This window comes from Bacteroides sp. HMSC067B03, from assembly GCF_001811315.1.
Taxonomy (GTDB): domain Bacteria; phylum Bacteroidota; class Bacteroidia; order Bacteroidales; family Bacteroidaceae; genus Bacteroides; species Bacteroides faecis.
Map to the genome: position 1 here is coordinate 62,796 of NZ_KV804335.1, position 57,671 is coordinate 120,466.

39 protein-coding genes and 1 tRNA gene (2 of these 40 cut by a window edge) are annotated in these 57,671 nt (G+C 42.7%); 18 read left to right on the plus strand and 22 right to left on the minus strand.

Features of this window, described 5'->3' with window-relative positions; all coding sequences use genetic code 11:
* The 5 genes from HMPREF2794_RS08590 to HMPREF2794_RS08610 all read left to right on the plus strand — a co-directional run.
* On the plus strand, positions 1 to 1,501 hold the 3' portion of the coding sequence (locus tag HMPREF2794_RS08590) for an O-antigen ligase family protein (protein ID WP_010536251.1). Its footprint begins 89 nt before the window's first position; the window shows 1,501 of its 1,590 coding nt (coding positions 90-1,590); the start codon falls outside the window, past its left edge; the stop codon is at positions 1,499 to 1,501.
* Positions 1,498 to 4,395: a glutaminase family protein gene (locus HMPREF2794_RS08595; RefSeq protein ID WP_010536252.1), complete on the plus strand. Its 2,898-nt coding sequence runs from the start codon at positions 1,498 to 1,500 to the stop codon at positions 4,393 to 4,395. Before HMPREF2794_RS08590 ends, HMPREF2794_RS08595 begins: the two co-directional genes overlap by 4 nt.
* An 84-nt stretch (positions 4,396 to 4,479) precedes the next feature.
* Positions 4,480 to 5,121 (plus strand): hypothetical protein, encoded by a 642-nt coding sequence (locus HMPREF2794_RS08600; RefSeq protein ID WP_022301384.1) that lies wholly within the window; start codon positions 4,480 to 4,482, stop codon positions 5,119 to 5,121.
* 36 nt (positions 5,122 to 5,157) lie between these two features.
* Positions 5,158 to 5,358 (plus strand): PLDc N-terminal domain-containing protein, encoded by a 201-nt coding sequence (locus tag HMPREF2794_RS29905; RefSeq protein WP_371490213.1) that lies wholly within the window; start codon positions 5,158 to 5,160, stop codon positions 5,356 to 5,358.
* 300 nt (positions 5,359 to 5,658) lie between these two features.
* A complete protein-coding gene (locus HMPREF2794_RS08610; protein WP_070751331.1) occupies positions 5,659 to 6,873 on the plus strand; it encodes an ATP-binding protein in 1,215 nt (404 codons plus the stop codon).
* A 12-nt stretch (positions 6,874 to 6,885) separates the two neighbouring features.
* Here the strand turns inward: HMPREF2794_RS08610 and HMPREF2794_RS08615 are convergent, their stop codons facing one another.
* A complete protein-coding gene (locus HMPREF2794_RS08615) occupies positions 6,886 to 7,953 on the minus strand; it encodes a M20 family metallo-hydrolase (protein ID WP_070751332.1) in 1,068 nt (355 codons plus the stop codon).
* 109 nt (positions 7,954 to 8,062) lie between these two features.
* On the opposite strand from HMPREF2794_RS08615, the gene HMPREF2794_RS08620 reads away from it, so the two are divergent.
* Positions 8,063 to 9,868 (plus strand): AMP-dependent synthetase/ligase, encoded by a 1,806-nt coding sequence (locus HMPREF2794_RS08620; RefSeq protein WP_010536257.1) that lies wholly within the window; start codon positions 8,063 to 8,065, stop codon positions 9,866 to 9,868.
* Positions 9,869 to 9,968: 100 nt separating this feature from the next.
* Here HMPREF2794_RS08620 and HMPREF2794_RS08625 read toward each other — a convergent pair whose 3' ends face one another.
* On the minus strand, positions 9,969 to 12,887 hold the full coding sequence (locus HMPREF2794_RS08625) for a M16 family metallopeptidase (protein WP_070751333.1): 2,919 nt from the start codon (positions 12,885 to 12,887) through the stop codon (positions 9,969 to 9,971).
* Between the two features lie 105 nt (positions 12,888 to 12,992).
* On the opposite strand from HMPREF2794_RS08625, the gene prfB reads away from it, so the two are divergent.
* The 5 genes from prfB (at position 12,993) to HMPREF2794_RS08645 (ending at position 17,450) form a co-directional block, all read left to right on the plus strand.
* Positions 12,993 to 14,109, plus strand: a protein-coding gene (gene prfB, locus HMPREF2794_RS08630) for a peptide chain release factor 2 (RefSeq protein WP_162533273.1) whose coding sequence is annotated in 2 segments (ribosomal slippage) — positions 12,993 to 13,055 and positions 13,057 to 14,109 — 1,116 coding nt in all. Because the reading frame shifts where the segments join, the coding sequence is not laid out codon by codon here.
* Positions 14,110 to 14,192: 83 nt separating this feature from the next.
* Positions 14,193 to 14,327 (plus strand): hypothetical protein, encoded by a 135-nt coding sequence (locus HMPREF2794_RS29800; protein ID WP_010536260.1) that lies wholly within the window; start codon positions 14,193 to 14,195, stop codon positions 14,325 to 14,327.
* 234 nt (positions 14,328 to 14,561) lie between these two features.
* Positions 14,562 to 15,614, plus strand: coding sequence for a porin (locus HMPREF2794_RS08635; RefSeq protein WP_010536261.1), 1,053 nt, complete (start codon positions 14,562 to 14,564; stop codon positions 15,612 to 15,614).
* Between the two features lie 22 nt (positions 15,615 to 15,636).
* Complete coding sequence (locus HMPREF2794_RS08640) at positions 15,637 to 16,104, plus strand: CYTH domain-containing protein (RefSeq protein ID WP_010536262.1); 468 nt, start codon at positions 15,637 to 15,639, stop codon at positions 16,102 to 16,104.
* A 50-nt stretch (positions 16,105 to 16,154) separates the two neighbouring features.
* Positions 16,155 to 17,450 (plus strand): MgtC/SapB family protein, encoded by a 1,296-nt coding sequence (locus HMPREF2794_RS08645; RefSeq protein ID WP_070751334.1) that lies wholly within the window; start codon positions 16,155 to 16,157, stop codon positions 17,448 to 17,450.
* A gap of 193 nt (positions 17,451 to 17,643) precedes the next feature.
* Here the strand turns inward: HMPREF2794_RS08645 and HMPREF2794_RS08650 are convergent, their stop codons facing one another.
* The 6 genes from HMPREF2794_RS08650 to HMPREF2794_RS29485 all read right to left on the minus strand — a co-directional run bounded on the left by HMPREF2794_RS08650 (position 17,644) and on the right by HMPREF2794_RS29485 (position 27,301).
* A complete protein-coding gene (locus tag HMPREF2794_RS08650) occupies positions 17,644 to 18,636 on the minus strand; it encodes a DUF5689 domain-containing protein (protein ID WP_055269051.1) in 993 nt (330 codons plus the stop codon).
* Positions 18,637 to 18,662: 26 nt separating this feature from the next.
* The gene (locus tag HMPREF2794_RS08655) at positions 18,663 to 21,410 is read right to left on the minus strand and encodes a TonB-dependent receptor (protein WP_070751335.1); all 2,748 of its coding nucleotides are present in this window, start codon (positions 21,408 to 21,410) and stop codon (positions 18,663 to 18,665) included.
* A gap of 15 nt (positions 21,411 to 21,425) precedes the next feature.
* On the minus strand, positions 21,426 to 22,460 hold the full coding sequence (locus HMPREF2794_RS08660; RefSeq protein WP_070751336.1) for an endonuclease/exonuclease/phosphatase family protein: 1,035 nt from the start codon (positions 22,458 to 22,460) through the stop codon (positions 21,426 to 21,428).
* Positions 22,461 to 22,471: 11 nt separating this feature from the next.
* Complete coding sequence (locus tag HMPREF2794_RS08665) at positions 22,472 to 23,662, minus strand: DNA/RNA non-specific endonuclease (RefSeq protein WP_070751337.1); 1,191 nt, start codon at positions 23,660 to 23,662, stop codon at positions 22,472 to 22,474.
* A gap of 76 nt (positions 23,663 to 23,738) precedes the next feature.
* Positions 23,739 to 26,402 carry a DUF5689 domain-containing protein gene (locus tag HMPREF2794_RS08670; RefSeq protein WP_070751338.1) on the minus strand — a complete coding sequence of 888 codons (2,664 nt, stop codon included), beginning with the start codon at positions 26,400 to 26,402 and terminating at the stop codon, positions 23,739 to 23,741.
* Between the two features lie 638 nt (positions 26,403 to 27,040).
* Positions 27,041 to 27,301: a hypothetical protein gene (locus HMPREF2794_RS29485; protein ID WP_240052997.1), complete on the minus strand. Its 261-nt coding sequence runs from the start codon at positions 27,299 to 27,301 to the stop codon at positions 27,041 to 27,043.
* Between the two features lie 1,634 nt (positions 27,302 to 28,935).
* Between HMPREF2794_RS29485 and HMPREF2794_RS08680 the strand changes: the two genes are divergently transcribed.
* Entirely contained in the window at positions 28,936 to 31,494 is a 2,559-nt protein-coding gene (locus HMPREF2794_RS08680; RefSeq protein WP_070751339.1) for a TonB-dependent receptor, read from the plus strand.
* Between the two features lie 96 nt (positions 31,495 to 31,590).
* On the opposite strand, the gene HMPREF2794_RS08685 is transcribed toward HMPREF2794_RS08680, so the two are convergent.
* The 8 genes from HMPREF2794_RS08685 to HMPREF2794_RS08720 form a co-directional block, all read right to left on the minus strand.
* The gene (locus HMPREF2794_RS08685; RefSeq protein WP_070751340.1) at positions 31,591 to 32,496 is read right to left on the minus strand and encodes a hypothetical protein; all 906 of its coding nucleotides are present in this window, start codon (positions 32,494 to 32,496) and stop codon (positions 31,591 to 31,593) included.
* A 10-nt stretch (positions 32,497 to 32,506) separates the two neighbouring features.
* Positions 32,507 to 34,072, minus strand: a complete 1,566-nt coding sequence (locus HMPREF2794_RS08690) for a caspase family protein (RefSeq protein WP_168166594.1) — start codon at positions 34,070 to 34,072, stop codon at positions 32,507 to 32,509.
* A complete protein-coding gene (locus HMPREF2794_RS08695) occupies positions 34,069 to 35,208 on the minus strand; it encodes a CHASE2 domain-containing protein (RefSeq protein ID WP_070751342.1) in 1,140 nt (379 codons plus the stop codon). Before HMPREF2794_RS08695 ends, HMPREF2794_RS08690 begins: the two co-directional genes overlap by 4 nt.
* Positions 35,205 to 36,428 carry a hypothetical protein gene (locus HMPREF2794_RS08700; RefSeq protein WP_070751343.1) on the minus strand — a complete coding sequence of 408 codons (1,224 nt, stop codon included), beginning with the start codon at positions 36,426 to 36,428 and terminating at the stop codon, positions 35,205 to 35,207. The genes HMPREF2794_RS08695 and HMPREF2794_RS08700 overlap by 4 nt, the downstream gene beginning before the upstream one ends.
* Before the next feature lie 231 nt (positions 36,429 to 36,659).
* Positions 36,660 to 38,024, minus strand: a complete 1,365-nt coding sequence (locus HMPREF2794_RS08705; RefSeq protein ID WP_070751344.1) for a glucoamylase family protein — start codon at positions 38,022 to 38,024, stop codon at positions 36,660 to 36,662.
* A 122-nt stretch (positions 38,025 to 38,146) separates the two neighbouring features.
* Complete coding sequence (gene bglX, locus HMPREF2794_RS08710) at positions 38,147 to 40,462, minus strand: beta-glucosidase BglX (RefSeq protein WP_010536278.1); 2,316 nt, start codon at positions 40,460 to 40,462, stop codon at positions 38,147 to 38,149.
* A 127-nt stretch (positions 40,463 to 40,589) separates the two neighbouring features.
* A complete protein-coding gene (locus HMPREF2794_RS08715) occupies positions 40,590 to 42,119 on the minus strand; it encodes a RagB/SusD family nutrient uptake outer membrane protein (protein ID WP_010536279.1) in 1,530 nt (509 codons plus the stop codon).
* A gap of 19 nt (positions 42,120 to 42,138) precedes the next feature.
* A complete protein-coding gene (locus HMPREF2794_RS08720) occupies positions 42,139 to 45,204 on the minus strand; it encodes a SusC/RagA family TonB-linked outer membrane protein (RefSeq protein WP_083312041.1) in 3,066 nt (1,021 codons plus the stop codon).
* Positions 45,205 to 45,403: 199 nt separating this feature from the next.
* Between HMPREF2794_RS08720 and HMPREF2794_RS08730 the strand changes: the two genes are divergently transcribed.
* The 5 genes from HMPREF2794_RS08730 (at position 45,404) to HMPREF2794_RS08755 (ending at position 49,999) form a co-directional block, all read left to right on the plus strand.
* Entirely contained in the window at positions 45,404 to 47,029 is a 1,626-nt protein-coding gene (locus tag HMPREF2794_RS08730; protein ID WP_070751346.1) for a tetratricopeptide repeat protein, read from the plus strand.
* Positions 47,030 to 47,191: 162 nt separating this feature from the next.
* Positions 47,192 to 47,548, plus strand: a complete 357-nt coding sequence (locus tag HMPREF2794_RS08735; protein ID WP_022302189.1) for a DUF3244 domain-containing protein — start codon at positions 47,192 to 47,194, stop codon at positions 47,546 to 47,548.
* Between the two features lie 210 nt (positions 47,549 to 47,758).
* The gene (locus tag HMPREF2794_RS08740) at positions 47,759 to 48,622 is read left to right on the plus strand and encodes a hypothetical protein (protein WP_010536283.1); all 864 of its coding nucleotides are present in this window, start codon (positions 47,759 to 47,761) and stop codon (positions 48,620 to 48,622) included.
* An 85-nt stretch (positions 48,623 to 48,707) separates the two neighbouring features.
* Positions 48,708 to 49,355, plus strand: coding sequence for an outer membrane beta-barrel protein (locus HMPREF2794_RS08745; protein ID WP_070751347.1), 648 nt, complete (start codon positions 48,708 to 48,710; stop codon positions 49,353 to 49,355).
* Positions 49,356 to 49,624: 269 nt separating this feature from the next.
* Complete coding sequence (locus HMPREF2794_RS08755) at positions 49,625 to 49,999, plus strand: hypothetical protein (RefSeq protein ID WP_010536285.1); 375 nt, start codon at positions 49,625 to 49,627, stop codon at positions 49,997 to 49,999.
* A gap of 447 nt (positions 50,000 to 50,446) precedes the next feature.
* On the opposite strand, the gene HMPREF2794_RS08765 is transcribed toward HMPREF2794_RS08755, so the two are convergent.
* Positions 50,447 to 51,307, minus strand: a complete 861-nt coding sequence (locus HMPREF2794_RS08765; RefSeq protein WP_022302192.1) for a helix-turn-helix domain-containing protein — start codon at positions 51,305 to 51,307, stop codon at positions 50,447 to 50,449.
* Between the two features lie 239 nt (positions 51,308 to 51,546).
* Between HMPREF2794_RS08765 and HMPREF2794_RS08770 the strand changes: the two genes are divergently transcribed.
* Positions 51,547 to 53,193: an alpha-L-fucosidase gene (locus HMPREF2794_RS08770; RefSeq protein WP_070751348.1), complete on the plus strand. Its 1,647-nt coding sequence runs from the start codon at positions 51,547 to 51,549 to the stop codon at positions 53,191 to 53,193.
* A gap of 15 nt (positions 53,194 to 53,208) precedes the next feature.
* Here HMPREF2794_RS08770 and HMPREF2794_RS08775 read toward each other — a convergent pair whose 3' ends face one another.
* From HMPREF2794_RS08775 to HMPREF2794_RS08795, 5 genes are all read right to left on the minus strand, one after another.
* Positions 53,209 to 54,099, minus strand: a complete 891-nt coding sequence (locus tag HMPREF2794_RS08775; RefSeq protein WP_070751349.1) for a carbohydrate kinase family protein — start codon at positions 54,097 to 54,099, stop codon at positions 53,209 to 53,211.
* Positions 54,100 to 54,158: 59 nt separating this feature from the next.
* Positions 54,159 to 54,240: transfer RNA gene (locus HMPREF2794_RS08780), tRNA-Leu, on the minus strand.
* A gap of 72 nt (positions 54,241 to 54,312) precedes the next feature.
* Complete coding sequence (locus HMPREF2794_RS08785; RefSeq protein ID WP_010536290.1) at positions 54,313 to 55,335, minus strand: S41 family peptidase; 1,023 nt, start codon at positions 55,333 to 55,335, stop codon at positions 54,313 to 54,315.
* Between the two features lie 55 nt (positions 55,336 to 55,390).
* On the minus strand, positions 55,391 to 56,251 hold the full coding sequence (locus HMPREF2794_RS08790) for a DUF3316 domain-containing protein (RefSeq protein WP_010536291.1): 861 nt from the start codon (positions 56,249 to 56,251) through the stop codon (positions 55,391 to 55,393).
* 38 nt (positions 56,252 to 56,289) lie between these two features.
* Positions 56,290 to 57,671: the 3' portion of a DNA gyrase/topoisomerase IV subunit A gene (locus HMPREF2794_RS08795; RefSeq protein WP_010536292.1), read on the minus strand. 1,264 nt of this gene lie beyond the right edge of the window; only the last 1,382 of its 2,646 coding nucleotides appear in the window; its start codon lies off the right edge, out of view; its stop codon occupies positions 56,290 to 56,292.

Here is a 57,671-nt window from a genome sequence, read left to right on the forward strand (position 1 = left end):
CTCATCTATTGTACCGAAGTGGTTAATTACTTTGTTTGTATTTGGAGGATTGGTATTGTACTATACTATCGCAATATGGTATGCTCATTCAGTAAGTATAAATATGTTTCGAGTAGGAATCGTTCTTGTTGCAATCTGTTTTCTACAGGCTGTATTGGGGTTGCTGCAATATTTTAATGTGTATTATTCTCCTTCAATCTATAAAATTACTGGTAGCTTTGATAATCCGGCTGGCTTTTCTGCGTGTTTATGTGCAGGGGTACCTTTTACTGCTTTTCTCCTGTCGAAAGATAATAAAAGATATATGCGTCTTATGGGATGGATAATGGGGACTATTATAGTAGTTGCAATTGTTCTGTCATATTCAAGGGCTGGTATCATTAGTTTAGCTGCGGTTTGTACTATATTCTTGTATCAGAAGCTCCTTCATAGACGCATATTGAAATTCTCTTTGCTAGCTGGTTTAGTCGCTTTAATCTTAGGTTGTTATTGGATAAAAAAGGACTCAGCCGACGGTCGATTGCTTATTTGGCAATCTTGCATAAATATGGTAAAAGATTCTCCTTGGATAGGGCATGGATTAGGCAGCTTTGAAGCTCATTATATGGATTACCAAGCAGAATACTTTAGAATACATGGACAGCAGAACCGTTATGCTATGTTAGCCGATAATGTGAAGCATCCTTTCAATGAGTACATGGAAATCCTCTTAAACTTCGGAATTATCGGTTTGGTGATACTGTTTGCATTCATTTTTTTACTAATCTATTGTTATAAACTAAATCCTGATATCGAAAAGAAAATTGCTGTATATGTGTTGATTTCAATAGGAACGTTTTCATTGTTCTCTTATCCATTTACTTATCCTTTTACGTGGATTATTACATTATTATCTGTCTTGATAATTATCAAGGAACCTATAAAGGTTTTTTTTGCTGCATCTTGGAAGAAAAATGTAGTATGTGCTTTGGTTATAGGTTGCTCAATGATTGGCATTTATGAATTAGTGGAACGAATACAAGCAGAATTGGAGTGGGGACGAATCTCCAAACTAACTCTTTCCGATTCCTATGATACGGTGCTTCCCGCATATGAAAAATTAGAGAAAGCATTTGCGGATAATCCTTATTTCCTTTACAACTATGCTGCTGTTTTATTAGAGAAGAAACAATATGATAAGAGTTTGGAGATCGCTTTACAATGTCGCAAATATTGGGCAGATTATGATCTGGAGCTAATATTAGGAGAAAATTATCAGCAGCTTAACAAACCTAAACTAGCAGAAAAATATTACAATAGTGCATCTATGATGTGCCCTTCGCGATTTCTTCCTCTTTATAAACTATTCCATTTATACAAAATGAATGGTGAAAAAGAGCGATCGCTTGCAATGGCTGAGGCTGTTGTTGACAAACCGATGAAAATAGAGACTGTTGCTATTAAAAGAATGAAGAGGGAGATGGAAAGAGAAATACAAAAGATAAATATAGTAACCGAATGAGAATTTATAAAACACTAATGAATAAAACATTCATTTACCTGCTAATAACGGTATTGGCAGCTTGCAAAAGTACTCCGTACTCTGATGAAACTACTAAAAGTGACCTTCGTGCGCCTGCTTATCCGTTATTAACCTTGCATCCGCATATGAAACTTTGGTCTATGACGGATGAACTGAACAAACAGAATATGACTTTTGGCGGCAGCACACAACTTCCTTTTGTTGGCTTCTTGCGGGTAGACGGTGCTATGTATCGTTTTATGGGTAGTAAAGAACTGCCGATGCAAGCCATCGCTCCGATGGCGCTTGATCACGAAAAGTGGGAAGGAAAGTTCACTTCATTAGTACCTGATGAAGGATGGGAGCAGCCGGACTTTGATGATAAGTACTGGCAATTGTCAGAAGGGGCATTTGGTACGCCTGGTATGTGGGAAGCAAGAACACAATGGACTTCTTCTAATATTTGGGTACGAAGAGAGATTGAAGTTGATCCGTATCTTTTGGAACATAAGAAGATCTATTTGCGCTATTCTCATGATGATGTATTCCAATTGTACATTAATGGGAAGCAATTGGTAAATACCGGATATGATTGGGGAGCAAACTTTAAAGTGGAAATTCCGGACTCTATTCTGCAAACAATGAAAAGTGGAAAAGCGTTGATTGCCGCTCATTGTGAGAATCGTGTGGGAGGAGGATTGGTAGACTTCGGACTCTTTGCCGAGGAACCGACTATGCCTGTGGAAAGGGTAGCTCCCATCTCTTATGAAAAAGAGTGGACGGGGAGATATACCATGGAGCAACCTCAGGAAAATTGGGAAGCCAAAGAGTTTGACGATTCAACATGGACAGAAGGACAGGCAGCCTTCGGTACGGATGATCAGCGGAATGTGAATACTCCCTGGTTCTCACCTAATATATGGGTGAGACGCGAATTGACATTCGACCCGGCATTGGCGAAAAACAAGCAACTGTATTTGCGCTATTCACATGATGATGTATTTCAATTGTATGTGAATGGAATGCAATTGGTCAGCACGGGATATGAATGGAAAAGTGATCTTAGGGTGAATATTCCGGATTCCATAGCGGAAACAATGAAAGATGGGAAAGCCGTGATTGCTGCTCATTGCGAAAACCGTATGGGAGGTGCATTGGTTGATTTCGGACTATATGCAGAATTGAAAGAAGCTGAACAAACGTCTGTTGATGTGCAGGCAACCCAGACACATTATACGTTTGAATGTGGGGATGTGGAACTGAAACTTAGCTTTACTGCTCCTTACCTGTTGGATGATCTGGAGACGCTTGCCCGTCCCGTCAATTATATCTCTTATCAGGCTAAGGCGTTGGATGGTAAGGAGCATGATGTTGCTGTCTATTTTGAGATAGATCCACATAAGGCATTTCGTGCCGGACAGTCTACCCAAATGTATGAAAAGGATGGACTGTCTCTTATGAAGACAGGACAAGAGAATCAGAAATTGTGGGTAGATCAAGAAAAAGACGGACGATCGTGGGGATATTTCTATTTGGGAACAAAGGATGATGTAACCTGTGCACAGGGAGATGCAGCCGAAATGAGGGCATATTTTATGAAAGAGGGAGATCTGAAACAGATGAGAAAGTCTGCCGAAAAACGATATGCCGCCTTTGCACAGAAACTGGATGTGGATGGTGATTTTCCGCAGCATCTCACTGCTGCTTTCGACGGACTGTATACAATGGCTTATTTTGGAGAGGATCTGAGACCTTATTGGAATAAAGATGGAAAAACAAGCATAGAAGATTTGTATGCGGACGCGGAGGAGGACTATAAAGAAGTGATGGCAAAATGTTATGCATTTGACCGTCAATTGATGGCAGATGCTTACCTCGCCGGAGGAAAAGAATATGCCGAACTTTGTGCTTTAGCTTATCGTCAGTCTGTTTCCGCTTTCCAAATGTCTGAAGATTCGGAAGGTGAGTTACTTTATTTTACTCCACAGGTGGGGCCTGTGGATGAGTATTATCCGGCTTCGCCACTTTATCTCCGTTATAATCCTGATTTGGTAAAAGCGATGCTTAATCCATTTTTCTACTACAGTGAAAGCGGAAAATGGGGAAAGCCGTTTCCTCCGCATGACTTAGGCGGATATCCTGCTGTAAACGGACAGACGATAGGCGGTGATATGCCTGTGGAAGAAGCAGGAAACGGCTTGATAATGACTGCTGCTATTGCTAAAATGGAGAAGAATGCTTCGTATGCGGAGAAACATTGGAAGACATTGACTCAATGGGCTGAGTATTTATTGGAAAATGGAACAGATACCGGTGATCAGCTTACTACGGATAATTTCGCAGGAAACTGTCCCCATCATACTAACTTGTCTGCAAAAGGTATTTTAGGTATTGCAGCATACGCACGTCTGGCGGAAATGTTGAACAAGAAAGAAGAAGCGGAGAAGTATATGGATGCTGCCCATGAGATGACGAAAGAATGGGAAAAGGCTGCTTATGCAGGTGATCATTATCGCTTGGCTTTTGATCAGCCGGATAGTTGGGGGATGAAGTATAATCTGATATGGGACAGGCTGCTTGGCTTGAATCTTTTCCCAGAGAGAGTCATTCAGAAAGAGACGGATTTCTATCTTACTAAAATGAATGAATTTGGATGTCCGTTGGATAGCAGACATAGTTACGCGAAAGTGGATTGGACAGTATGGTCTGCTTCGTTGAGTGCTGACCGTATGCAATTCCGTAAACTTATGTTGCCGCTTTATAAGTTTATGAATGAGACTACAGATCGCACACCAATGGCTGATTTGATAAATACGGATCGTGCTACTATAGTAGGATTTACGGGGCGTACTGTAGTAGGTGCCTATTTTATCAGGTTGTTGGAAAAGGAATAATTAGAATCTTGATGTCTTTTAGAAGGTATATTCGGAGCAATATGATATAGTTGATTTATTATTTTAAATAAAAACATTATGAATATGAAAAGTTTATTTTATTTAGTTGTTACTATGGTAGTAATGATTGCATGTACAAATGAAGAGTTTGATGCTAATTCAGAAGTTAAGAAGGAAGAAGTTAAAACAAAGATTGCATCATTAGCTGAAAAATATGATGTAAACGTCGATTTTTTTGAGATTAATCCTTCAGAAAAAACTGAAAATGAGATGTCATTAGAAGAAATAGAAGAATTGTTTCGTGATATAAAACAACTTAGAGAACACCCTGTTGAATTAAAGATGTATAAGGATAAAGAAGAAAATGGCTGTATGTTTTATTCTACTAAAGAGCAGAAACCTAGTGTGCCGCTTGCTAAAACACGTAGTGAAATTTATTCATTCAGTGATTGGATTTGGAATCTTACATGGTTTAGTGTAACTTTGATCGAAGATAATAAAAATGTAACAGTAATGACAGATATAACAGGATTATCAATTTATACGTATTCTCAATCTTATGCGAGTGGCTATGTATCAGGAAATGCTATATCATTTAATAGTACGGGGAAAATTAAGGCAACTATAACTCAGGTTGTTGGCTTTAACCTTTCTTATGTTATTAATTCTTCAGGGACATACGATAAGAGTGCGGGAAAGGGAAGTGTTACAGTTTCTGCATATTAATGATTATTGAAAATAAAAATTATGATTATGTCTCCAATGTTTTTTGAAATTGCTTATGTTTTGATTTTGTTGATTGGGATATTGGTAGTGTTGAAAAGTCATCAACTTACTAAACCATATAAATATCTATGGGTCATTTTGGTTTTGTTATTTAATCTGTTAGGCATAATTGCCTTTTTGATATGGAAACAGTATCTTAATAAAACGAATGATAGTGGATCGTGTGGAAATGTCTGATTTGGTATATACGAGTCGGGTAATTTTTTTTCTCTATGTTCTTTGTAAATCCGGGATGGATTGAATAGACCATTGAAACTGGTTGTTTTTCTTTGATTTAGCTACCATTATTATGATGGTGGCTAAATTTTTTAACCTGGATAAAGATACAGAAGGAGTTTTTCTTTGCATAAATGCCATTCTTGTTTCCGTCTATAACCATAAAAGATGTTCGAAATCGGAAGTTTTTAGGGGTATAACCCTAAAAACTTCCGATTAATTATTTATATTTGTGTCTATAACCCTAAAAACTTCGGATGTATGATTAATCGTGAACTTTATATGGAGCAAATCACTCCTTTTATTGATAAACCATTTGTGAAAGTGATCACTGGTATCCGTCGTTGTGGCAAGTCTGTCGTGTTGCGTTTAATCCGTGAGGAACTTTTACGAAGGGGAGTATCTGAAGATCATATTATTTATATGAACTTTGAAAGCTTTGAGTGGATGGATGTGAAGGAGGCGAAGGCACTGTATACTTATATTCGGGAAGTTACGAAAGTTTCGGGAAAATATTATATTCTTCTGGATGAGATTCAGGAAGTTACAGATTGGGAGAAGGCGGTAAATGCATTCTTGGTAGACTTGGATGCTGACATTTATGTGACTGGTTCCAATTCACGTTTACTGTCTTCTGAGTTCTCCACATATTTAGCAGGAAGATATGTTGCTTTTCATATAATGACTTTGTCTTTTAGGGAATATCTGTTATTCCATAATGTTCCTTTGGCAATTTCTGCATCCGACCGTAAAGCGGAATTTCTGAAATACCTTCGCATGGGAGGATTTCCGGCTATTCATACAGCAAACTATGATTATAACGCTATTTACAAAATAGTGTATGATATTTATTCTTCTGTCATTCTGCGTGATACTGTGCAGCGACATGGAATCCGTAATGTAGAAATGCTCGAAAGGATAGTAAAGTTTGTTTTTGATAATATCGGGAATAAATTGAATGCCAAGAATATTGCCGACTATTTTAAAAGTCAGCAACGAAAAGTGGATATCAATACGATTTACAATTATTTGGATGCTTTAAATAATGCTTTTGTGATACAGCGTATTCCACGTTATGATATCAGAGGTAAAGAAATATTGCAAACTAATGAAAAGTATTTTGTAAGTGATCTTTCGCTCATCTATTCCGTAATGGGATATCGGGATAGATTAATAGGGGGAATGCTTGAAAATCTGGTCTGTATGGAATTGAAACGTCGTGGATACGAAGTATACGTAGGCAAGCAGGATGAAAAAGAAGTTGATTTTGTAGCCATTAGGCGTGAAGAAAAAGTTTATATACAGGTTACTTATCAACTAGGTTCACAAGCAACCATTGATCGTGAATTTGCACCCTTGCTGGCAATTGATGATCATTATCCCAAATATGTGGTTAGTATGGATGAATTGTGGCAGGATAACATTGAGGGGGTTAAACACCGTCACATGGCAGACTTCCTACTCGACGAGTGGTGAAACCAAGACGGACTAGAGTTCTAGCCCGTCTAATAATTCTAAATAAAGTCCGATAGCCTCTTCTATCTCTTTCAGCATAATATACTCCTCGGCTGTATGTGAGCGTGAAGAACGTCCCGGACCGATCTTTACCGACGCAAAGGACATTAATGCCTGGTCAGATAAAGTCGGGGAGCCGAAAGGAACGCGTCCCATTTTCACTGCTGTCTGTACGAACGGATGTTTTTCGTCAATCCGTGAAGAGTTGAGGCGGAACGAACGGGCTTTCGCATCGCAGGAAATATGTTTCTTGATTTCAGCAAACAGATCTTCGTTAGAGTAAAGTTCGTTGCTTCGGATATCAACAACAAACGTGCATTTATCGGGAACCACATTGTGCTGAGTGCCTGCATTGATGACCGTAACGCTCATTTTTACCGGTCCGAGCAAGGGCGATTCCTTCTCGAAACGATAATCGCGGAACCAGGCGATATCATCCAATACTTTATAAATGGCATTATCTCCTTCATTGCGTGCAGCATGTCCGGCTTTGCCTGTCGCAGTTACATCCAATACCATCAATCCCTTTTCGGCAATGGCAGGCTGCATCTCTGTTGGTTCGCCTACAATGGCAAAAGAGACAGGAGGCAATCCCGGCAATACACTTTCAATTCCGTCCTTGCCCGAAACCTCTTCTTCGCAGGAAGCCAGATAGATGAGATTGTAATTTTGAGAAGTGCGACATAGTTGCAGGAACACCTGTAAGAGCGAGACAACACTGGCTCCGGCATCGTTACTGCCCAGTCCGTACAATTTCCCGTTTTCCTCGCGGGGCGTGAAAGGGTCTTTGCGCCAGCCGTTTACAGGTCTCACCGTGTCGATATGAGAATTGAGAAGGATGGTCGGCTTTTTAAGATCGAACATAGGGCTGAGGCACCAGACATTGTTTCCCTTGCGTCCGGTTTGCATCCCTTCGGCTTCGATATAATTTTGCAGGAAATCAGCTGCTTGCGTCTCTTCCCGACTGATGGACGGAATGCTGATTAGTGATTTCAACAGGCTTACAGCTTCGGCTGTCATGGTTGGAATATCGTATTTCATATACAAACTTGTTAATTTAGAGCTTAATATTTGCACAAAGATACTCGTTTTGCGCAATAGTTTCAAATAAAACTAATACCTTTGTACCATATTTATCAATACAAAGAGTATGACTTATCATCATTTATCTGTCTTGGTCCATCGTCAGGCTGAAAAGTATGGCGACAAGGTAGCCTTGAAATACCGCGACTACGAGACAGCACAATGGATTCCAATAACCTGGAATCAATTCTCCGGAACTGTACGGCAGGCTGCTAATGCTTTCGTAGCACTAGGAGTGGAGGAACAAGAGAATATCGGTATTTTTTCACAGAATAAGCCTGAATGGTTCTATGTCGATTTCGGTGCATTTGCCAATCGCGGGGTTACTATTCCGTTCTATGCAACGAGTTCGCCCGCACAGGCACAATACATTATCAACGATGCGCAAATCCGATATCTTTTTGTTGGCGAACAGTATCAGTATGATTCTGCATTCAGCATCTTCGGCTTTTGCTCTTCGTTGCAACAACTGATTATTTTCGACCGTTCGGTAGTAAAGGACCCGCGTGATGTCTCTTCCATCTATTTTGATGAGTTTATGGCAATGGGCGAAGGGTTGCCGCATAATGAGGTGGTAGAAGAACGTACCGCACGTGCTTCTTACGATGATCTGGCTAACATCCTTTATACTTCCGGTACGACGGGGGAACCTAAAGGTGTGATGCTGCACCATTCTTGCTATCTGGAGCAATTCCATACGCATGACGAACGCCTGACGACAATGACCGACAAGGATGTTTCTATGAACTTCCTCCCGTTGACACATGTGTTCGAGAAAGCATGGAGCTATCTCTGTATTCACAAGGGAGTGCAGATATGTATCAATCTCCGTCCGGCAGATATTCAGACTACCATTAAAGAAATCCGTCCGACACTGATGTGCAGCGTTCCCCGTTTCTGGGAGAAGGTATACGCCGGTGTACAGGAAAAGATCAGTGAAACGACAGGATTGAAGAAGGCATTGATGCTGGATGCGATTAAGGTCGGCAGAATCCATAATCTGGATTATCTCCGTCAGGGAAAGACTCCTCCGGTGATGAACCAGCTTAAATATAAGTTCTACGAAAAGACCATTTATTCTTTGCTGAAGAAGACGATCGGCATCGAGAATGGTAACTTCTTCCCGACAGCAGGTGCTGCCGTGCCCGATGAAATCAATGAATTTGTTCATTCTGTAGGAATCAATATGGTGGTCGGCTATGGACTGACAGAGTCTACGGCTACAGTGTCATGTACTTTGCCGGTAGGGTATGACATCGGTTCGGTAGGGGTGGTATTACCGGGACTGGAAGTGAAGATTAATGAAGATAATGAAATTCTGCTTCGTGGAAAAAGCATCACCAAAGGATATTATAAGAAAGCGGAAGCTACGGCTGCCGCTATTGATGCTGACGGCTGGTTCCATACGGGAGATGCCGGTTATTTCAAGAACGGACAGCTTTTCCTTACAGAACGTATCAAGGACTTGTTCAAGACATCTAACGGAAAGTATATTGCCCCGCAGGCGCTGGAAACCAAACTGGTTATTGACCGCTATATCGATCAGATCGCTATTATCGCAGATCAGCGCAAGTTCGTTTCTGCCTTGATTGTGCCGGTGTACGGGTTTGTCAAGGACTATGCGAAGGAGAAAGGCATTGAATACAAAGATATGGCTGACTTGCTGCAGCATCCTAAAATTATCGGTTTGTTCCGTGCCCGGATAGAGACCTTGCAGCAACAGTTCGCTCATTACGAACAGATCAAACGTTTTACATTGCTTCCCGAACCTTTCAGTATGGAACGTGGAGAGTTGACGAATACGTTGAAGTTGAAACGATCAGTGGTTGCTGAGAATTACAAGGAACTGATCGAGAAGATGTACGAAGAGTAACGACAGATGATCAATGATAAACGGTGAACAGGCCGCATTCCGCAGGCTGTTCACCGTTTCTTTTTTATGTATCGGCCGGCCGATACAAGTACATCGTTTTTCAGTAACCGAAGATTTGTTGCTGAGTAAGTTCTTCAATCGGACCTACTGCCTTCAGCTTGTTCATATCAAGGTCTTTCTTATCTCCTAAGATACAGTATACATACGTGCGTCCTTTCACCCATTCCTTCTGAAAATCAACGATATCTTTCAATGTCATCGTCTGCACGTCATTGTAGAGTTTGATGCGAGGGTCTACATTCTGTCCCAGATCCTGTGCATTGATGTAAGTCCAGATAATATCGCTTTTGATAATGCGGTCGGTACGCATACGGTTGATCAGTCCTTCTTTGGCCAGTTTGAAGGCTGCTTCGGACTCCGGCATATTATTGATAATATCGTTAAACGTATTGACAGCATCAATCATCTTGTCATTTTGCGTTGCAATCTGGGTACGTATCGTGTATGGATACTTCAGGTAGTTTGGCGGCAACATGCCGGCCCATGCGGAATAAGCCAGTCCGCGTGTCTCACGCATTTCCTGGAAGACGATGGAATTCATGCCGCCTCCGAAATATTCATTATATAATTCGCGGGTAGGTTCGATAGCCGGATCATATTTCTTATCGAGATTGGAAATTTGCGCCATGTATATCTGTTTGGCTTCATAAGGAGCTATCAGCACTTTGGTTGTCGGAGTTTCAAGATAAGGATATTCGTTTCCTGCAGGAATATCTTTCAGAACAGCCGGCACCTGGTGATATTGGTCGATGGTGGCCAACAGGTCTTTGCTGCTGCTAGGCCCGTAATACAGGATGCGGTGTTTGTAGTTGTTCTGATTATGAATCCGGTCTACCAGTTCCTGTGGATTCATGCTGATGAGTTCGGCTTCTGTCAGCACGTTGGTGGCAGGAGACTGCGGACCGTACATTGCGTAATTCATCAGGCGGGAGAAGTTCTTTCCCTGGTTCAGTTTGGCATCTGTACGAGCTTTCAGAATATCTTCGACCAGATTTTCGTAAGCTTCCTTGTTCACTTGTGCGTCTGCAAGTAATTTTTCGAATAGCTGCATAGCGGCAGGCATATTCTCATTCAGGCCGGAGAGTACTACATAAGTACGTTCGTTGCCCGGGGAAACGTAGAAAGTACAAGCCAGACGATAAAACTCGCTTTTCAGTTCTTCCGGTGTCATGTCAGAGGTCCCCAGATATTCGAGGTAGTCGAAAGCAGTTCCCAGTGCCTTGTCGTTGTTATTGCCCATATCGAATACGTAGATGAGCTGGAAGAGGTCGTTGGCAACGTTCTGCTTGTAAAGTACCGGAATATCGGACTTGGCGGTTAGCTGGCTCATATCCTTCTTGAAGTTAAGAAATACGGGTTCGATTGGTTTTACTACACTCTCCTGTATAGAGGTAAGGAAAGGACTTGTCACATCCCGGTTGGACACGATAGGCGTAATTTCCGGTTTCGTCATTTTCTTCTCGTTCGGGTCCTTGCCTTGCTTCTTATAGATCACGGCATAATTGTCTTCCTTCAGATATTGGTTGGCAAAGGCTGCGATATCCTCTTTGGTCAGTTTGGCCATGCGGTCGATGGCGGTTACTTCGTCTTCCCAGTTTGTGCCGTCGATGAAGGAGTTGACAAACATATCGGCACGTCCTTCATTGCTTTCCATGCTTTGCAGTTCGTTGAGCTTGAAGTTGTTGATGTTGGCTTGCAGCATCTTTTCGTCAAATTCTCCGGTACGGAGTTTCTTGATTTCACTCAGCAACAGGTCTTTCACTTCCTCCAGTGTCTGTCCCTGCTTGGGCTGTCCGCCTAGTATCAGTGCCGAATAATCAGCCAGCCCCATCGGATAGCCGTAGCTGTTCAGTACTTTCTGCTGCTGGTTCAGATTCAGGTCGATGAGCCCTGCCTGCCCGTTGTACAATACCTGTGAGACAACTTGCAGGATTTCAAAGTCTTTGCTGGATGCACCGGGGAATCTCCATGCCAATGCTACGCTTTCGGCATCCGGACCTAACACTTCTTTCACGATGGGCGCTGTGATAGGATCTTCTTTCGGCAAGTCCAGTTTCGGAAGTTCCGGATTAGGCTTTAAGCTGCCGAAATACTTGTCGATCATGGCAATTGTCTCATCCGGGTCCAAATCTCCTGACATACAGATTGCCATGTTGTTGGGAACATACCATTGTTTATAGTAGTTCTTGATATTGGTGATAGAAGGGTTCTTCAGGTTCTCTTGCGTTCCCAGTACGGTCTGTGTGCCGTAAGGATGTTTGGGGAAGAGTGAGGAGAAGATAGCCTCCTGTATTTTACTGTTATCCCGGGTGAGAGACATGTTTTTTTCTTCGTACACTGCTTCCAGCTCTGTGTGGAAACCGCGTATGACGTTATTCTCGAAGCGGTCTGCCTGAATCTTAGCCCAGTTCTCTATCTGATTGGAAGGGATATCTTCCTGATATACAGTCTGGTCATACCACGTATAGGCATTGCTGCCGGTAGAGCCGATAGCAGCCATCAGTTTGTCATATTCGTTAGGAATAGCGTATTTGGACGCTTCGTAAGAAAGGCTGTCGATGGTGTGGTAGATTGCCTTGCGTTCCGCTTCATCCGTTGTTTTGCGGTATATCTCAAACTGTTGTTCTATCTGGTCCAATAGCGGCTTTTCTGTGGCATAATCCTGTGTGCCGTATTTGTCCGTACCCTTGAACATCAAGTGCTCAAAATAGTGGGCAAGTCCGGTTGTTTCTGCCGGGTCGTTCTTTCCGCCCACCCGTACGGCAATGAATGTCTGAATGCGCGGGGTCTCCTTGTTAACTGTGAGATAAACTTTTAATCCGTTGTCCAGTGTGTAGATGCGGGCTTTTAGCGGGTCATTAGGCACTGTCTCGTAGCTATACTTCTGCGGTGAGCTACAACTGCAGATCACTAATGCGAGGAAAAGTGATAAGCATGAAAGTTTCAGTAGTTTGTTCATAATGTGACAACATTTTAGTGACAGAAACAAAGGTAGCGGAATTTTTCTTACCTTTGCACCGAAAATAGAAATTTGTAAATTGTAAATGATAAAATTGTAAATCACATGATTACTATTGAACAACTTAAAGACGTGAAAGAGCGCACTGATGCGCTGAGGAGGTATCTTTGACATCGACGGGAAGAAAATTCAAGTCGAAGAAGAACAATTAAGAACTCAGGCACCGGGATTCTGGGATGACCAGAAGAAGGCGGAAGCCCAGATGAAACTGGTGAAAGACCTGCAAAAGTGGATTGATGACTATAACGAAGTCAAGACGCTGGCAGATGAACTGGAACTGTCATTTGATTTTTATAAAGAAGAATTAGTGACCGAGGGAGATGTGGACGCGGCTTATGCGAAAGCCAGTGAAGCGGTGGAAGCACTCGAACTCAAGAATATGCTGCGTGATGAGGCCGACCAGATGGCATGTGTGTTGAAAATCAACTCCGGTGCAGGTGGTACGGAAAGTCAGGACTGGGCATCAATGCTGATGCGTATGTATCTGCGCTATGCCGAAACGAACGGTTATAAGGCTACTATCGCCAACCTTCAGGAAGGGGATGAGGCAGGAATCAAAACCTGTACCATCAATATTGAAGGAGATTTTGCTTACGGTTATCTGAAAGGAGAGAACGGCGTTCACCGCCTGGTACGTGTTTCTCCGTACAATGCACAGGGAAAACGCATGACTTCGTTTGCTTCCGTGTTCGTCACTCCGCTGGTGGACGACAGTATCGAAGTGAATATCTTGCCCGCCTGCATTTCATGGGATACATTCCGAAGCGGTGGTGCCGGTGGTCAGAACGTCAATAAGGTGGAATCCGGCGTTCGTCTGCGCTATCAGTACAAAGACCCTTATACGGGAGAAGAAGAGGAAATCCTTATCGAGAATACCGAGACTCGTGACCAGCCGAAGAACCGCGAGAATGCAATGCGTCAGTTGCGCTCTATCTTGTATGATAAAGAATTGCAGCATCGCATGGCGGAACAGGCGAAAGTAGAAGCCGGTAAGAAGAAAATCGAATGGGGATCGCAGATACGCAGTTATGTATTCGATGACCGTCGTGTGAAAGACCATCGTACCAACTATCAGACTTCGGACGTGAACGGAGTGATGGATGGCAAGATAGATGATTTCATCAAAGCTTATCTGATGGAATTTTCATCGCAGGAATCATAAAAACAAAAATTAGCGAGTGTTATTTTTGGAAAGTTAAAAGATTTGTTTTTACTTTGTTAGCGTTGAACTTTAAAGCTAGCATTATGGGTAAAAGTAAGAGAAAAGTAGCACATAGTAAGAAAGAGGAGGAACAGGCCCAGCGGGTAGTCAAGATAGTATTTGTTTCACTGATTATTCTGGCACTGATTATGCTGATCGCATATTCCTTTTTCGGCTGATTGATTCACCACAGGTTACGCAGTTTTGCATGGATGGAGACAGTAAACGTTGATCTCTCGACGGTGAATGTCCATGCTGACCAGGGTAGTCCGTGGTGAATTCTTTTTTTGTAATACCTTTGTCATTCGTGTAACAGTATTGTAATCTTTCTGTAATTTCACTGTATTTCTATTGTAATCTCCCCGTATTCTGCACGTCGTACCTTTGCCGCGAATTAAGTAGCAAGTAACCGAATGAGTAGAATCACAACAACCGTCGCTATCTTTTTACTGGCGACAGCAGCCTATGGACAGGCCAAAGAAGATGCCGGGGATGGCAAACAACTGAATAAGCAGACTATGGAACTGAAGGATTATCTGCCCGAAATTCATGGAACGATCCGGGGGAAATATGAGTTCCAGACAGAAACAAATGAAAGTCGTTTTGAAGTGCGCAATGCCCGTTTCAGTGTTTCGGGAAATGTACATCCTATCGTTGCTTATAAGGCGGAAATCGACTTGTCCGACGAAGGCTCCATCAAGATGCTCGATGCGTATACCCGTGTGTTTCCTGTCAAAAACCTGAATTTTACGCTTGGTCAGATGCGTGTGCCTTTCACGATAGACGCCCATCGTTCGCCTCATCAGCAGTATTTTGCCAATCGTTCGTTTATAGCCAAGCAGGTGGGCAATGTGCGTGATGTCGGTTTCACCGGTTGCTATACACAAAAGGAAGGTTTTCCTTTTATCCTTGAAGGAGGGTTGTTCAATGGTTCCGGACTGACCAATCAGAAGGAGTGGCATAAGACCCTGAATTATTCGATAAAAGCCCAGTTGCTGCCTAATAAAAACTGGAATCTGACTCTCAGCACCCAAATGATAAAGCCGGAGCATACACGTATTAATATGTATGATGCAGGTATCTACTATCAGAATCGTAATTTCCATGTCGAAGCGGAGTATTTGTATAAGATGTATGGACACGAAGCATTTAAGGATGTTCATGCGGTCAACAGCTTTGTGAATTACGACTTGCCGTTGAAGAAAGTATTCAATAAGGTTTCTTTTCTGGCCCGTTATGATATGATGACGGATCATAGCAATGGTCTGGCGGATAGCGAGACAGGCGCTCTGAAGATAAACGACTATGCCCGTCATCGGGTGACAGGAGGTATCACGCTGAGCCTTTCCAAAGCCTTTATTGCCGATCTCCGGTTGAATTTCGAAAAGTACTTCTATAAGAAATCCGGTGTTCCCAAAGAGTCGGAGCGAGATAAAATCGTCATTGAGTTTATGACGAGATTCTGATTTTTATGTTTACTTTTGTGCCATGGCACAAGAAATAGAACGTAAATTTTTAGTTACCGGTGATTTCAAACCCTTTGCATTTGCCCAAAGCCGAATAGTGCAGGGATATATATGCAGCGCCCGCGGACGGACGGTGCGGGTACGTATTCGTGACGATAAAGGTTATCTCACGATCAAAGGGGCCTCTAATGCATCGGGAACCAGCCGTTATGAATGGGAAAAGGAACTTCCCCTGTCGGAAGCCGAGGAACTGATGAAGCTTTGCGAACCGGGCATGATTGATAAAACCCGTTATCTGGTTCGTTGTGGCAATCATGTTTTCGAGATTGATGAGTTCTATGGCGAGAACGAAGGGCTTATTGTGGCCGAAGTGGAGCTGGAGTCAGAAGATGAGGCTTTTGTGAAACCGGAGTTTATCGGTGAGGAAGTAACCGGAGATATACGCTACTATAACTCTCATTTGATGAAAAAGCCGTATCAAACGTGGTGAATGTTAACAAATAAGCCGTATATTTGTTTTTAGTATTAAAAGAACAATGTATGGAACAGTTGTATAATTATTTACCGAGAGAACTGGTTACTTTCATCTTGGTTACCCTATTTTCTTTACTTATCGGACTGTCTCAGCGTCGCATTAGCCTGAAGCGTGAAGGAGAAACAACGCTTTTCGGGACTGACCGTACATTTACTTTCATTGGTATTTTAGGCTATCTGCTCTATATACTCGATCCTGCGGATATGCGCCTGTTTATGGGGGGCGGTGCTGTGCTCGGTCTGTTGCTGGGTTTGAATTATTACGTCAAGCAATCCCAATTTCACGTTTTTGGTGTGACGACCATCATCATTGCGCTGATAACTTATTGTTTGGCCCCTATCGTGTCTACCCAGCCTTCCTGGTTCTATGTGATGGTGGTTGTGACGGTACTCTTATTGACAGAGCTCAAACATACCTTTACGGAGTTTGCCCAGCGGATGAAGAATGATGAGATGATTACGCTGGCAAAGTTCCTGGCTATCAGTGGTATCATACTGCCTATGCTGCCGCATAAGAATCTGATTCCTGATATCAACCTTACTCCTTATTCTATCTGGCTGGCGACGGTTGTCGTATCGGGTATCTCCTATCTATCCTACTTGTTAAAGCGATATGTGTTTCATGAATCGGGAGTGTTGGTTTCCGGTATTATCGGCGGACTGTATAGTAGTACCGCTACCATTTCGGTGCTGGCGCGCAAGAGCCGGAAAGCTTCTGCACAGGAGGCGAACGAGTATGTAGCTGCCATGTTGCTTGCAGTCAGCATGATGTTTCTGCGCTTTATGATATTGATTCTGATCTTTAGCAGAGAGATTTTTATGTCTATCTATCCTTATCTGTTGATAATGTCTGTGGTAGCTGCTGTTGTCGCGTGGTTCATCCATTCCCGTCAGCGACGTTCCAAAGACCTGCCGGCTGACTCGGAAGAGGAGGACAGCAGTAACCCGCTTGAGTTTAAGGTAGCTCTGATTTTTGCCACTCTCTTCGTGATATTTACCGTTTTGACACATTATACGTTGGTTTATGCGGGTACAGGCGGATTGAATCTGCTCTCTTTTGTATCCGGACTTAGCGATATTACACCTTTTATACTGAACCTGTTGCAGAATACAGGAAGTGTTGCTGTGCTGGTTGTTGTGGCATGCAGTATGCAGGCTATTATCAGTAATATCCTGGTGAATATGTTTTATGCTTTGTTTTTTGCAGGGAAAGGCAGTAAGTTACGTCCCTGGATTCTGGGAGGATTCGGGACGGTGATTGGAGTAAATCTTGTGCTGCTGTTGTTCTTCTATTTTATTTGAGTTCGTATAAGTGGTTGCTATATGAAAATACTCCATTATATTTTGTTTTCTGAGAAAGTAGCTATTCGCACTAATTGAATACAATGGTATGCTTTGCTTTATAATTTTCAGAAAGAACAGGCGTAATGAAATCTGTAAATAAACTCATTAAAAAAGGCATCTGAGAAACAGATGCCTTTTTTAATGAGTTTATTTAGAAATCAATATCGTTCATACTGTTAACCAATAACTGATATTTAATGTATCCTCCACTTTTGGAAGAATATTTAGTGTAAATAGCAGTAATGTTACCTTTAGCCCCATTTGTGGGCAGAGGTTGGAGGGCGAAGTTGGAATATCCGCTGACGCGCAGGATATAGTTCCCACTTGTAGTCGTGGCATTCTCATAGTTGAACAATGAAGATCCATAATAACGATTGCCTCCATAACTGTAAGCATAGGTCGGAGTCAATCCTTCTTCTGAATAATATTTATTCTCGTATACCGCAGTAGTTGAACCATTCGGATAAGTCGTTTCCAGGTATTGAGGATATTTGTCTCCGTCGAATGAACCTTCTGTGTAAGTCAATCCTTCGAAGCGTACCAAACGGCCAAGTGCATCATCATTCAATGCTGTTTTATAATTGCTTGAGTTGATAACTAATGTATCATCTTCTGTCAGACTGCCGAGCTCACCTTTGAACACATGTTGATCAACAAATAAAGTGTTTTCGAGATTACGGTTTGCATAACCCTTTGCGATATCTTCAGCTGTTGGCATTCCGCCTACACTTAACATATAGCGATAGCTTCCGATAGCCAATCCTTTGGTCTTGACAAAGAGAGTTTGTCCTACGTGAAAATAAACATAGTTGCTAACCATCAGCTTCAGTTCGATTGCCGATTCGGATGATTCATCATAGATGTATACTGATTTGTATACATTACCGGCTTGGTCGCTTGAGATTACTTTTCCACTGATGACATAATCTTCTGTGACTTCCAACGTTTTGCCAAGGCTGGAAGCACCGTTTCCATATTTGTCATAGAAAAGTTGCTTAAAGTCCTTGATAGAGATGAGTTTGCTATCTGCGAAGTCTGCTTTCGTCCAGACTTTGGCGGGAGCAGGCTCTTCGAATTCGTTGTAGCAGCTGCTGAAACCGAGCACTACTGCCGCAAGCATAAATAATTTAAATATTTTGTTCATAACTGTTCTTTTTACTTATGATATCCTTAGAAACGGAAATAAATGTTCATGTAATACGTTGTACCGAACATATAGAAATATTTCGAATCAAACGGTTGGTAAGTCTGATAGCTCTCGTCTTTGTTCTTCAGCAGACGAACTTGTTCATAACCGCCGGTCTTGATGTTCTGGTTGTTGAGCAGGTTCTTCACTTCTAAGCTGAAGCCAAGAGTATAGGCACGGTTGATGTACCAGTTCTTGCCAACACTTGCATTAAATACACAAGCTGAGTTGAATTTCTCCTGATTACGCAAGGTTGCAATGTCTTCTGTAGTCATTCCCGGTGTTAATACGGCATCTGTACGATAGAGCGGACTCATTGATAAGTACATGTTATCATAGTAGTTCATATCTAATGACGCAAATATGTTTTTAGGACCACGATATGACAAGCCTACGTTCAGTGCAGTCTGCGGAGTGCTTTCTACACGGAAGTTCTTCCAGTATACTTTACCTTGATTTTTAATTTCTCCACTATTGTCCTGAATCTGTACATAATCCGGATTGTTGTCATAAGTGAATTGTCCCCAGCTGATAGCTGCATTCAGAGAAAGTCCTGCGTAGATGGGTACGGAAGCCGCAGCTTCAAGTCCGAAATGACGTTTGTTGATACCGCTCATGGCAAAGTTAGAGAAGGTAGCTTCTACGTCATCATAATAAGAAAGGACTTTAGACTGATCCATAAATTTCGTATAGTATCCGGAGATACGTGCTTTAACATCTCCCCAACGCAAGTTGTAAGAAGCATCTATACCGAATACCTTTTCACTTGAAATGCCCGGAGTCGCAGAGTTACGAGTACGAGGTGAAACAAATGAAGCCTGGAAAGCGGGAGCATCCTGCATATAAATGATGTTGGCGTCAATAGAATGAGCGGCAGAGAACTTGTAGCTGAAGTTAGCTTTCAACTTATAAGTCAGGTAATTCTGCTTCTTGGAATCTCCCTGAGAATTGTCAAGGAACAACCCCTTCTTCCAGATACCATGACGCCATAAAGTAGTATGCCCGAGTTCTCCACCCAGATTAACTCCGAGATTACCGAAACTCTTGCTGTATTGTGCCCAGGCACGCGCATTGATTATGTTACCGTAATAGTCGTAGCTATATTTATCTCCCTTCTTTACTGCTTGTGCATGACCATGCTTTTCATAGTATTCCATGTTGTTCTGGTAAAGAACAGGATTCATACCACCCATGTCACGTTCGGCAAACTTATCTACGTCTACCCAGTAGTCGCCGCCCAGCAAGTCTTTCACTTCGCTATAATATTCCGTACAGTTACGGCGGAAGTTCAAACCACCGTTGATTTTAGAGTTATCACGGAAGAGATGAGAGAATTGTGTATAGAGGTTCCAGTCCAGTTGGTCTGCATGGCGTTCTTCAATCATGTTGATGGCACGATGACCGGCTCCATAAGTCGGATTTTCCTCCTGGCTTTGGTTGATATGATACAAGTTGTCCCAGTTGATATGGCGGATGTTGTTCGTATTTCCCATCCATGCTTCATACAATTGCGCTCCGACATAAGTGTTGTCGTAGAAACTGGGTAAATAACGGTAGTAGTCAGGACGTGGGTCGGGACCGCCATACCAGGTTAGGGCAGAATAACCGTTCTGTCCGAAACGCAGAGAAGTTGCAACGTTCAATTGCGAACGGTCATTGATGTCGAATGTATAGTTCAGCATGGTGATAGGTTCATGGTAGCTACGCACACGTGCATTGACACGCTTGCCGTTCAGCCAGCCCCAGTTCGGGTTGTAGTAGTTGTTGCCTACCAAGTCATAAGCTTCCTGAGTAGAAGCCTGTTGTGCGCCACGCTCTGTAGGAGCACCCAAGATGCTTAATGCCAGTCGGTGTTGCGAATTGAATTGCTTTTCCACAGCAGCAAAATATCCGAAAGCATTGTAATACACACCGTCTACATACGAGTTTCCTCCCTGGCGAGTCGATACGGAGAAAGCATACGACCAGCCATTATCCTGTATACCGGATGCATAAGTCAGCATACCGCGGAAGCGATACATGGAGTTACCGTTCACTACGCTGGCACGAAGTCCTTTACGCATCTGTGAAGGGCGGGTATTGATGTTTGTTGTACCTGCGATACCGCCAATGCCCATGTCGCCCATGTTCAGCGCAGATGTGATTTCCTGGTTACGGGTTGCATCATTCAAGCCGCTCCACAAAGACCAAGGAGTGTATCCTGTCATTGCGTCGTTCAGCTGAATGCCGTTCATATATACGTCTGAGTATTGTGAATCATAACCGCGGACATTGAAACGCATCTCGCTGAATTTGTAAGAGGCGATGTTGTTGAATACATCTTTGGAAGCCGACAGTGATGAAGGAAGCGACTGGGCATCGTCCAGCGTTTCTGTATCAAACTCGGCAAAGATTGCGTCGTCCATAGTTGGAGCGACATTGTCGGGAACCATGATTACGTTATTGATATCTCTGATCATCTTATCTACACGAACTGCAAGAGTCAATGGTTCGAACTCTGCTGCCTCGAAAGTAAGAGTGTATTCTCCTTTTGCCAGATTTTCGATAACGAAGTTACCCGACTCATCGGTTCTGGTCGTTACATCTCCCGGAGTTAATGTCACTTTTACGCCGTCTATAGCCGCACGTGTTGTACGGGAAACGACTTTACCTTTGGCACCACCATTGTTTTGTGCAAAAACGGTGAATGACATCAAAGATAGCATCATGAATAGGAATGTTCTGATTTTCATATAAACTTATTTTTTTTATTTACCTATATAGATATATACGGGGAAGTGGTCACTATATCCTCCTTGGAAATTGTTACCCACATAAGTGCGCAATGGATATCCTTTGTATTGTCCTTCTTTCTGCACCATATAATGTTGCTTGAAGATATTTCCGTAGAATTTAGAACCGGATGCTTGCTGTAATTTAAGTTTTCCGGTCGAACCTTTGGCCAAATTCTCAGAAACGACAATGTTATCAAATATATTCCAGGCGTCACCATAAGCTAATGTTCCGTATCCTGCCTTGAGCATGTCGGCATAAGGAGCAAAGAAATCGCCTTCTTTCAAATCCTTTAATTTGAACTTAGCTCCCAAGCCTTGAGCAATACTCTTGTCAGTCGGGTCATCATTAAAGTCTCCCATCATAACGACCTTTGTATTAGGATTTGCCTTCATGACGGAGTCGGCAATGCTGCGCATCTGTTGACCAACTGCAATACGTTTAAACTCCGAAGCCTCTTTGCCTCCTAAACGTGAAGGCCAGTGTGCTACCATAAAGAAGAAAGGTTCGTTTTCAATCGTTCCCCATAACGTGAGGATATCACGGGTTTTGAAGTCAGGAAGTGAAGGGATGACTGTTCTCACAGCTTTTTCTCCTTCTATCTTAAACACATCCGGACGATACAGAAAAGCTACATCTACACCACGGGCTTCAGGAGAATCGAAGTGTGAGATTCGATAGTTTGCCGGAGCCAGTTTGCGAGTTGCGATAATATCTTCCAGTACACTGCGGTTTTCTACTTCTGATACACCGATAATGACCGGATAATCCTTGTTGATAGCTGCGATGTCAAAGAATACCCGTTCGGTATTGGTCAGTTTCTTGTTGTACTTGGCTGAGTTCCATTTTTTAGGACCTTCGGGAGTAAATTCATCATCGTGAACTTCCGGATCATTGATTGTATCAAAGAAGTTCTCAAGATTGTAAAATACAACCTTATACGGTTTCTGTGCAAAGCTGAACGATATCAGCAGCGCAAAGAGCGCGGTTACTAATAACAGTTTTTTCATAAGCTAGCGTATTAGTTAATCCCCCATTGGGATGGATTATTTTGTTGTTTTACCCTACTGGATACTTGTGGGAAGAACGTAAATCCTGTTTTGGATTCAATATCTGCTACAGAAGTGCAAATAGACTTAGGAGGCTCGATATTTCCATATGATTTATGGTCTACCCAAAATCCTATTGATATCAGTTCACTGTCCGAACAGTCTTTGATGTTCTTTCCTGTTTTGCCACTCTTCGTACGCAGAAGTACTTTGAAGTAGTTTGTAGGAACCGGAACTGTATTCTTTGCTCCATCTGTAGTGGTGGTTGCACCTGCTCCAAAATATGCACCGGTAACTACATACAACGTATCAGAACAGTTGTTTGCCCGAACTTTGGTTTCAAGTTTAGCCCACATATCCTGATTCAGACGATTAAGCTGTGGAGTCATGTTTGACATATAGAAAGTTTGAGCATTCATCTCATCTGTTCCCAAGCGGTCGGCTGATGGAAGCTGATGTCCACGGTCATAAGAACCTCCATAGGATTTTAATGTGCAATCGGCTTGATAACTTTGGGGAATGATCGGATCGAAAGCCCAACGGTCTGTACGTTCTCCTGATCCTTTGAGGTATGCAGTATGTATCGGATATGCTACCCACAAAGCTGCTTTCTTTGTCTTATCAAAACAAATGGAATAATTACGTATTGTTTTATCATTCAGAAGAGCATAATGAGTTACATACTGATAATTTGCATTCTCTTTGAAGTCTGGTACTTCAGCCCACAACTTGAAAGCCGGCAGGTTCTGCTGCGATTCAGACAATTGTACTAAATCAAAGACTTTAGCTTCTTGATCTGCAAACTGGATTGAAATCTTGGCTACACGCTGTTCTTTACTTGTATTGCTATTATAATATACGTATAGAACATTGAGTCCGTCTTTTACTTCTCCGGATTTAGAGGATAAGGTCAGATCATTGCTACTGAAAGAACACCATGTTGTACCCTCAGTGATCTCTGCATTCCATATGGTCCCAGGAGTACCTGTGATGATTATGGCGGATGATCCGGATGCAGATTTTACAGTGGAGGAAATCTTCCAGTAGGCTTCACCTGACTGTGATGAGTCTCCACCGTTAGAGTCATCATTGCTACATGCTGTTATACATAAGATGAGGACTGATAGCAAGAATGATGTATAATACTTAGTAAATGATATCATTTTAGGGTATATATTTAGAGACAAGTAACTCTTGGCAAGTATAACTTGCCAAGAGTTTACTAGTTTCTATCAGATTTTAATATAATTGGAATCCACACATTATGCCTCTAGCTTTTGCTCCATTTCCATCAAAATTTGCATCAGTTGCAATTGTGATAGTCGATTCAGGTGTTAAGCCTGTAAGGTTAAAAGTGTAATAGTCTGAATCAGTAAAGGTAACAGTGAATGTTCCGGTTCCGGCTACACCTGTATTTGGCTCTGCTGTAATATTATCATCACCTGATACACTACCACCTCCATTAACTTTTATATAAACAGTCATTGTTTCTTTATTCCATGCGCTAGCATAGAAAGATAATTTTTTGTTGCCACTGACTCCTAAAGCTCCAGTTGTAAATGTTCCACTTTTTTTGCCAGTGCCTAGTTTCAATCCTTCAATAGTCGTTTCATTAATAGATAAATCTTGAGAGTAAGCATTTACTTTATCAGAACCTTGAGCGAATAAGAAGGGAGTCATAGAAGTAAATGTTCCTTTGGTATCATTTCCTCCTTTTGCTGATACCTTTATAGGCACAGTAACGCTGTTACCATTAGTAATACTGATGGTGAGGTTCTGCTTAACATCGTCGCTGCTTTCGTTAGCATTTGATGTAACTATTACTTTGCCATTTTCGAGTTTTGCTGATAAAATACCGTTTAATTGGCTTATAGAAAGTGTATTACTGCCTTGGTTTACAGTCGTAACTTCAATAGTCTGGCTTCCACCCGTAGAAGAAAAACTAACAGATGATGGATCAACCGATACAATCATAGGTTTATTGGAAGCGAATCCACTCACATCTTCAAGATTACGAGGCATTAATTGGCCTGCACTTTGATAGATAGAAGCAATACCTGTCATTGACGCCGTCGCAGCTGCATATGGTTGATTTTCGAATGGAGATGCATTCTTGTTTATATTAACAGTGAATGATGTTCCTGCTACATTGAATGTGTGGTTTTTACCAGCTTCACCGTCTTTCCATACTCCTGCCGTTGCAATGTTGACATTCTCAACAGTTACAGGCATACATACAAATGCTGCTAATTGAGATAGAGTGACCTTTACAGGGGTTACTGTATTATTTTCAGAAATAACTTCAATGTTATCTGCTGAGAATCCCTCAACTTGAGGTACGTCATAACGTTTATATATCTTTGCTACATCTTTTTGTAATGTAACTTTGATTTCCTGTCCTAATGCATATTGAGTTACATCTATTTGGTTGTTGTATAAGGAAAGTGCATTGCCCGCTGTTGTAGCTCCTTTGGTCATTAGATAAAGAGTACCATAAGAGTAGTTCTTTCCTGCAGGGTCACCACAAATCACACCTTGAATTACATAGTTTTCATCTACTTCTGTAGCAGTTCCTGTCATTTTAGTAACCAAATCTGCTATAGAGATAGGAGTTGTGGTAGATTCCATGGCAACAAAAGTTTTAGGCTCACCATAAATAGTATTGGAAGCGGTTGTTGCATAGGCGCGGAATGCATATTGATTGTCTTTAGTCAGATTGGTAACAGCTACTGTCCAAGGATTTTCTTTTACTGATGCAGCTGTCTTAGTTGCTTTTGTCCAATCTATGTCTGTTACAGTTCCAGTACTAAACTCGATGTATTGTACACCAACTTCGGTAGCTTCAGCAATATCGAGGTTGAAAGCAGAACCTCCTAAAGTTGCAGAAGTACCTGTTATTGTTTTTGCGTCTGTAGTTGTAACTTTAGGTTCTCCTGCTGCTCCTAAGTCGATTTCTGTACCACCAGCACCTGTTGCTAATGTGATATCATCTAAACGAATGGCTGAGGCATCTAAGGCTGTGAATCTAATATACAGATTTTCTGGTACTTGTTTTAATGTGAAGTTTGCTGTTGCAAAAACCCAATAAGGATAATCAGCATCGCCATTATTTTTAGTATATGTAATTGGGGCCCAAGTTGTACCATCAGCACTTAATGCTACTTCAAACTTAGAAACATCGAAAGTGTTGTCATATGTTCCGTTGTTGTTTACAGAACGGCTGGCTCCAAATGTTAACTGTAGATTCTTTTGTCCGGAGGATAGTGTGATCTTATTGACATTGAAGCTTGTAGGTGTTTTTCCAAAGAATACAATGTTGGGTCCTGATGCACCTGCATAAGCATCTGTATTTGCTAATCCACTGTTACGTACTGAAGCATTCTCTCCTGTGTAAGTCACAGATTCTGAACCAATACCTGTCTTATTCCATCCTTCATATTTGTCAACGTAAGGCCAATTGTTCTTATCAACTTCGATTGTGCCAACATTGTCGTTGTAGATTACTACAGATGGCTCTACACTTCCGCTTGTAATCTTAACAGTCTCTGACATCAACACACCCACCTTGTTAGAAATTTCGATAACAACGCTGGCTTCGTCATTGATATTTTCCGGAATGCTAACTTGGATAGTAGCAGAACCTTCACCTTCATATTTTGATAGAGTAACCCATGATTTATCATCCTTTACTGTAGCTTTCCAACTACGGTTAGTTGAAATGTCAAAAGAAGCTTGGCTTCCGCTGGCTGGTTGACCGTCTAAGCCGAAAATCAAGGTTGTAGGCGAAACTTCGAGGTATGGAGCCTCGGTATCATCATTGTCGTCAACGCAACTTACGAAAGCTGTGCTAACCATTACAAGCATAAGCCCGTAGAATAACTTCAGAAAGTTCAAATTTCTCATTTTGTTGCTTTGTTAATTAATTAATAAAATTTTTGTGAATCATTTATCTTTTTATTCTCTCTCGATAATAATAGTTTAGCAAAGTTATTTTTTTCTATGAAACATGCAAAGTTTCTAACGTCTTTTTCGTATTACAACTGTGTTAAATTTTAGTGACTTAGGAATCGGTTATGAGGTGATTTCTTACATTGACGAATAGATTGATTCTTTTTATCTTCGATATATAACATTGTGAAAGAATTTAGAGAAGTTTATTACTTTTTTGAAAGATTTGCATTACGTCTTTATTGGGCTTGGGTTGGTTGGTAATTGCGTGTTTACGGAGCATTAAATGGAATTTCTTTTGAATGAATATCATTTGTGATTTGATGGATAGAATCTTAGTCGTATAAAATTATTTTAATATTGGAATACTGAAATACAGTATTGGAGATGAAATCGTCTTCTTGCTTTTATCTTGATTATGAAATCTCATTGTATAAACTATTTATCTCTTCTTTTTATGCTTTGATTTTAGAATGTTCTGTGCCGGCTCGGTAACTCTAATTCTTCTCCATAACCTCTCCATCCACCCATCCTCTGTTTTGCTTAGCGTATCAGACACCATCGTGATCACCTGTTGGTTTAACCTGTTTTGTTCAGTTGCCATCGCTTGCCGTTTTTCGAGCAGTGCGATTGTTTTTTTGCTGATGCTGAAGGTCTTGTTTTTGTAATTCGATGACTTCAAGAGATAGTTTGCATATTTCTGCTTGATTCATAAAGAGTTGCTCCAACGTCTGAATGTATTCTTTGGTAGGAAGAGTTTCGTGCCAGCACAGGAATTTCTGAAGGCTCTCTTCGTCAATGATAAGAGTAGTCTCAGTGAAAGATGCGGTAATTGCTTCTGTTTCTGCCCACAAACAGACGTTTTCCTCTTTGACTTCGTATTTGTGTACGGCTTCGTCTATGCTAATTCATTTCGGCATAGTGTTTCTTTGTTTATGTGTTTAACAAAAAAGAGTGAATAAGTCTTGGTAAGTGTGGTGCAACAAGCATCCCTGCATTTTGCTTTCCAGTCGGAGGGTTGTGGGGTATGGGGATTATGAAGGGAACCGACCGGATACAAAAGAGGCATGGATGCTGTTGAACCATTATCTGTACTCGAGGTCTAGCAAACCCTACTAAAAGATAATGATAACAACAGACATCCACGCCAATCGTTTATATATAACACATCCATAACTGATATGTTGATATATAGCAATTCACGTGGAGTATCTGTTGTATCATCTCTCTTTAGTATGAAATTGCTAGTTTCGAGTACGAGAGACAATACGTTATTTACTCCAATAAAGTAATAAAAAGCACTACCCGCTTATTACATCTCGCTGATGTGCAGAAAGTGTATGACAAAGATATATGTTTTTGGGGAATAATATGGAAAAACGGAAATAAATAAAAGAAGTCCGATATTTAGAATGGCTTTTTTGTGTTTGGTTGAATAATGTTTTCAAGATGTTGTCTACCATTATTCATAGCGCATTTATCTCTTTCGTAAAGCAATGCTTTGTATCTTCAAAAGCTATGCTTTATGGTTGCTAAAGCATTGCTTTAGATAACCGTACGTCAGATGTTACGAGCATCGCTTTCACCTTCACTTTTTCCTCCCAACCTCTTATCCATCAGTGGTCTCGGGTGAAGGGGCGGCTATTCACCTAGTGAGTGGAGAAAACATTGTAAATGTTTGAAATAAACTATTCAATGATTTGAAATAAACATTGGGAAGAAAAAAATAATCTATTAGCATCTTTCGATTAGGTTATAGCTAATACGAATATCATTATAGCAAAAACAAATTAGCTTATAGCAAAGTGAACGATTTCTTTATGGTCCAATATGAAAATTGGATGAAGGATCGGTGAAGGGCGATGTGCTTCACCCGTTATCGCTTATGGATAAAAGGTTTCGAAGAAAAGGTGAAGGATATCCACCTATTTGAAAACTTATAGTGTGACGTGTAAAAACATCTGTCTTTGATGGGAAGGGTTTCGTGCCAGCGTAAGAAGTTACGTAGGTTCTCTTTGGCAATGATCATGGTACAGCACACGGTACTTTTCTTTGTGTTATGACTGTAAAGAGATGTATTGACGTCTATAACATTTCCTATTTTTAAGGAAATATTAATTCGTTTGTTTCCTGTATTTTAGGAAATAAAATATGGGATTCTAAATATAATATCTTTTAGTGCACAACTTAATCTCCTTTAGTGAATAAATTAATTCGTCCGCCTATAGGCGGACGGAAAGATGCCTATAGCCGGACGAATTAATTTATGAATGCGCAGACGTTATTTTCTATAGAGAAAACTATTATTCTATTATGCCGTTGTTATTAAGGTTTTGAAGGTTTCGTATAATCTTTTTTATCTCTTCTTTTACTATTCTTAACTCCGAAAGTTTCGTAACGATAAAGAAACCATCTACTTTTACCCCCGATTTTGTGAAGAATTGAAGGAATCTTCGTCTAATAAACTAAAAACTAAAACATTTGGGGCATGAAACACAGACTATTGCTACTATTACTATTCGTGTTCACCGCAGTGATGACAGGGTGGGCACAAAATTCTGCGACTCCCTCGTATATCATTAAAGGTGTACTTTTAGATTCACTGACTCAGGAAGGAGAACCTTACGCAACCATTAAGATTACTAAAAAGGGTGCTCCGGACAAAGCTATCAAGATGGCGGTGACCGGTGCCAGCGGTAAGTTTCAGGAGAAACTGAATGCAGCGGCAGGAGATTATGTGATTACTATTTCTTCCATCGGTAAGGCAGTTATCACCCGAGAGTTTACGTTGAAGCCGTCGGTTAAAGTCATTGATCTGGGAACGATGCTTTCGGCTGAGGCTACCAATGAACTGAAGGGAGTGGAAATTGTGGCGCAAAAACCTTTGGTTAAGGTAGATGTAGACAAGATAGAGTATAACATTGAAGACGATCCCGATTCGAAGTCGAACAGCATACTGGAGATGCTTCGGAAAGTGCCTTTGGTGACGGTGGACGGAGAAGATAATATACAGGTGAACGGTAGCAGCAGCTTTAAGGTGCACGTCAATGGAAAGCCCAATAACATGATGAGCAACAATCCGAAAGAAGTGCTGAAAAGCATGCCTGCCAATTCCATTAAATATATTGAGGTGATAACTTCGCCGGGTGCCAAGTATGACGCCGAAGGAGTGGGAGGTATTCTGAATATCGTGACAGTAGGCGGTGGATTCGAAGGATACACAGCAACCTTCCGGGCGAATGCCAGCAATTATGGCGCCGGTGCCGGTGGCTATGCAATGGTCAAGCAGGGTAAAATGACCGTCTCTGCCAATTATAACTATAACTACAATGACAGGCCGCGCGGCTATTCGGATAGCTATCGCGAAAATTACGAGTCGGAAACGGAAAAGTATCTTGAATCAAATAGCAGTTCCAAGTCGAAAGGCAACTTCCAGTATGGAAATCTGGAAGCCAGTTATGAAATCGATACACTAAGACTGCTGACGGTAGCTTTGGGAATGTATGGCAGCAACAGTAAGAATTATGGTGATGGCTTTACCAACATGTACGGCGCTAACCATGAGGATATAGCCTACAGCTATCGGATGGACAATCATGGAAAAGGTTCCTGGTACTCCATTAATGGAAACATAGACTATCAGCGTACCTCCAGAAAGAACAAGCAGCGGATGATCACTTTCTCTTATAAGATTAATACACAACCTCAGACAAGCAATTCTTATAATACCTATAAGGATATTTATCCCGAAGATGAGATGGAGGAACTCGTCAAGCGGCTGCTGTTGAGAAATTATCATTCGGACGGAAAGACCAATACAATGGAACAAACGTTTCAGGTGGACTATACCACGCCGATTGGTAAGTTACATACTATCGAGGCGGGTGCGAAATATATTTTCCGCCGCAATACCAGCGACAATAAACTTTATGAAGCGTCCGGAGGAAGCGAGGATTATTTATACAATGAAGACCGCAGTAGCGACTATCGCCATTTGAATCATATTTTGGCGGCTTATCTCGGATATACACTGAAATACAAAGATTTCACTTTCAAACCGGGTATGCGGTATGAGCAAACCATACAGCGCGTGAAGTATATTGTTGGTCCGGGTGAGAATTTCCATACGAACTTTAGTGACCTCGTACCTTCTGTTTCACTGGGTATGAAACTGGGCAAGACTCAAAATATACGGGCGGGTTATAATATGCGTATCTGGCGTCCGGGCATCTGGAATCTGAATCCTTATTTTAATAATCAGAATCCGATGTTTATCACTCAGGGAAATTCGGACTTGAAGAGTGAGAAAAGTCATTCGTTTGACTTGTCTTATAGTAATTTTGCGGCGAAGTTCAATGTCAATCTGTCGTTACGGCATTCGTTCAATAATAACAGCATAGAGAATATAAGCCGGTTGATTACCGAACCGGGAGGGGAGATGTTTGACGATAATCCGGAACATGTGGCACCGGAAGGAGCTTTGTACAGTACGTATGCCAATATAGGAAAGAGCCGGAATACGGGATTAAGCTTTTACCTTAACTGGAACGCATCGCCTAAAACACGCTTGTACGTCAACGGACGCGGAAGTTATAGCGACCTGAAAAGTGAGGCGCAGGGATTGCATAATTATGGATGGAACGGTTCTTTCTATGGCGGTGTCCAGCACACTCTTCCATTGAAGATACGGTTAAGTCTGAATGGTGGCGGTAGTACTCCGTACATTAACCTGCAGGGAAAAGGTTCCGGTTATTATTATTATGGTTTGGGGATCAGCCGTTCTTTCATGAAAGAAGAACGTTTGAGCCTGAACTTGTACTGCAATAATATATTTGAGAAGTACAGAAGCTATAACAATCATACGGAGGGCGTAAACTTCCTGTCGAAGAGTAGCAGTAAATGGCCGAGCCGCAGCTTTGGATTTAGTATCAGCTACCGGATTGGCGAACTGAAAGCCAGTGTGAAGAAAGCAGCCCGAAGCATCAATAACGATGACGTGAAAGGCGGCGGAGAAGGTGGAAGTACCGGTGGCGGAGGTGGTCAGTAGACCACCCTCACCTTCAATTCATAAGATAAGCCGGGGAAATCCGGCTTTATTATTTGATGTCTGTTTCATTACTTTAAAGAGAACAAAATATTAGTGTTAGTGAAACGTCAGCCGGCTGAGCCCGATCTTCATTTTTGATTTGCTTTCTTCTGACTGGCGGTGTATAGGCGACTCCAATAAAGAGAAATCGACAGGGAAAGGAGCTGCCATTAATACGAAATTCTCAGTTGACATCCTGCTGAACTCAATGGTTTGTTGCGGGAATGAAACCGTGCTTTCGGCAGGAAGCAGGTAGTTGGCAAAATGACCTTGCTTGTCCGGCTGGAGTACCAGATAAGTACTCAGGGAACTGTCTATATTCAGCACATTGACGAACAGCGTGACAAGGGAATGATTGGTGGCCCGTACGTAATAAGGATTCTTCAGGTTGGAACCGTCCGGTTTCAGAACCGAGCCGTCCTGATGTGAAACCAGTTCGAAAGTCAGCAGATAATTACTTTTCTGTGAAGGATCTTTCTGTACAAAGACCTCTTGCAGGGTTTCGTTGCCCGATACTTGCAGGCAAGCGCACATTGCCTGGATAAACTGTTGGTTTTCTTCTTCTCCTCTGTATCCTGTGGTGGTCACTTTGCCCAGTTTCCGGTTTGGCGCTGTGTCGTCGGTATTGCTGAAAAGCTGGTCCTTGATATATCGGAGATAGTTGGCAGACAGGCGAAGTACAGAAGGTTTCATGTCGTGAATATATTCCTTGACCGTCCATGTACCGGTACGGTTCAGGCTATACAGCAATTTGGCATCCTCATTCAGAAGAGTTAACTGGCTTTCTTTGCCTATCGTTATTGTTTGCAGCGGAAACAATTTCTGTTTGGGCTGTATGGGGTGTCCTGCCGATTTTACATTGCCCGCAACGGAGTAGACAATGTACGAATCTCCTCCCTGTTGCGCTGTGCCCGGAGAAAGGATAGCGATCAGAAGAAAAACTGCTGTCAGGATTGTTTTCATTGGATGCCTGTTAATAAGTAAATAATGGGAATTCCTCATTCCAGCCGTCAAATCCGGGAATCTGTTTCCGGTTATTGTCGCCTTTAATAATTTCCTTCATTCGCTTGCGCAGGAAATTCATGAGCTCGACGGTGGTCAGTGCCTTTTGTCCTTCTGCCTTTGCTTTCCCTTCGAATGCTTCGATCAGTGCTTTGGTGAAAGCACCGTTTTCCCACTCCGGCAACTCGTTGGAAACGGTATCATCCTCGCTTGATGCATAAATATATCTTCCCGGTTTGGCACGGTTCATCTCCGAAACAACCTTCTGCATATCTAGCGAAGACACACTCCGGCGTCCCTGTAACAGTGCCCCGGAGTAGCAGGCATCGGCAAATACAACTACCTTGCCACGTATATCGTCCAGATAGCCCGAGAATCTGTCGGCATCGATGCAGGAACTGCGGATCATTTCTATATTCGCATCGACCGGTGCCAGATAGAATCGGTCTTTGTTATCTTTTAGTCCGTGTCCGGCGAAGAAGATGAAAGTAAAGTCGGTACTTTCTGCCCTTGCCGCCAACTGACACAATTCGTCTTCAATCTTCTGGCGGGTAGCTTCCTTGTCTGAGAGCTTGGTCACATAGATATTTTCATAAGGCGCATGCTTTTTCTTCTCCACCACCCGGACGAAATCATTCATGTCTTTCACCGCCATTTTCAACGGAGGGTGAATCTGATCGTAATCATTGATTCCGATAGCCAGCACGTAAAGATTAGGCCGTATCAGGTTTTCTTTCGATTTGTCCCATTTGAGCCGGAGGAATTCCGTTTCACTCCATCCCGTATTATTACGGGCGGAGATGGATATGCTGCTATCGTCTTTGGGCAGAGTCACCGTCACGCTTCGTCCCTTTTTTACGACACGCGCTGTCGGCTGTATCTCACCGTTGACTGTGACCTTTACTTCTTTTACCGGATTGTCCGGCGGAGTATCTACGCTGTAACGGATTTCCAGTTGAGTTTCACTGAAATAAGGGAAACCTTCCGGCGGAATAATTTTCACGACCGGTGAGGCCGGTGTGACAGGGGTTTCACCGGTAACGAAAGAAGCCGGTATCGGACTTTCGTTTTGAGCAAAGGCCGGCTTTTTCGACATAGCATTGATTCTGTCCAGTTCTTTTTGTACATCTGCGCCTTTTTTCTGGGCACGTGTATAAAGAACTTTGGCTTTTTGCAGCCACGACATCGCTGTATCATAGTCTTGGGCAATGCCTTTGCCTATATAGTAACAATATCCTAAATTCACCATTCCATCCGGATGGTCCTGTGCTGCGGCCCTCTGATACCATGCCAGGGCGTACATATCGCTCTGATCCACACCTTTTCCCGAAAAATAACAGTTACCTAAACAGTTCTGCGCTGTGGCATCTCCTCTCTCGGCAGCCTTGCGATACCAACTGGCAGCCTGTGTATAATCCTGCTTGGCCCAGTATTCGGAGGCTTTGCTCATTATCTGTGCAGTGGTTGGTGTTTGTTGCGCTATTGTTGAAGCGAGGACCGTGCAAAGTAACCATAATATGCATACTGTTTTTTTCATAAGTAAAGTGTTTTTTCCGGGTGTTTCAACTTCTTTTTCTCTTGCAGCCATAGCAGCCAGCCCACATAGAACGAAAGCGCATTACCTGTCAGTACGATGCCGGTGAATGCATATATAAGACTAATGCTGTAGTGGAAGAAATGATTGACTATCAGGTTGATAAATACCAATAGTATAGTTACCAGAATAGCGGAAAGGGTAATACGGATATTATCCGTTTTCTCGTATTTGATGTGCAGGTAACTGCATGTCACTACAAAGCAATAGGTCAGTAGAAAGCCTAACACTACTCCCAGCCAGACCGGCATCTCAGTAATTTCCCGATGGTGGATAAGGGTATGTGCAGAGAGTGCCACAATTTCCGGTCCGCTAAGGTCTCCTACAGGTGTCAGATGCAAATCTTCCTTGCCCGAAGCGATGCCTATCACTACTATTTTATCTTTAAAACGGTCGGCGAAAAGGGAAATATCGGTGGGGAGTACTTTGCGAATGTGTACGTCCGAATAATTGATCAGTTGCTCAGCATCCTTCTCATAACGGAGGCTTGGCTGGTAAGCAAGTGCGATTTGTAAGGGGAGCGAACGAAGCATATCGTCTCCGTTGGTGATCGTGGTGGTATAGGTTCGCAGGCACTTGCTGTATGTGTTGTTCATCGTTGTATTGGTATATCCTTCACGAAGCTGCGGTAGGGCAGGGGTGAAGAAGGAAGACAGTACACTGTTGTCGTCTGATATTTCGGAGGCCGTTACAATTGTAGCCGGAATGGTATCGAGTGTCTGCATCAGGATTAGATTGTCTTCAGAACGGTCATCGTCCGGAAACATGATATCCAGTGCGATCACTTTAGGAGAAGTAGCAGCTACTTCGGCAATTGTCTCTGCTATGGCTTTGCGGTTGCGGATGGAGGTTACGTCTACCACAAAGATCTCATTACTTTCCGGCATCGAATTCCTGTCTGACAGGCGAAGGAAGAGATCGGACAGGCGGAAATCTTCGAATGCACGGGTTACCGGGTCGAAGAAAGAGGTGTTCAGCGGAATATAGATCACCAAAAATGAGAAAAGGAAAATCCCTAACGTAATGTAGAGGTGGCTTCGGTGTAGCCAGAAGCGAAAACTCCAGAACTTATGTTTCATGGCAGTACCTCCTTCTTTGCTCCAATTTTAGGTGTCGGACAGGTGCAGATACAGACAATACCTTCAGGTAATTGTTGCCATCCAATTCGGAAATTCTTCAGTGAGAGATCTGTCTTAGAAGTGAAAGCGTCGATAAGGGCGTGCATTGATTTATTGCCATCGGGCGAGGCATCATTGGGGACATAGGATTTGATAGTTGAACTTACTTCTGCCTGAATCATCGAAGCAGTTTCTATCAAAACAGTAACCAATGCGTCGGAACAAGCTGCGATACCGTCTTTAGATTCTCCCATACCAGTGGAACAAATTTGTTCTGCAATATTTTCTTTGACTGTACCATAAATTCCGGCTTCTATGATTAACTGTCCTTTTGTAATACCTGTGCAATATAAAGGAAAAGGAACTCCTTCCGATGTTCCACTAAGTTTTGAAATACTATTGAATATCGATTCAATCTCTTCTTTTTCATTCGATTTTGTAGAACTAGATATCACGCTTGCGACAGATACTACTTTATTGCAAAGTGGAATTTGCGTGAGGACTCCTATCCACGCCCGTCCAAAGGAATGCTGCAAATCATAAGAAAACTTCAGGCCCATTTTCTCTTTGTTCGCTTGTGGAGGGTATTCTGCATAGCGATAACTGGTTTTGCCGGGTAATACGTTTTCCCCTACTTTTACTGTGATCTCTTCTTTACCGTTATTCTTGTTGTAAACGACAGATTCACTGTAGGAATGGTGTCCCAACGTAGTTGCGATGAGGCTGCTTACCAGACAGGAATCAATCCCGGAGGAATGGTTTTTCTTGCTGACGTCCCTGGTGAAAATGATTTTATTATTGGATTTACCTTGTTTTACCCGACATAGTACAAAGTATTCTCCGGATGGGTGTGCGTATAATTTTTCTAGTGCGCATTCAAAACCTGACAATTCCAGTCGTGCTGCTTCCAGACGTCGAGTGGATTCTTTTTTTCCTTCTACATCTATTTCTGAAGTAGTAATGGTTTTGAAAGGTAAACCTTGGGTCAGACAAAAGTTCAGTACGGCACGTGTCTGGGCTTGTAGTAAGGCCAGACCGGCATCATCCATGACTTCGGATACTCCCAAATAAAGACCTTCCTGATTTTCGAATACCCAGGGAGGCAGTTCGTCTTTTGCTGCACAGACGCGTACAGAAAAAGAGAAATATACGAATAGACACAAGAAAAGTGATAACCTCATAATTATTTGTCAGCAGTATTAAAGTCTTGAACTTTTCTGCAATATTCGCTAAAAAATAGAACATGAGCAAAAAATATGCTAATAATTTGTAAAGCAGTACTTTCTAAGTTCTTAGAAAGGGACGTGTTTATAGACAAGGAGGATGTGTCAAATTTAGACACATCCTCCTTGAGAGCGGGGAGTTGAGATGCTTTGAGGCAACTCTTGAAAATTAGATGATGGTTGGTTTCTTTATTTCTGCCTTACATCCTGCTTGTTGGTATTAAAACCTAGCTTGGTAAGTCCTGCCTGTACGTCGGGATGGCTCATAAAGAGTTTCCATAGCAGCCCTGTGCGGTAATTTTCAATCATGACTGCGATAGGCCCTTGGTCAATGGCAAGATAACGTTGTGGATACCAGTTGTCCGTTTCGCTGAAAGCATCGTAGAATCCGAAAGGACCGAAGACTTTATCACCCATGTTGTATAGGTAGCGCATCACTTGCATCGAGTACTCAGGAGTATAGACGATGGACGAAAGGGCGGCGGTAGGGGAGATCACCCCTTTGTCATCCTGTTCGTTTGGTGAGTGGGCAGCATAGCCGTCAACGGAGTAGCTGGCTGTCAATCCCCAGCAGTCCGGTCCGAAACCTTTGTAATGCTTGGGATTACGGATGCAGTAAGCACGATTCACGAGTGTCAGGTTCCTCATCTCGTGGAAGTAGCTCGGACAATATTCATCTTTTAATCCTACCGGATCGAGCCCCAGGAAAGAATACTGTGCCCAGAAAAGCGGGCCGGCTTCTGTACCCTGGTAGCGAAGATGCAACTCGATACCTTCCACTTTATGCGGAGAGACGATAGCCCCATTCTGCGCCCAGCCATCGTGATAGACGGCTGCCGGAACTCCGTGGGTAGGAGAGGCTGCGGCGAGGATATACATAATCATACATTCGTTATAGCCATGTATCGGGAAATCCATTTCCCAACCGTATGTGGGGCTCCAGTGCCAATATAACACGTTTTGTCCTCCCTTACGATACCAGTTCCAGTCGACGTCCCGCCAAATTTGGTCGATACGTTGGGCCAGAGCTTTTTCTTTCTTGTTGCCATTGATATAATACTGGTGTACGGCAAGCAGACCTTGCATCAGGAAAGCGGTTTCTACCAGGTCACCTCCATTATCTTTCTGACCGAAAGGTTTCACCTTTCCCGTATCGCCATACCACCAGTGCGGATATGCTCCGTGAAAGCGGTCTGCTTTTTCGAGGAAGGAAACGATACGTTCCATTCGTGCCAGACCTTCTTCGCGGGTGACGTAGCCACGGTCTATTCCGGCAAGAATAGCCATAATACCGAAACCACTGCCGCCCGAAGTAACTACATTGGCGTCGTTTTGCGGATATACCCCGTCTACATGATACCGTTCGGGCGCAAGCCCGCTGTTGGGTTCGGCACCCTCCCAAAAGTAGAGAAAGGTGCGACGCTGAACGGTGTCCATCAGGGCGTCATCCGAAAGTTCGGAACTGGCGGTGGTTTGTCCGCCAGTCTTGTTCTTACACGCTCCTGCCGTCATTATGAGGCAGAAAAGCACAATATAGAGAGATAGTTTTTTCATTGATTGTGGATTTAAATGAGAGAATAAGATTTAGGCACGGATTACACGGATTTCACGGTTTTAAGAGATTGCGCAGTTAAAGACCGTGTGAATCCGTGTAATCCGTGCCTATTGTACGATTTTTATTTTAGCGTGAATCGTGCGGATTTCACGTCCCGGCTGTTTGTTCCGATCATTACTTCAAACTCACCCGGTTCTGCTACCAGTTGCAGGTCGTAGTTGTAATACCTCAGCATTTCCGGTGCAATCTTGAACCGTACAATCTCTGACTGTCCCGGTTCGAGGAATATCTTCTGAAAGCCTTTCAGTTCTTTCACCGGACGGGTGGTACTGCCGACAAGATCCCGAATGTAGAGTTGCACTACTTCTGATCCCGGCCATGTCCCGGTATTGGTCACCATTACTGCTGCCGTCAGCTCTCCCGTCATATCGATGGTAGAACGGCTCAGGTCGATATCCCCGTAGGAGAAGGTCGTGTAAGAAAGTCCGTATCCGAATGGATAAAGCGGTTCGTTGTCTACATCCAGATAATTGCTGCGGAACTTTTCGAACCATTTGCCTTGCGCCAGCGGACGTCCTGTATTCTTATGCGCATAATACAGCGGAATCTGACCGACATTCTTCGGGAAGCTCATGGTCAGTTTTCCACCCGGATTGACATATCCGAAGAGCGCGTCGCCAATGGCATAAGCAGCTTCGCTGCCTCCGAACCATACATTCAGAATGGCGGGTACATGCTCCTGCTCCCAAGTCAGTGTCAGCGGACGGCCTGTAAATAATACCAATACAACGGGTTTCCCGGTTTTCAGCAATTCCTTCAACAGGTTTTGCTGTACATCCGGAATGTTCAGGTCGGTACGGCTGCTGCTTTCTCCGCTCATTTCGGATGACTCTCCGAGGGCGGCGATGATGATATCCGACTGGTTGGCTACTGTCAATGCTTCATCCAGCAGTTGCTGGTCTGTCCGGTTATCACGGTTCAGCGAACGTCCGAACATGGTGGCACGTTCTTCGTAGGATGCGTCACTGATCAGATTGCTGCCTTTGGCATAAAGAATATTGGCTTTTCCGGCAGTCATTTCTTTCAGTCCTTCTACCAACGACGGACACCGGTCGAGTACGGCAGCTACGCTCCATGTACCGGGCATGTTTGTCCGGCTGTCGGCGAGCGGGCCTATCACGGCGATGTTACCTTTCGGATTGAAGGGAAGAAGAGGTTCCGCAGGAGTTCCCGGAATGAGTGTCACGTCGTCGTTCTTTAAAAGCACAAAACTTTCTGCGGCAATTCTGCGGGCAGCGTCGCGATGCGCTTTCGTAAAGATGTCACGTGCAGGACGTTTCGGGTCGCAATATTTGTAGGGGTTGTCAAATAATCCCAGTTTGTATTTAGCTTCCAGAATACGGCGGCAGGCGGTATTCAGTGTTGCCATAGAAACCTTGCCTTCCTGAACAGACTTTTTGAGTGTGCCGACAAAGCCCTCGCTTACCATATCCATGTCTACTCCGGCATTGATGGCACGTGCGGAAACTGTTTGCAGGTCGCCTATACCGTGGTCGATCATTTCAGAGATTCCGGTGTAGTCGGTTACTACAAATCCGTTGAAGCCCCACTGACCACGCAGTACGTCTGTCATCAGCCACTTGTTGGCGGTAGCAGGCACACCGTCTACTTCGTTGAACGATGCCATCACACTTCCTACACCGGCTTCAACAGCAGCTTCGTAGGGCAGCATGTATTCATTGAACATCCGCTGGCGGCTCATGTCTACCGTGTTGTAGTCGCGTCCGCCTTCCCCTGCGCCATACAGTGCAAAGTGTTTTACGCAGGCCATGATTTCGTCATTCCGCTGCATATTCTTTCCCTGATAACCGAGTATCATTGCTTCGGCAATCATTGCTCCGAGAAACGGGTCTTCACCGCTGCCTTCGGAAACACGTCCCCAACGTGGGTCGCGTGAGATGTCCACCATCGGGCTGAATGTCCATGAGATACCGTCGGCACTGGCCTCTATGGCTGCAATGCGTGCCGATTCTTCAATGGCGGTCATATCCCAGGTACAGGACAGTCCTAACGGAATGGGGAACATTGTTTCGTATCCGTGGATGACATCCATACCAAACAGCAAGGGGATACCCAGACGGGATTGTTCTACTGCCTGTTTCTGTACATCACGTATTTTCTCTACTCCTTTCAGATTGAACAGGCCGCCCACTTCGCCCCGTTTTATTTTGGCGGCGATGTCACTGCTTTTGGCTTGTCCTGTAGTGATCTCTCCTGCGACGGGGAGGTTCAGTTGCCCTATCTTTTCTTCCACAGTCATCTTCTTCATCAGTGCGTCGATGAAACGGTCCATGTCCTGCGGCGATTTCTGCGCTGCCGCACTCAGGAAGCCGGCAGTGAGCAGTAGAAATGAAAAAAATATTTTCTTATTTATCATATCGTTTTATCTGTTTAATTTTTAAGCACGGATTACACGGATTAACACGGTTTTCAATAGCCTGTCTAATCTCTTAAAGCCGTGAAATCCGTGTAATCCGTGCCTAAATTTATTATTTCATATTATATTAATAATCCGGATTCTGTACCAGCACTCCCTTTGACTTGTCAATCTCTGATTGAGGCAAAGGCAATAAGGCATTCTTGGCCTGATAGTTTACTTTTCCGGCGGCGTGCAATACATCCGCAGCGATTCCCCAACGTACAAGGTCATAGAAACGGTCGAACTCAAGTCCGAGTTCCACGCGGCGTTCGTGGCGGATGGCTTCCCGCAATTCTCCCTGATCGGTGGTTGTTACTTTCGGCAATATATTCGTATTGCTGCCTCTGGCACGTGCGCGTACCATTTCCAGATAATCTATTGCTTCTCCGGGGATATTCTTTTCGTTGGCAGCTTCGGCAGCCATCAATACTACGTCCGAATACCGGATCAGACGGATATTTACCCAGAAACCTTTGTTGGTGTATTCTTTACGCAGGGCAGGGTCCGTATAGGCTTTCTTGTTGAAGTAAGCTCCCATAGCCGGAGAAACGGGTGACTCACCATAAGGCTCGTTGGTGTTTTCCGGAGTAATAGGCTCATCGTCCGATTTACGGAAGTAGAGCAGCGTAGCGTTCTTACGAGGGTCTCCTGCTTCGTAGGCGTCTGCCATAAACTGGGTGGCCATGTGCCATCCCCATCCTAAGTCCCACTGACCGGCTCCGCGTATGCCTTGCACTTCGCAGAACTGACTGCCGATCACTTCACTTTGCGGGAGAGCGGCTGTGGCTGTACATTGCAGTTCGAATATGGAACCTCCGCTATTCTCACCGTCATCGGTAAATATTTCATTATAGGGTGTTTTCAGATTATATAAACCTTTATTGATAACGTCGGTAGAAGCTGTGTACATATTGTTCCAGTCGTTGCGCATCATATAGGTACGGGCATGAAGTGAACGGGCGGCCCCCCAGGTCAGTCGTCCGGTATATTCGGTACTCCATGTTTCGGGCAATGACTCTTCCGCTGTTTTCAGGTCGGTATCAATCTGCTCGTAGATTTTATCAGCAGTCGTTTTCGGAATGTTGGCTTCCGAAGCGTCGTTGATCTTGTAAGTCACCAGAGGTACTTCGCCAAAGGCTCTCACCAGATTGAAGTAACAGTAAGCACGGAAGAAAGAAGCCTCTCCTTTGTTGATGATGTCTTCGGCTTCCGTTTGTCCGGCAGTTTCTTTCTCGGCAATGGCGTCGAGGATATCATTACATTGGTAGATGACGGCGTAATTCTGTCCCCAGTAAGCCCCTAACAGACCGTTGGTTGGAGTGTACAGAAAGTCATCGTACATTTCGGCTACGTCCGATCCGTCGCTCGGAATACTTCCCTTTTCGGAATCTTCGGAACGCAGACAATGGATGGCAAGGGCGGGGGTGCCGGCAGTGATGTTGAAGTTACGCATCATGGTATAGACATTATAGATTTTACCGTTGACCAATGCGTTGGGATTGTCGTCTTCGGTAAATTGTCCCTGCGGACTCCGGTCCAGAAAGTCGCTGCAACTGCTTATTAGCAAGGCAGAAGCGGCAATGAAAGTGGAAAAAAGATATTTATTTAGTTTCATACCATTATTGTTTTAAAGATCAAAAAGTTAGGTTGATACCGAAGGTGTAGACGGCGGGTACGGGGTAACTGCCATTGTCTACTCCGAAGGCGGTAGCGCTGCCACCCAGTTCCGGGGTGTAGCCGGTGTTATGCTTCCATGTCTTCAGGTTTTGTATGTTGACATAGACTTTCAGTGCCTGCAGGCGTATCTTGGCAAGCAAAGACTTGTCGAATGAGTAGGCAAGCTGCACGTTACGGATGCGGAAGAAACTTCCGTCTTCGATGTAATAATCCGAATTTAACGTGTTGATGGAATGTTTGGAGTTCAGCAATGGCTGGCTGTTGGAAGTGCCTTCTCCGTGCCAGCGGTCCATGCGTTGTGCCAGATAGTTGAACTGTGCAAAGTTGTAATTGTCCCAGGTACGGAAAATCTCGTTACCATGCTGTCCCATCATGTCGATACCCAGTGACCAGTTCTTATACGTTAGTCCGAGCGAAAGGCCATAGGTGAAATCCGGTGTCGGGTTACCTATCATTGTACGGTCTTCCGGGGTAATCTTGCCGTCTCTGTTCACGTCGGCGAACTTCAGGTCACCGGGAGTGACTGTGGCAAGGGTGTTTTCGGGCGATGCATCGATGTCGGCTTGCGACTGGTAGACGCCTGCTACTTTGTAACCATAGAAGTATCCGATAGGGTAGCCTGCCATGGTGTAACTCTGCTGTTTATCTCCGGCAATGATGGAGTATCCATCCTGAACGAGGCTCTTCACCTTATTCTTGATGGTGGTCAGGTTGGCACTGACAGAGTATCCCCAGTCACCGATCTGGTCACGCCAGCTGGCTGCCATTTCAACGCCCATGTTCTGGATTTCTCCCAAGTTGCCGATGCCGGGCACTGTTCCGGAGATACCGGGCACTTCGGCTAGCAGGTCTTTTGTCCTTTTCTTATAATATACTCCTTCAAAATGCAGGCGGTTGCGCAGCACGTTCGTTTCGAAACCAGCTTCCCAGGCTTCTACTTTTTCCCAACGCAGATTAGGGTTAGGCAGATAGGCGAGCTGGTATCCGGGGTAAATAATGGATGGCTTGCCGAAAACTGCTGAGTAAGCATTTGTCAATAGAGGTTCGGCGGGGTAGGCTTTGTCCAGATTCTGGTTACCTAACGTACCGTAAGATGCCTTGAGTTTCAACATGTCGAGCCATTTGATATCTTTCATAAACTCTTCTTCGGTCATCAGCCAGCCACCACCTAATGAGAAGAAGTTCTGCCACTCATTGCCTGTGTAGGAGAAGGCGGAAGAACCGTCCCGGCGGAACGAACCGTTGAACAGGTATTTCCCTTTGTAGTTGTAGATCACACGTGCCAGCATGGATACCGTACTCCGTTCCCATTGGGTACTTCCGTTGGTAGCTGTTGCGGCATCACCGATACTGACAAACCATTTGTCCGGATCGTCAGGAATAACCAGACCGACACCTTGTTTGCGTGCTCCGTCCAGTCGGCTCAGCGAATTGTAATAAGTGGTGAAACCGGCTGTAGCAGTCAGGTTGTGATTGCCATTGTCAAAGCTGTTGGTATAGGTCAGCAGATAGTCGCTCTGTACTTTCGTTTCATTTTCCTTGAACTGGCTGACTTCCGTTTTGCCGGTTCCCAGTGTCACGACATCTCCTGCAGCTGTATCGTCGTACACTTTCATGATAGGCAGATAAGTACGTCCGTTGTTGGAAGCATAGTCCATAGAGAACATCGCTTTGAAGGTGAAATGTTTCAGAAAGTCCACTTCACCATAGATATTACCCGATGCCCGGTAGTTTTCGGCTTTGGTCGTATTGGCTTTCAGCTCGACGTCTACCATCGGATTGTTGATCTGTGCTTTCTGAAATTCGGGTAGAACGCTGTATAAGCCGTATTCCTTATTGTATACCGGTGCGATAGGAGTGGCACGGAGAGCCCCCAATACCTGCTTGGAATCAGCAGGTAGCGTACGTGCCCCATTGAACTGGAAGCCGACTTTCAGAAAGTCCGTGATTTTGTAGTCATTACTTGCATTGATGGTCACTTTGCTGAACTTCTCATGTTTGATGTTTCCTTGTTCGTGAGAGTAACCTACACCCAGATAGAAGCTGTGCTTCGGAGAAGCTCCGGTAATGCTGATATTATTGTTGGTGATGAAGGCAGTCTGAAAAATCTCATCCTGCCAGTTGGTATTTGCATTCCAGCCGCTAAAGTCGAACGGATCGTCTTTTTGATTGGCGAGCTGTTCGCTGTACAGTTCCCTGAATTGCGGCCCGTTAACCATGTCCACTTTATCTACTACTTTCTTGAAACCGAAGGAGGTATTGATGTTTACCAGTGTCTGTCCTTCTTTGGCTTTCTTAGTGGTGATGATGATGACACCATTCGCACCGCGCACACCGAAGATGGCAAGTGATGACGGGTCTTTCAGGATTTCCATAGACTCGATATCTTCCGGATTGAGGAAGTTGATGTTATCATTGAATAATCCGTCTACAACATACAACGGTTTGTATCCGTTGATGGAGTTTGTACCACGGATACGGATTTCGGGGTCGGCACCGGCACGTCCGGAGTTTACGATTTGTACACCTGCCACTTTACCCTGTAGGGAAGATAATGGATTCGTCGCAGGTTTATTGGCTATTTCCTCTCCTTTGATGTTAGTGATAGAACCTGTCAAATCTCTTTTCTTGGCACTACCGTATCCGATAACTACTGTTTCGGCTAGCATCTGCGAGTCTTCTTTCAGCGTGACGTTGATCACATTCTGCGTTCCGACTTTGACGCTTTGTGCGTTCATTCCTACATAAGAGAATACCAGTACGTCTTCCGGTGTGACGGAGATTGAATACTTACCGTCCATATCGGTGATGGTCCCGGTGGAAGTTCCTTGTACGAGCACCGATGCACCGATCAGCGGTTCATTGGTGGCATCTGTTACCGTACCAGTCACAGTCTTTGTCTGTGCAAAGGCAGATGCGGAGGTCAGCAACAAGCAAGTGAGCGCCACTATGCTCTTAAACCAGATGGTTTTCTTTTGAAGATCTTGTAAAAGTCTAGTCCTCATTGCATTAAATTTTTCCATTCGTTATTATTTAGGTTGAAGTTTATTCTGCCGTCTTCCGGCGAAAGTAACAAAGTGAACAAATAAAATGCAAAAAAGATTTTGGAAAGACATAGAAAGCTCAATTTTAACATTGTCAGAATAGGTGTAGATTATTTTTATTTGTCTTTTTGTTGCTTGTTTACTTTTCTTTATGTACATTTGTAAAACGAAAGAAATAATGAAATTACATAAATATTCAATAACAGGATTATTCTTTTTCATATTTCTCTTTGCCTGCCATCGAGATAGTGATAAAACGTCTCTTTTACATCGTGCCGATTCGCTGATGCAAGAGTTTCCTGACAGTGCTTTGGCTATTCTTGAATCGATTCCACATGTGGAAAAATTGTCTGGTTCTAATAGGGCTGATTATGCAATATTTTTAACTCGCGCAAGAACTAAGATGTATATTCATGAATCAAGTGATTCGTTAATTCGGTATGCAGTAGATTATTATAAAAGAAGTTGGAATGATGAGCGAAAAATGCAGGCTTATTATTATCGGGGCTGCGTGTATCGGGATATGCGGTGTATGGATTTAGCAGTGAAAGATTTTTTGCAAGCACTGAAGGTTATTCCTAAAGAGAGTGAACATCTTTATTTGGGGGCAATTTATGAGAATTTGGCGGGATGCTATGAGGAGCAGAATCTTTATGAGGATGCTATGCGTGCGCATCATAAAGCGCATGAAATTTATATTAAGCAAAAGAAAGATGATGGCTTATTTTATGCTGTCAGAGGAATAGGGTATGTTTTTATGCTTCAACATCAACTGGATAGTGCTTTGGTCTATTATCAAGAGGCATTGGATATTGCTGAAAATATAGGGGAAGATTATTATAAATCTCTTATATTGGGTGAATTGGGTATTTTATATAGCGAAGAAGGAGAATCTCAGAAGGCAAATCAATATATATCTGCTTCTATATCTTCTGCACCTGCAGGTACTAGTTTATTCACAGAATATCTCTGGAAAGGAAGGATTCTGCGAAACTTGCATCAAATAGATTCTGCACGATACTATTTGAATCGGAGTAAATCTTCTCCTTATATATATAATCGTGGAGGGAGTTATGGCGAATTATATAAACTAGAGAAGGAGGAGAAAAATTATCCTGCTGCTATAGAGGCTGCAGATTCTTTTATCTATTATCTTGATTCGATCTACGATACGACAAAGGCGGTAGAAACAGCTCATTTGGTTGATAAATATGAAATCGAACTTTATCAACAGAAACTCGGAGGAAGATATAAGATAGAGGTCTTATTACTGTTGCTCTTCTTTATCATTGGAGGAACGGTTTATCTTTTGATTGATAAAAGTCGTAAAAAGAAATATCTTGAACTGCAAAGTCAGTTAATGAAGAACCGTACGGATATTCTTTCTGGAGACATTGAAGGTCAGGATAATAGTGAATCTGATTTTATAAAAATGCTGGAGCCGAGTTTAAAACTTTGTCTTCAGTTGTTTCGAAGGACGGAAGTTTATGAAAAACTTCTTTTCTTAGAGAAAAAGATGGGAGTTGATGTCTCTTTAAGTATTCAAGAAGGGCAGATAATTTGTGAGAGTATTTATGAAACTTTTGGTGACATTATGCTTAAATTGAAAATTCAACACGTTGATTTAACAAAAGAGGACTTGCTTCATTGCGCATTTTTTTTGTTGGGTTGCTCTAAAGAAACAATCTTATTATGTACACGTGCTTCTGAAGGAGCATTTAAAAGTAGGAAAAGTCGTATGAAAATTAAATTGGGTGAAGACTTTTTTGAATGGATGACTACACGGCAATACCTTGTTTTATAGAGGTTTACTGGGTGTGTGACATCTTTGTGACTTTTCTGTAACTCTTTTGTAACTTACTACTGAGGCCTATATTTAATCTTGTAACTTAATTGTGACCAGATAGCTGAATTTATTTAAGTCTTATCCCTTACATTTGTACCATAACCAATAAAAGCAAGTGTTATGAGAATAAAACTATTATTACTACTTTGTAGTTTGCTTGTAATAGGGAAGTGGGCATCTGCGCATGATATTTGTTTGCAAAGAAAAGCACGCCCCAATCCAATGGAAATACCCATTTTCCCTCCTTCTGAGAACTGTGCTATTCTTTCTAATATTCTTAATGTAAATTTCGATAGAACGAAAGATTATGCTACCATTACTGTGACGAATAAAGCTACTGGTGAAATTGTGCATTCCAAAACTTATCACAACACTAACTTTGTCATGATTGATATGTCATTTTGCGATAAAGGAGAGTATACTATCTATATTACTTTGGATGATTGTTTGTTGGAAGGTATATTTACTGTGCAATAAGAAATAAATTGTGAATATACGTTTGTTACAATAATCCTAAAGTGACTTTTACGGTGTTTTTACAAAAAACTATATTCCTTGTGGAACTAACAATAAAAAAGAATGGAGGCCAACGTTCTATTATTAACATTCATCTTTTTCCAAGTTTCGTGAGTGTTGTATTCTAAAACTGGAGAGTTATAATCAATAATGTTCTAAATCTAAGATTTTATGAAAACTAAATTGTTATTTATGCTATTACTATGTAGCTTCTATTGCGTTTCATGTTCTGACGACGTTAAAACAGATGTAAAAGAGAAAACAGAAGTTGAAGTAAATTATGTGAAATTGAACGAGGCTTTAAATCTTTATAGCCAAGATTTTGCTGCGACTCATGCTACGTCCACAAGTACAAGAGGATTTTGGAAGTGGTTCAGAACTGTGTTGGCTTGTGATGCTACGGGTGCATTATTAGGCTCTTCTCTTGGAGGTGGAGGTGCACTAATTGGTGGTGCTATTTTTTCTGCGTTAGGTGCATCTTGTGCTTATGTTGTTCCTAGACCGGAACTTCCTAACGAAGTGGCTTTTGTGAGAGATATTCCTTGTTTAATGGAACAGGAGGATAGCATTGGATTTTCGCATAATGCAATTCTTCTTGAAATAGCAGAAGAGAATGAAGGTATCTTTGATCAGAATTTGACAGCTGAAGAATGGACAAATCTTATTGTGCCCAAAGCGGAAAAATATGGTTACTCTTTGTCTGCAAGTGATGAAGATGCAATAATGAATAATGTAAAAACGATGCCACTCACATCTGAGCTTATGCAAAGTGATGAACAATTAATATCATACTATAAAGCGAAAGCGCCTGAGTATGCTCAGCAGTTGGATGTGATTCATAGCTATGTTTCAACAGCAAGTCTGATAACTAATGAAGATGATTTGAAAGAATATACACAAGGTTGTGTACAGATTATATCTGATGCTCAATTACCACTTACTGAACGTAAGGCCCTGGTTTCTTCTGTGGTAGTCGCGGAGAGTAGTGCGATCTTGTGGATAGAGCCGGAAGAGGTTGTCTCTTTAAAGCCGTAATAATAAGTGTAAACAGCAATAGTCACATGAATTGGTGATATCTAATGTCATTATTCATGTGACTATGGACATAAAAAATAGTAAGATGAGAAAACTTATTTTATCTTTCTTATTTGTGCTTTCTGCTATGGTGGGATTTGCACAAAGTTTCTCTAAAGATAAGCTTTTTATCTCAGTAGAGGGTGGAAAAGGTGTATTGTTTGGAAAATCAAACTTGTCACCTTTTGGTATTGGTTATCGTGGAGGGTATGATGGAGGTTTGATGTGTAATGTGAAAGCGCTCTATCGAATTGATAAGTTTTGGGTTGCCGGATTAAAATTTAACCTCTCCGGTACTTCTGCCAATTATGCTCTTGATGATGGCACGAATGTTGCTGACAATGTGGATCTTTGGTACTTAGGACCACAACTCGGATTTAAAATACCAATAAACGAAAGAACTTTTTTTAGTTATGTGTTAGGAGTTGGTTATCTGCATTATCGAAACGAAGGGCGTAGTAATGCTGATTTTAAATGTAGCTCCGGTGCATTTGCCGGGAATATGGATTTTGGAATTGAATATAAGTTGACAGGCCATCTTGCAGTAAACGGAGGATTCTCGATTTTAACTGGCGATTTTAAAAAGATAAAAATGACACTTGATGATGTGGAAGAAACGTTGCGACCTGATAAACTTGATAGAATCTATGTACGGCGTCTTGATTTCCAATTGGGGTTAATTTTTTGCTTTTAATATAAATATCCACGAAAAAAAACATCAAAGGTCTTGATAATCAGAAATGTTAAATGTCTTAGTGGCATTGAGGAGGGTTAGTAATATGAGAAGAATTTTGGTAATGCTTCTTAAAAGGATATGGATATTGCCTGTTGCTTATTTATTCATCTATAAAATGAGAATAAATGAGAAATATCCTAATACTTTTATGCTTATAATGTTGGCTCTTACAGCCTTATTATTGGTATATGACTTTTATAGAGAACGTCGTAAAATACACTAATGTTATGCAATATGTAAAAGAGAATGTAGCTGATATCATTATCCTTATACTACTTGCCGTTTGGGGAATATATGAGGTGCTTATGATCCCTTTCTTATATGATACCATAGTATCTGTGTTTATAAGTTGTAGTTTGGTGTGTCTTTTCCCTTGGGCCTGCAAAAGTACGAAGATTGAATATCAAAGAATCAGAAATGGGGCTTTGCGATACTCTTTCACGTTTATGATTGCACTATTGGGTTCTTTAAAAATAGTAGAAGTTCTGCGTGAGCATACTTTTGATATTGATGGCATAAAAGTGATTTTTATTGGTATCTTTCTGCAAAGCGCTTATTTCCTGATTGTTAAATTAAAGTGCTCAAGGAATTATGAAAGATAATATTAAATTAGCATTATTCTTTGTTGTAATTTTTGGGGCGTTTACTATCCTTTTATGTACGGAGAGTAGTCGTTGGCACTCGGCTTCCATTGCAATGATTTTCACAATGAGTGGTGTTTTTGTAGGGCAACTTATTCAGAACAGGAAAAAACGAGAAAAGTATAAGAGAGATAAGGACTAAAGGATAGTTAAAAACAAGAACAAATATCTGTAGGGAAAATCGTAGTGCCCCGTTCCTTTAAAAGAAACAGGTCGTTCCTCACCGAGGAACATGCCGTTGGTTTTAAAGGAACGGGGCATTGGTTTTAAACCAAAAAATAGATATTGCTAATGCCTTAATAATCAGCTAGAAATGTTCTCTGCTGTTATAACTTCATAATCAGGTATTATTTGCGGACAAATATTGAAAAACAATGGCTGGATATGGGAGTGTAATTTGCTGTATTATTATTTCTTGTACCTATCTCTGTATTGCTGTGGAGTAACTCCTGTCAGCTTTTTAAATAAGCGGTTGAAATAAGAGTGGTCTTCATAAGCCAGCAGATAAGATATGTTCTTTACCGGCATACTGTCTGTTATCAATATAAGCTGTGCTTTTTCTATTTTCTTTTGGTTGATGTATTGCAATGGTGTGTTGTTTATTTCTTTTTTGAAAAGTCGGATGAAATGATCTTTGGACAGACAGGAGATTGCTGCCAATGAATCTATATCTATTGTTTTATAAATATTCTTTCGGATATAAGAAAGTACTTTTTGAATCCGGTCATCGTTTATTTCTGTCTTAGGCTGGGCGTCTTTTAAGAAACGTGCCATGAGCTGATAAACTATTCCCCGTGATTCTACTTTGTCACAAAAGGTGCGTTGTTTGTTCTTTATGATGTTCTTGATTAATGTGGGGTTGTTATCGTAGCTTGTAGGATCGGATTGTGGTAGCTGCATGGTAGGATTTATTCCGCACAATCTTTTAATAAGAGGCAGTTCTAAATCTCCTGCCGGTATCTCTGTCGGGAAACTAAAGTCCTCCAGGATGCTTGATTCTGATTGGTGGTCTTCGTATATATGAAGGTAATAATGGACAAAATGGGTATCACACAAATAACTGTGAGTTGTAAATGATGGAACCAGATAGAGATGATCCGGCTTTAATTCCTGTATCCCTGTCGGCAATAGGATACGGGCAGCCCCTTCGGTTACATAATAAAGCCTGGTGAATGGACTGTTCACGTTTCTCCAATTCCAGTCTGCGTTGTGGATGGCTAGTCCTACGTTTAATATAAGCAAATGTAGCTGGTCAATTGATTGTGTCATGGTTCAAATGATTGAATAGAAAACAAAGCTGCTTGCAAAATAACGATAACTATATTTATTATCCAATGGAAAAGCTATTATTTCATCTTGAATCACTCGTTTTCGTGTCGGAAGAACTGTTTTTAGATATAAAAATCGATAATGTCCTATGTGATGACGTCTTTAGATAGTAGAAATGCCGAATTGCTCTTTATCTTTGCATTCACACAAATGTGGAGGAATACATAAATAACTATACCATGAAAACAAGACTATTATTATTGGCTTCTGCTCTGTTATTATCGGCAGAGATGGCAATGGCTCAGGATTATTCTGTACCTGTCTCAGAAAAGAATGAAAAAATGATGGAAGGAAAGTTTAAGCCTACCTGGGAATCTCTGCGAAATTATAAAGTACCGGAATGGTTTAGAAATGCCAAGTTTGGTATTTGGGCGCATTGGGGACCACAGTGTGTAGAGGGCTCCGGTGACTGGATGGCGCGTGAACTGTATTTTGAAGGTTCAAGGGCTTATAATCATCATGTGAAGCATTATGGGCATCCGTCAGAGGTGGGGTTCAAAGATATTATCCCTCTGTTTAAGGCCGAAAGATGGGACCCGTATAAATTGGTTGCACTATATAAGAAGATAGGGGCACAGTATTTTTTTGCATTGGGCAATCATCATGATAATATGGATCTTTGGGATAGCCAATACCAGCCGTGGAATTCGGTGAATATGGGCCCAAAAAGAGATATTCTGGCGGAATGGGAGAAAGCAGCACGTAAATATGAGCTTCCTTTTGGAATTAGCTTCCATGCCGATCACGCCTGGACCTGGTATGAACCTTCACAGCGTTATGACAGGGAAGGTCCGAAAGCCGGTATTCCTTATGATGGAAAGCTGACTAAGGAGGATGGTAAAGGAAAATGGTGGGAAGGGTATGACCCCCAGGATTTATATGCACAGAATCATCCGCTGAGTGAAGGCAGCTGGAGCAATGGTATGATCCATAAGCAATGGGCATGGGGAAAGGGTGTTTGTCTGCCTACTCAGGAATATTGTACGAATTTCTATGACCGTACCTTGGATGCTATCAACCGGTATCATCCGGATTTGATTTATTTTGATGTGACTGTACTTCCTTTTTATCCTATCAGTGATGCGGGATTGAAGATTGCCGCGCATTTCTATAATCATAATATGGCGGATCATAAAGGTAAGCTGGAAGCTGTGATGCTCGCTAAGATACTGGATGAACAACAACGTAAAGCTTTAGTCTGGGATGTGGAACGTGGTGCTCCGGATAGGATTATCGAAGAACCCTGGCAGTCGTGCTCATGTATTGGCGGTTGGCATTATAACACTTCTATTTATGAACACAATGGTTATAAATCGGCAGCGTCAGTTGTAAAACTCTTAGTCGATATTGTCAGTAAGAATGGTAATCTGTTGCTCAGCGTTCCTCTTCGGGCAGATGGGACATTTGATGAAAAAGAAGAAGTGATTCTAAATGATTTGGGTGACTGGATGGCTGTTAATAAAGAAGGTATTATTGATACCCGTCCGTGGAAAGTCTTTGGAGAAGGTCCGATAGCAGAATCTTCCGTTCCTATCAATGCGCAGGGCTTCAATGAAGGAACTTATAATAGAGCAACTTCAAAAGAAATTCGGTTTACACAAACTGACAAGAATTTATATGCGATAGTGCTGGCATGGCCGGAAGAAAAACAGGTCATTATTAAATCGTTGGCGGCAGGAAGTGAACAGTATCCCGGGAAGATTAGCAGAATCGACTTGCTAGGTTACGGAAAGGTTACATTCACTCGTACTGATCAGGGACTTATTATTAATATGCCTGATAAACGAGTGAATGAGATTGCTCCGGTGTTTAAAATAAGAAAGTAGATATCTGCTTTGAACTCAGAACATTTGTTCTACAGTCTTCATACATTGCAATACATCTTCCTTATTCCCACAGAAAGGACCTGATTTTTCAATCTTTAATGTAGACATGGCAGCAGCAAATCGGCCTGCTTCTTCGATACTTGCACCCGATACCCGTCGATATAAATATCCGATTGTGTAGGTGTCTCCACAGCCAGTGGCGTCCACTACTTGCTGAGGCTTATAAGCAGGAATTCGGTAGAAATCTTTTCCATCGAATATGAGAGACCCCATACTGCCTAATGTGACTAATACTTCTTTGACTCCCCATTCATGCAGTTTTCGTGCTGCCTCGTGAGGATCGGAAAGTCCGGTAAGCACTTCCATTTCATGCTCATTCACTTTCAGGAAATGGATATATTGCAGGGCTTCCCGTTTGTCAGTCCAGTCTACCGGATATACATGGGTATCGCGGACTTCACGCAGGTATCCTTGTGAGTCGACAGCTATCAGCCCTTTTTGAGATAACTCCTTAATCACTTCTAAAGAAAAATCATCAGCTAACAGGGACCCGAGGTGATAAATCTCCGCCTCTATTTCCCGGAGTTGAGAAGCGGTGAAAGGATCGGCTTTAGTCAATACACGTTGTGTGCGGTCATCGGGATTTTCTCCATAGATATTCTCAAAGTATACGGAGTGTTTGCTGGGTAATGCAGTAACATTGATCCCAGTTTCACGCAGTTCTTCTACTACCTTTATTTCTGTAGCACCGACGGCTGTAATCAATGCATAGTCAATGTCATTGAAATGACGAATGGCATGTGAACAATAAAAAGCAGTACCTCCAGGCATGTAGACTGTATTTAGAGGAGTGACTACTTTGTCTAAAGTAATATGACCGATGCAGCAAAGTTGATGTTTTTTCATATGTGTAATCAATGAAAAAGCCCTCAAGAATAATCTTGAAGGCTTTCTAGTTTATTTTGTGCGGATGATAGGACTCGAACCTACACGCCTCACGGCACCAGATCCTAAGTCTGGCGCGGCTACCAATTACGCCACATCCGCATGCGTCGCTTTTTGTTTAGCGGTGCAAAGATAGGAAGATTTTCTGATTTGACAAATAATTAGGCAATAAAGTTATTCGCTTAAGATTTCGAAAGCTTTTTCAATCAGCGTATCTTTATGCTTGGACTGGTCTTCTTCAGTCATATCAATGTCTATATCAGGTAAAATACCTTCTTCCAGTGGTTGCATATTTTTGTCGAAATGGGGGCTGGCGGAGAAGCGGATGCTCCACCCGTTTGGCAATTCCGATGTGAAAGGAAGTCCCGAACCGCCTCCTGTCTGGTCACCGACTTGGATGATATTGCCGTTGTCTATGCTACGCATCAGATTAACAAAGTCGTTGGTTGCACTGTAGCAACGGCGGTTGGTCAGTATGACGACTTTCTTTTGCCACCGGATGCTGTTGGAAGGTTCCAAATAGATTGGTTCCGGTTTGGAGAAGTCGCTATGTCCTGTTCCCGTCTTATGCTGTATATATCCGGTCAGGATTTTATTGTTGGTGAATCGGGCGGCGATGCGGGAAGAATTGGTCAGGTTACCTCCTCCGTTGTCACGTACATCGATAATCAGTCCGTTGCAGGTGGCCAGATAGACAAGGATTTCATCCAGATTGCCATCACCAACTCCGGAGCTGAAACTTTCGTAGCGGATATATCCGATATTGTTATCGAATATTTTGTATTTCATACCTGCCGATGTGTAGTAGTCTTTGCTGGCACTACCCAGATAGTATTGGTACAGAATATCTTCCCGGTAGTTCCACGGATATCCCTGATACCATGCATCGTAATAAGAGACACGCTTGGCGGATGAAAGATTGACATGGCCGTCTTTCAGGATATAGAGCATCTCGCTAAGTTTATCGAAAAGGTCGTCATTGGACATGCCCGGCACAATCAGTTTGCTGTATTTCTCATGAACAGCGTCCCAGTCAATGCCTTTCGAGTCCAGAAAGCAATACCGTTCGTCAATGATCTTCCACAGTTGCTCGAAGTTTCCTACAGGATCATCTGCGAAATCATCTTCTCCGATACATCCCGTCTGTATGGGGAGGCAACAGAGCAGCAAAAGTATTTGTATAATTCTATTTCTCATTCTTAATCTTTCAGTTCTTGTCTATAGTCTTTTAATTTTCAACTTTCCACTTATTCTAGTATGCCCTTACCGATGAAGGCAGCCCTGTACCTTTTTTGTTGGAAAGCCGATACAGGTCTTTCACAAACCCTACCATAAATACATGAGAGTAAGTATGTGTCTTAATCCCGTTTACGTTGGATTGCTGCAAATCTGCCAGATAACTGAAACGCATCTTGGTATATCCTATTGGCAGATCGACAGAAAGCATCTGACGAAGGGAGGGCTGATTGTGGAGAGAGGTAAACTGGATGACTCCGCCGGAGTTACCCAGTGAGAAAATTTCGTAATAAGATTGCCCGTAGTGCGGTGAGAACATGAGCCCGATCACCGGCAGGTTGACCTGATAGCGGAGCACCATCGGATAGCGTTTGATTTTCAGGTGCCAGATGGCCATTCCCGAAGCGTCCAGATTGACATATGCCCGTGCAGAAGCCGGATTGTTACTATTGCGAAGGTTGTAAACGAAGCCTCCGTTGGCGTCAAACAGTCCTCCTGCCAGTAACTTGAAGTTTTCGGTCAGACGAAACTGATAATGAAGGCCGTAATTCCAGTTGACGAGTCCGGAAAAGGTATTGTTGTTGTCTGCGCGGTTATGTGTATAGCCGACGTCTGCCTGAAAGAAGTTCTGCACAGAAACATTTCCGTCGAACAATTTTGTCATCCGAATCGTCTCGCGGGAAATGCGGAAATCTATTCCTTTATATTCCTGAGGCGAAAGATAGGTGTCGAACACGTTGGTAAATCCGACCCCGTACATGGTGGCACGTGTTACATAGCGATGGGCTTGCAGACTGTCGGTCTGCGCCTGTAATCTTGTGCAAAGGGCGAACAGGAGGTATCCTGTCAGCCCTAGGTATAATAAGTTTTTCTTCATTGGCACATTGGGTATTTTTTACCGCATGTATACGTTAGCTAAAACAGCTTCATCTGTCCCGTAATTTCATCAATGATGTCCCCTTCGCTTTTATCGCTGTCTGGGTCCAGATTTTCCGGTTCTTCTGCCGCTTCTTCGGGCTGTTCCTTTACCGGTTCCGGGAAACGGGTAGGTTCAAGCTCGTTGATGGTATCCACCGTGTAGGTAGTGATTCGCTTCCCTTTGGCTTTGAAACCTTTCACTGCGATAAATTCTTCCGCATCAATCACCATCGCTTCACGGAAGCTGTCGTGACCGCCAAATATAACTTCCAGACGAGGATAGTACTCGTCAGTCAGGAGGATCAGACGGGTATTCTTATTTTCTCCCAGATAGTTCTGCTTGCGGTTGGAACCCTCAAAACAGAAACGTTTCAGATATGGATAGTTCTGCTGGTCGGCGTCATAAAGCGCGGCAGTCCATATCTTGTTCGGGTCAAACTTCTCGACAATGCTGACATTGTCCTCGTAATGGTTGCTCAGGTCAAAGTTAGTGGTGTAGAACTCGCCATTGTTGAGCACCACCAGAATGGTGTCATCGCTTTGGAATTCTCCCAGATATTCTCCCCGTCCATCGTAGTTGAGGCGCAGGATATCACGGTCGAACCATACCTTTCGCCCTCCGAGGGTGGAACCGCCTTTTTGCTTCAAGGCAATCTTATGAACCGGCAGACGGGTGAGGATCACTCCTTGTGCCTGACGTCCTTTGATGCTGATTTCGCTGAAATCACGTTCGAAGATAATGCGTCTTACGCGTGGGTTCGGCTTTAATGTCACTTTGATGATTTCGGCTTCTCCGTTCGGGTTGGCGCTGAAATAAGTGATACGTGAGTCTGGCGTTCCCTGTGTGACATCGTATTCACGGTCACGGACAACACCTGTTACAGCAAAGCGTTTGATATAGGTCGTTCCTTCTTTGCCGTCCCGATAAGTGATGTTGTAGATGGTTCGCTTGTCATTCTTCTTGAAGACATTGACATAAAGTATGTTTTTGCCTACAAATTTTTTGTCGGCTACCGGGGTGACGATATATTTACCATCCCGGAAGAAGACGATTACATCATCGATATCTGAACAGTTGGCGACGAATTCGTCTTTCTTCAAGGCTGTTCCGATAAATCCTTCTTCGCGGTTGATGTAGAGTTTCTCGTTGGCTTCTACCACTTTGGCGGCTTCGATGGTGTCGAAGTTGCGCAGTTCGGTGCGGCGCGGGAAGTTCTTTCCGTATTTGTTTTTTAGCATCTGGTACCAGTTTACGGTATAGTCCACGATGTGAGCGAGGTGATCGTCGATTTCGGCAATCTCTTCTTTCATACGGGCGATCAGTTCATCGGCTTTGTCGGTGTTGAACTTCAGGATGCGTCCCATCTTGATTTCCATCA

Excerpts from the sequence above, each read along its gene's own strand:
- HMPREF2794_RS08765 (WP_022302192.1), bottom strand. The coding sequence starts at position 51,307 with ATGACACAATCAATTGACCAGCTACATTTGCTTATATTAAACGTAGGA.
- HMPREF2794_RS08700 (WP_070751343.1), bottom strand. The coding sequence starts at position 36,428 with ATGAGGTTATCACTTTTCTTGTGTCTATTCGTATATTTCTCTTTTTCT.
- HMPREF2794_RS08640 (WP_010536262.1), top strand. The coding sequence starts at position 15,637 with ATGGCACAAGAAATAGAACGTAAATTTTTAGTTACCGGTGATTTCAAA.
- HMPREF2794_RS08635 (WP_010536261.1), top strand. The coding sequence starts at position 14,562 with ATGAGTAGAATCACAACAACCGTCGCTATCTTTTTACTGGCGACAGCA.
- HMPREF2794_RS08755 (WP_010536285.1), top strand. The coding sequence starts at position 49,625 with ATGCAATATGTAAAAGAGAATGTAGCTGATATCATTATCCTTATACTA.
- HMPREF2794_RS08770 (WP_070751348.1), top strand. The coding sequence starts at position 51,547 with ATGAAAACAAGACTATTATTATTGGCTTCTGCTCTGTTATTATCGGCA.
- HMPREF2794_RS08775 (WP_070751349.1), bottom strand. The coding sequence starts at position 54,099 with ATGAAAAAACATCAACTTTGCTGCATCGGTCATATTACTTTAGACAAA.
- HMPREF2794_RS08735 (WP_022302189.1), top strand. The coding sequence starts at position 47,192 with ATGAGAATAAAACTATTATTACTACTTTGTAGTTTGCTTGTAATAGGG.
- HMPREF2794_RS08785 (WP_010536290.1), bottom strand. The coding sequence starts at position 55,335 with ATGAGAAATAGAATTATACAAATACTTTTGCTGCTCTGTTGCCTCCCC.
- HMPREF2794_RS08745 (WP_070751347.1), top strand. The coding sequence starts at position 48,708 with ATGAGAAAACTTATTTTATCTTTCTTATTTGTGCTTTCTGCTATGGTG.
- HMPREF2794_RS08715 (WP_010536279.1), bottom strand. The coding sequence starts at position 42,119 with ATGAAACTAAATAAATATCTTTTTTCCACTTTCATTGCCGCTTCTGCC.
- HMPREF2794_RS08665 (WP_070751337.1), bottom strand. The coding sequence starts at position 23,662 with ATGATATCATTTACTAAGTATTATACATCATTCTTGCTATCAGTCCTC.
- HMPREF2794_RS08650 (WP_055269051.1), bottom strand. The coding sequence starts at position 18,636 with ATGAACAAAATATTTAAATTATTTATGCTTGCGGCAGTAGTGCTCGGT.
- HMPREF2794_RS08600 (WP_022301384.1), top strand. The coding sequence starts at position 4,480 with ATGAAAAGTTTATTTTATTTAGTTGTTACTATGGTAGTAATGATTGCA.
- HMPREF2794_RS08695 (WP_070751342.1), bottom strand. The coding sequence starts at position 35,208 with ATGAAACATAAGTTCTGGAGTTTTCGCTTCTGGCTACACCGAAGCCAC.
- HMPREF2794_RS08620 (WP_010536257.1), top strand. The coding sequence starts at position 8,063 with ATGACTTATCATCATTTATCTGTCTTGGTCCATCGTCAGGCTGAAAAG.
- HMPREF2794_RS08595 (WP_010536252.1), top strand. The coding sequence starts at position 1,498 with ATGAGAATTTATAAAACACTAATGAATAAAACATTCATTTACCTGCTA.
- HMPREF2794_RS08690 (WP_168166594.1), bottom strand. The coding sequence starts at position 34,072 with ATGAAAAAAACAGTATGCATATTATGGTTACTTTGCACGGTCCTCGCT.
- HMPREF2794_RS08660 (WP_070751336.1), bottom strand. The coding sequence starts at position 22,460 with ATGAAAAAACTGTTATTAGTAACCGCGCTCTTTGCGCTGCTGATATCG.
- bglX (WP_010536278.1), bottom strand. The coding sequence starts at position 40,462 with ATGATAAATAAGAAAATATTTTTTTCATTTCTACTGCTCACTGCCGGC.
- HMPREF2794_RS29800 (WP_010536260.1), top strand. The coding sequence starts at position 14,193 with ATGGGTAAAAGTAAGAGAAAAGTAGCACATAGTAAGAAAGAGGAGGAA.
- HMPREF2794_RS08615 (WP_070751332.1), bottom strand. The coding sequence starts at position 7,953 with ATGAAATACGATATTCCAACCATGACAGCCGAAGCTGTAAGCCTGTTG.
- HMPREF2794_RS08790 (WP_010536291.1), bottom strand. The coding sequence starts at position 56,251 with ATGAAGAAAAACTTATTATACCTAGGGCTGACAGGATACCTCCTGTTC.
- HMPREF2794_RS29905 (WP_371490213.1), top strand. The coding sequence starts at position 5,158 with ATGTTTTTTGAAATTGCTTATGTTTTGATTTTGTTGATTGGGATATTG.
- HMPREF2794_RS08740 (WP_010536283.1), top strand. The coding sequence starts at position 47,759 with ATGAAAACTAAATTGTTATTTATGCTATTACTATGTAGCTTCTATTGC.
- HMPREF2794_RS08625 (WP_070751333.1), bottom strand. The coding sequence starts at position 12,887 with ATGAACAAACTACTGAAACTTTCATGCTTATCACTTTTCCTCGCATTA.
- HMPREF2794_RS08705 (WP_070751344.1), bottom strand. The coding sequence starts at position 38,024 with ATGAAAAAACTATCTCTCTATATTGTGCTTTTCTGCCTCATAATGACG.
- HMPREF2794_RS08670 (WP_070751338.1), bottom strand. The coding sequence starts at position 26,402 with ATGAGAAATTTGAACTTTCTGAAGTTATTCTACGGGCTTATGCTTGTA.
- HMPREF2794_RS08730 (WP_070751346.1), top strand. The coding sequence starts at position 45,404 with ATGAAATTACATAAATATTCAATAACAGGATTATTCTTTTTCATATTT.
- HMPREF2794_RS08610 (WP_070751331.1), top strand. The coding sequence starts at position 5,659 with ATGATTAATCGTGAACTTTATATGGAGCAAATCACTCCTTTTATTGAT.
- HMPREF2794_RS08655 (WP_070751335.1), bottom strand. The coding sequence starts at position 21,410 with ATGAAAATCAGAACATTCCTATTCATGATGCTATCTTTGATGTCATTC.
- HMPREF2794_RS08720 (WP_083312041.1), bottom strand. The coding sequence starts at position 45,204 with ATGGAAAAATTTAATGCAATGAGGACTAGACTTTTACAAGATCTTCAA.
- HMPREF2794_RS08645 (WP_070751334.1), top strand. The coding sequence starts at position 16,155 with ATGGAACAGTTGTATAATTATTTACCGAGAGAACTGGTTACTTTCATC.
- HMPREF2794_RS08680 (WP_070751339.1), top strand. The coding sequence starts at position 28,936 with ATGAAACACAGACTATTGCTACTATTACTATTCGTGTTCACCGCAGTG.
- HMPREF2794_RS08685 (WP_070751340.1), bottom strand. The coding sequence starts at position 32,496 with ATGAAAACAATCCTGACAGCAGTTTTTCTTCTGATCGCTATCCTTTCT.